The sequence below is a fragment of the Pedobacter sp. MC2016-24 genome, from assembly GCF_015223055.1.
GTDB lineage: Bacteria > Bacteroidota > Bacteroidia > Sphingobacteriales > Sphingobacteriaceae > Pedobacter.
In genome coordinates, this window is the sequence record NZ_JADFBX010000022.1 from 1 (window position 1) to 57671 (window position 57671).

Sequence of the window (57671 nt, forward strand, 5' to 3'; positions counted from 1 at the left end):
TTTAAATGATGTGCTGAAGATTAGCCGGAGAATAATTAATTGATTTTAAGGTTTTGTCGTCATGAGTACGGTATACCAGGAACAAGTCTTCTTCTTCCTTGTGGTAAGCTTCGCAGTCTTGGGTGTTTTTATAATGTGCAATGGTTTCATTAGCCTCTTCCAATGACTTACAAGCTTTACTCATATTAGATCGGTGAACTTCATCAAAAAGTGCTTTAAACTTCTCGCCTAGTCCAAATTCCAGGATTGCTCCGGACAATACGTATTGCAGGTCGCAAAGGGCATCCGCAATTTCAACAAGATTGTTATCTGCAATGGCTTGTTTCAATTCATCCAATTCTTCAGCTAATAGTGAGACTCTCAGATCTGCTCTTTCTTTAGCAGGGATAACCGGAGCGTCCTGAATGGGATGTTTAAAGGTTCTGTGAAACTCCGCTACCTGATTTAAAGGATTTGGTTCTTGCATAATTTTATGGGCTATTTAAATGAATTTGTGTGCAACAAAATTAGCGGATTATAATTAAAATAAAAAAAGCGGCGGAGGTGTAGCGTTTTTGTATTGAGCCTCGTTTTTAGAGAAAAGTGTTAATGGCCATTAGCAGAAAGATTTAAAAAATAAATTAGATACAAATGAAAACTTCAACTTTAAAAGGAATATTTAAAACGTTTATGGCTGTTGCAACAGTTTCTGTTGTGATGGCAGCTTGCTCTAAAGACAAATATGAGGTTCGGCCTCTCGCAGGGTTGTATGTGGTAAACGCCTTTCCAGACACGGTCTCATTGGATTTTTACGTAGATCCAAGCCGTGTTAACGAAAAGAACCCATTTAAGTATAATACCAGGTTGTACAATACGATTAATAATGGCTATTTAAGCTTAAACCCAGGAATCAGAACTGTCGGTCTGGCCAAAAGAAAGGGGAATAAATTTATAACCAGTAAGCAATTTAATTTTAGCTCAGGATTGGGGTATACACTATTTGTATTGGATACCCTGACCACAAATGAAAAGCGCTTCCTGGTGATCGAAGATGATGTTACTGCTCCGGAAGCCAATAAGGCCAAAGTACGTTTCATCAATTTAAGTAAAGATGCAGGCGCATTGAGTTTAGCCGTGAGCGGTAAAGAAGCAGATTTATTTACCAATAAGGCATATTCTGAATTTAGCCCTTATACAACGATTGATCTGGCAGAAGCAGCGACTTTCACCATCAAACAAAGCGATGGGAATAAATCTACTGTAGCGACCTTACCAAACGTTAAAATACAAGATGGCCGATTGTATACCATTTATGCAAAAGGACTGAAGACTGCAGTGATTGATAGCTTAAAAACTGCTGCAGGCATCTACAATATACCCACAAAATAAAATCTGTTATATTTGAAGGGTATTTGGCTTAACATCCAGATACCCTTGTTGTTCAAGATAATTACGCGATAGATCTTTAATGCAATAAAACCTGATGCTCGATTTTGAGGCTGTATTGGCGGGGTGTTTAAAAAACGAAAATAAAAGTAAGGAATGGGTATACAAATCCTTCTATGGCTATTTAATGGCTGTTATTTTACGTTATGTAGCAGATCGAAATGACGCAGAAGAATTGGTTAATGATAGTTTTATTAAAATTTTTAAGAGCGTAGCTCAATTTAATTCCCCACAAGCCCCAGATCAGCAACTGAAAGCCTTTAAAGGCTGGATTGCCAGAATATCTTCACGTACTGCAATAGATTATTTACGAGGGAAAAGAACTTTTTTATATGTTGATGAGGTTGCCGAGGCTGATCAGCCGCTTACTGATGTCAATGCAGTATCTCGATTGAATGTCCAGGATATTATGAAATTGTTGAATGAACTGCCGGAAACACATCGGCTTATTTTTAACATGTACGAAATTGAAGGGTTTTCCCACGATGAAATCTCAAAGTTGTTAAACATGCCAGAGAGTTCATCAAGGGTTTACCTTACCCGAGCCAAAAACAAATTGAGAACACTGTATCTGGCTTCGCAAAACAGTCCTTATGAATCGATGAACACACCTAATACACACCCGATATGAAGCCGGTTGATGATGAATTAATAACCCATATAAAGGAAAGCCTAAGCTTGCATGAGGAAGCTTATGCGCCTGGCGCATGGGAAAATTTCAATGAAAAGCAAAAGCGCAAAGGTGGACTAATCTGGCTGGTTCGTTTGGGTGCAGCCGCTGCAGTTTTATTGATTGGATTTACACTTTTTTATATGAACAGCAGTACTGATGTTGTACTTCGGCCAAGCACTGCGGCTATAAAACCAGATACCTCAGGCACCGTAACGACAAATACAGTACCGGATGTGACCTCGGTTCCTACCCATGGAATGCTGCCTTCTGACCACAAACAGATACGTAAGTTAGCTTCTAAAGCCGCTTCAGATGTAGCGATTTCCATTTCTAAGCCAATGACACAAGCCAAAACTAATACGATGGTTACCGGCTTAGTCCATTCGAATGAGGTTGTAAGTCCAAATGAAGGATCAAAATCTCAGGCTGATTTTGGAAAGCCTATTGATGTTGTTGTTGTGCCAAAAGAATCGGCAATGGTTAAAGTACCCGTTCCGCAAGTTCAGAAGCAGTCTTTTGAGGATTTCTTAAATTCCGAGACGGAAAAAAATAAAAACCAATCCGCAAAAAATAGTCTGGTCAACAAGACGGACAGTAAATGGGATCTGGGTTTGATGGTGGCGCCGTCAATTGGGAACGATAAGAAAATCAACATGGGCTATGGTGTAAGTATGGAGTATGCGGTGTCTAAAAAAGTATCAATTAGCTCTGGTCTATCATATAACCAGATCGGTGCATCAAAGACAATCAATCCTGCATCTGGTGTGATGAATGCTCCTGCAGCCGCAGCTGCAATTGTTCAGGAAACCAAAAGATTAAAATCAGTAGATGCCAATCTCGTTGGCCTTGATATCCCGCTGGAGCTTAAATATCATTTTAACGATCGTTTTTACACGAATGTTGGGGTGTCTGCTTTTGCTGTCTTGAATCAGAAACAGAATAACAATTATATAGAAGGGCGTTTGGAAACTCCTTCAGCTAGTGTAGCAGGCTATTCTGCATTTAAAACCGTCTTTACAGAGTCTTCTGTATCGGAACCAGTTCCTGCAGACGAGATCAGGAATGATAAATATTTAGGGTTTTATAACCTTTCTATTGGCTATAAACAAAAGATCTCAGGCAAAAATTCGCTGTCAATCGAGCCTTTCATGAAGTTGCCTATAAAAGAATATTCAAAAGAAAACCTGCACCTCATCGGCACAGGTATCCGTTTAAAGTTTGACTTTTAATTTGATTATTATTCTTCTTTGAGTGCTTTTAGAATGTGTTCAATTTCTTTTGCATAATTCAGATAATAGGTTTTCAACCAATAGATTGTTGCGAAATGAAGCAGTGCATAAATGGTGATGATACCCAGGCCAATATAAAGGTATAAACTATCGGTAGCACCTGATTGCAATAACTGAACAAAAGGGTCATATTTTGCATTGACAAAGATCAAACCGACCATCAGTAATGCAAAAGGGAAGAGCATATAACTAAACATTTTGTAAAGCTCCATGTTTAATCGAACATCATAATTTACTTCATACAAAGCATCTTTTGCTGTCAGTGAGGCGGTACCTATTCGTTTGTAAAAGGCGTAAAAGCGAGCAAAAAAGTAAATGCTGGTAATCACAAACAACAGGTATATGATGCTGAAAGGTAAAAGCAGTATTGGCTTAAGCTTGTAGATCTGGGGTATGAATCCAATTAATACAACAGAAAGCGCCTGCACTACGAATTCGCGCTTCATGTTTCTTTTGATCTGGTCCAGTGGTAGTTCTGCACGCTTAAGTTGTTCAATGGTATTTGGTATCGTAATATGGCTACTGGAATCCTTGTTCCAGGCTGATTTTAAATCATCAAAATTCATAACCTTGTTTTTTTATAAGTTCTTTTAATTTGTTTTTTGCTCTGTTTAGTTTTACTCTTGCATTGCCCTCGCTAATACCCAGGTTTTCTCCTATTTCTTTATGAGAGCAATCCTCCAGAAAATAGAACATGAGTGCTTTTTCAATTTTATCGAGTTGCTGCAATGCTTTGTAGAAATGAGCAAGTTGTATTTCCCTGGTTTCAGCATCATCTGAGGGGATTTCTATCTCCTGCGCAATATTGGCATACACGTCATCTTTTCTTTTTTCTTTTTTGAAGTAAACAATAGCGGTATTGAGTGCTACACGATACATCCAGGATGAGAATTTACTTTGATGATTAAAGGAGTCATAGGATTTCCAAAGTTGGCAGATGATTTCCTGAAAAAGATCTTTTTGATCGTCTTCATCATCCATATACATCCTTGAAATCTTGTGTATGATTCCTTTATTGAGTTCAATTTGCGCCAGAAATTCGTTCTCTTTCGTTTTCAAAGTTATTTTAAGATTGCTTTAACCTGATATCCCGAAGCTCTTAAAAGCTGTATTATGCCATCTTTTCCAGCCAGATGGCCAGCACCAACGGCAAAGAAGCAACTTTTGTCTTTCATCATTTGTGGCATTTTTTTAGCCCAGTTTGTATTCCGTGCACTTAACATCCATTGATTACTTTCTGGTGTGGACCCGAATTTTTTATTTTTAATTAGTGGGTAAAGTACGTCCAGATTCTCCTCTTTATAAGCAAGGATGACCTCATTAAAAATTTCTTTATATTGATCAAATGCGATGATTTGACCAACCATGGCATCATCAGGATAAGATTTTCCAAAATAATAGAACTGTTCTTTCACGGTTTCGAGGGCTGCAATTGGTTTTTGGGTTGCTTTGGCTAATTTAAGAAATTCCTGTTCATACGATTTGATATCTTTACAGGGAAGCGTCTGGGAAATTGCGAAGCTATAAACGGAGGTTAGCGTAAGTTTATCCAGTTTTTTTAAGGAAACGCCGGTCTTTAAGGTAAGTACAGAGTCTACTTGTTCAAACTGTCGTGCTGTAAGCTTTTTGCTTAATGGTATTGCGGAGCTCATACCTTCCTCCATCGCCTTCAACTCAGCAGTGTCATTGAAATTGAGCTCCAAAACAAGTTGTTCAGCAGCGTCTAATGCTTTTTTTGTATTGTTGCTTAAAATAAAATCCGCAGTACAGATCATGTGTATGGTTCCGTATAGATAAGACGGTTTGGTCAGACCTTTTCCGCTAATTTCCCATAAGAGGGCATTCGGATCGTTTTTTTGCTGTGCGTTGGTGCTTTTGGTAAAGACACAAATTCCCAAAATGGAAATGCTTAATAATCTGAATAGTGTTTTCATGTTTATGTGGTTTATATATCTTCTGAACGATAAGTATCCACATGGTATGTTTCGTTACAACTTTTTTTGATTTTTTCCAATTCAGCGGTTTAAAAGCATTTTCAGTGGCAATTAAACAAGCAATTGTCATAAGCTAAAGTGATTTGTTACCAGGCAGTGTGAAATGTTTAATTTTACCGTTCAAGATTAGTTTATGGCCAAGCACATTTTCAATAGAAAGAACATTAACAATGCTATTTTTATAGCCTTATTACTGCTGCTTATTTTTGTTCCAGAAGCCAAGGCATTGATGATACAGGGATTGATGAAGGTTGGCCTTTTTAGTCCGGATACAAAGGCCTTGGAGCAACATGAACAGCATAAGCTTTCCGGGAATCTTTCGGATATATCATTCAAAGATGCCTCGGGGAAAGTTATTGATCTTGGGCGCTTAAAAGGAAAGGTGGTCTTTTTGAATTTCTGGGCAACCTGGTGTCCGCCTTGTTTGGCTGAAATGCCTGCCGTTAACAAATTATACACTCAGTTTAAGGACGACAATGAGGTGGTATTCATCCTGGTCGATGCCGATAGTGACTTTGCGAAAGCACAGAAGTACATGGATCGGAAAGGTTACGGATTGCCGGTTTATGCAGCAGCAAGTGGAATTCCTGATGTGATCTTTAAAGGCGCTTTACCCACTACTGTTGTCTTTGATAAAAGGGGTCGGATTTCTTATCATGAGTCAGGAGCAGCCAATTATGGCAGTGATAAATTTATAGAATTTATAAAAAAGTTAAAGGCAAGTAACATTTAACATCTTTTAACGTCATAATTAAACACAATGGCTTTAAATTTGAAGAAGAATAAGTAATTTTGATTTAAGCTAACTTAATGAAAATGAAACTCGTATGAAGAATTTAGTTTTAACAATAAGTTGTATCGCAGGCCTGCTTTGGTCTACATCAACGCAAGCACAAACTTCTGAATTGCTACCTGATCAAAATCCAAGATATCTGGAAGCGCAACAAAAATACGGCATTGCTGCTGATTCTTTAAGTCGTAATCAAGGTACTACCGTTCAGGATACCTATAAAGCGTACGATTGGTATCAGGCCCGTGAAGAGCGCCGTCAGTTAAGAAGAGAACGGAATTACCAGTTAAATCTGGTAAATCCGTATTACAACAGTCCTTATTACAGTATTGGTTTTGGGAATTATGGTTATGGACATCGTCATGGATTTGGCTGGGGTTTAAGCCGTTCCTGGTATGGTGGTTGGTAGAAGTAACAATTAAAAATTAGATATAAATAAAAATGCAGTTCAAAAAAATCATAACCATCGGGGCTATTGCCATTTCAGGAGTCGTTATCTCCTCATGCTCCAGGCAAGTGACACGTGTAAACACGGATCAGGCAATTGACGTTAGTGGCAATTGGAACAACACAGATTCGCGACTTGTTGCGGAGGAAATGACGCAAAGTGTTTTAGGCGGTAAATGGTTGTCCAGCCACCTGGAGAATAAACAAGGTAAGCGACCGGTTGTTGTTGTTGGTGCTGTACAAAATAAGAGCCATGAACATATCGATGCGGAAACGTTTGTAAAGGATGTGGAGCAGGTTTTTGTTAAAAGCGAAAGAGTACGTTTGGTACAAGGAGGTAAGAAAAGAGAAGAGTTGCGTGCCGAGAAAGCTGACCAGCAGCAGAATTCTTCAGTATCCAGTATGAAAAAGTTTGGATTGGAGAACGGTGCAGACTATATTCTTCAAGGTTCTATCAACTCCATTGTAGACTCGCATAAGCGTCAAAAGGTTGTTTATTACCAGGTAAATCTGGAATTGACGGATATTCAAACCAATGAAGTGGTTTGGGTTGGAGATAAAAAAATTGCTAAATACGTTAAGAATTAGTCGGTACATTTCCGACTAACATAACTATGATAAATATCAGCAAGAATACTTTCAGGGCATCAATCCTTTTGGGGTTGATGCTTTTTCTTTTCAGCTGTGCCAGTTATAATGATATGATTGGTGGGTATTATAAACAAATTGCTGCAGGTAATTATAAGGAAGCAGAAAAGGAGCTGGATAAAAACAAATTATTGCAAAAACCACGTAATAGGCTGCTTTTTCTGATGGAAAAGGGAAAATCCAGTCATTTGAATGGGGATTACGAAGCTAGCAACAGGTACTTTAATGAAGCAGATCAGCTTCTGGAAAATGGGCTTGGTGGCGTGATGGATGCTGCGGTAGGTACACTGGTTAATCCAATGACCCAACGTTATAAAGGAGAGGATTTTGAAAAATTTATGATCCATTATTATAAAGCATTGAATTATCTGTACCTGAACCAAACGGAAGATGCTATTGTTGAAGCTAGAAGGATCACCTTACAATCACAAGAGCAAGGTGATAAGTTCAATGAGAAGACCAATCGTTATTCAAAAGATGCCTTTTCTTTAATGTTGCAAGGATTGATTTATGAGCATGATAACGATGTAAACAATGCGTTTATAGCTTATCGAAATGCTGCTGAGGTTTATTTAAACAGTAAAGATCAACTTTATTACGGCACTTCAATGCCCGGGACCTTGAAAGAAGACGTGATGCGAACCGCAGATCTGAATGGTTTTACCGCTGAACTTAACAGGTTTGAGGGAATTTTTAATGTTAAATATGAAAGAAAGCCCAAACCGGAAGGAGGGACATTGGTTTTCTTTTGGGAAAATGGTCTTGCTCCGGTTAAACAACAGGAAGAATTCTTCTTCTCGCTGGTGAAAGGAAATCATGGGGACCTTTTCTTTACCAATGTCGGTGGTACCATTATTATTCCGTTCAATCACGATTACAGCAATGGGAATTCCAACATTTCAAACATAGAGAGTCTCAGGGCTACCTATCCGAAATATATTGCACAAAAGCCTTATTTCAGCGCTGCAACGATTGATTACGGCGGCACTTTAGTTACTTTTGAAAAAGCAGAAGACATTAATGAACTGGCTTTTAAAACACTTGATCAACGATTTGTTGCTGAGATGAGCAAGGTGCTGACCCGTTTGGCGGTTAAAAAAGGAGCTGAATATGTGCTTCGTGAAAGTGCAAAGGGAACTGGAAAGAATGGCAAGGACAATGGCTTGCTGGAAGGACTTGGCCTTGGTATGCAATTGTATGGTTTGCTGTCTGAAAAAGCAGATACACGGAACTGGCAATCTTTACCAGCAACAATTAGTTATGTGCGCATTCCTTTGAAAAAAGGACAAAATACCATTACGCTTAATTTGAAAGGAGCGAATGGAAATGATGAAGTTAAAACAATAGAGATTACGGGAACTGGTAAAATGCAATTTTATAACTATGCCAGTTTACGTTAAGGTTAATTTAATACAATATAAGAACGACCATGCAGGAGCCTTTTGATATCCAGATCGGAGAAATTGATTACGCTGTATTTCCGGAAGGAAATGATACTTACGTCATTTTTAAAAATGGAAAAGAATATGTTCATATCCAAAAGGATACGGAATCACAATGGTTGAAACTGGATGCAGAGACAGCCCTGCCTCTTTTTGAAACTGATGAGGAGATCAATGCGATTGGTCGGGAAATTGTAGCTTACGTTCCTGAAGAGGAAGAGCATGCTGAAGAGGAGGGGGCTGAAGAGCTGGATTAACCAGACCAGTTGTCCCGGTCAAGACTTCGATAATGAATGGCTTCTGCCAAATGTTCAGGCTCAATGGCCTCACTTTTGGCAAGATCTGCAATGGTCCGGGAAACTTTAAGAATCCGGTCATAGGCACGTGCTGAGAGACCTAGTTTCTCCATTGCATTTTTAATTAATGTTTGACCGACTGGATCGATTTTACAGATTTTTCGGACCATGCTGGGACTCATTTGCGCATTGTAGTGCAAATCTTTGTTTGCTGAAAAGCGTTTGTCCTGGATCTCCCTGGCCTGGATCACCCTATCTCTGATGACCTCACTTTTTTCAGCTTCAGCAGCTGAAGTAAGGTCATTGAAGTTTACTGGGGTAACTTCTACGTGAAGATCTATCCTATCGAGTAACGGACCGGAAATTTTACTCAGGTATTTTTGAACGATGCCAGTACCGCAAATACATTCCTTTTCCGGATGATTGTAAAATCCGCAAGGGCAAGGGTTCATGGAGGCGATCAACATGAAACTTGCAGGATATTCTACACACATTTTAGCCCTGGATATGGTCACATTTCGGTCTTCGAGGGGTTGTCTCATAACTTCAAGTACACTACGTTTAAATTCAGGCAATTCGTCCAGAAATAATACCCCATTGTGTGCCAGGGATATTTCTCCAGGTTGGGGGTTTGCACCCCCGCCAACCAGGGCCATGTCTGAAATGGTATGATGCGGACTTCGATACGGTCTTTCTGTCATTAGTGAATCTGTAGCGTTCAGTTTTCCTGCTACGGAGTGTATTTTTGTCGTTTCCAGCGCTTCGTGTAAATTCAGAGGTGGTAAAATGGTGGGGAGTCGTTTGGCAAGCATAGTTTTTCCGGCTCCGGGCGGACCGATTAAAATGAGGTTATGGCCTCCGGCTGCGGCGATCTCCAGGGCACGTTTGATATTCTCTTGTCCTTTGACATCTGAAAAGTCATGCTCATAGCTACTTACTTTACTGAAAAATTCATCCCTGGTATTGACTAGTACCTGAGGAGGACATGTTGTTCCATTGAAAAAAGAGATGACTTCAGTTAAATTTTTGAGGCCATAGACTTTGAGTTCCGAAACGATTGCTGCCTCCCTGGAATTATCTTTGGGTAGTATGAAACCTTGAAATCCAGCTTCGCGTGCTTGAATGGCAATGGGTAGTGCGCCTTTTATTGGCTGTAAGCCGCCGTCTAAGGAAAGTTCTCCCATGATGAAGTACTTATCTATGTCCGGATTCTCAATTTGGCCTGAGGCAGCTAAAATTGCGATTGCGATTGGAAGATCGTAAGATGAACCTTCTTTCCTAATGTCGGCCGGAGCCAGATTGATGACAATCTTTTGTCGGGGCATTTTTAATCCGGTAGATTGAATGGCGCTTTCAATTCTGCGGAGGCTCTCTTTGATGGCATTATCTGGCAAACCAACGATGTGATATTTATTGCCGCCACCAATGCTTACCTCTATGGTTATGGTCAATGCATTTACACCGAAAACAGCACTTCCGTATGTTTTGATTAACATATTTACATCTCATTAATGAAGTGTGAAACTATAGTGAAATGTGCTTAATGTGGTTAAAATGGAAGAACTTTATTTTTTACGGGGCAAAAAAAATCCCGGTCTGTTAAGACCGGGATTAAGTTATTTTTTGAATTACATTTTTCCTTGCGGCATTTTGGGCATGTTACGCATCATTTTGGCGGCAGCTGCCGGATTTGAAAATTGTTTCATCACTTTGCGCATGTCGTCAAACTGTTTAATCAATTTGGTTACATCCTCTACTTTATTTCCTGATCCTTTTGCAATACGTAATCTTCTGCTTTGCTGAATGACATCTGGATTTTCACGCTCATGCTTGGTCATGGATTGAATGATCGCTTCTACATTTTTGAAAGCATCATCTTCAATTTCCACGTTTTTCATCATTTTTCCAACGCCAGGAATCATCCCCATCAAGTCTTTCATATTACCCATTTTCTTGATTTGTTGAATCTGGTTATAGAAATCGTTGAAGTCGAATTTGTTTTTGCGGATTTTCTTTTGAAGTTCTGCTGCTTCTTTTTCATCAAACTGTTGTTGGGCGCGTTCAACAAGGGAAACAACGTCACCCATACCTAAGATACGGGAAGCCATCCTTTCCGGATAAAATACGTCCAGTGCTTCCATTTTTTCACCAGTACCGATAAACTTAATTGGTTTATTGACTACTGATTTAATGGAAAGGGCAGCACCACCACGGGTATCACCATCTAATTTGGTTAATACCACACCGGTAAAGTCAAGTCTGTCGTTGAAGATCTTTGCGGTGTTGACGGCATCCTGACCAGTCATCGCATCTACAACGAATAATATTTCGTGAGGTTTCGTCTGTGCTTTTACTTCGGAGATCTCATTCATTAAACTTTCGTCAATCGATAAACGACCGGCGGTATCAATGATGATTACGTTATTGTTGTTCTTTTTACCTTCAGCAATACCTTCAAGGGCAATTGCTACAGGATCTTTAGACGTTTTATTTGCATAAACGGGAACGCCAACCTGTTCCGCTAAAATTTGTAACTGGTCTACTGCAGCCGGGCGGTACACGTCACCTGCCACCAATAATGGTTTTTTGCCTTTGCTTTTTAAATAAAGTGCCAGTTTACCCGTAAAGGTAGTTTTACCAGCACCGTTCAAACCGGCAATTAATATAATGGTTGGGTTATTTTTTAAATCAAGCTCAGTAACCTCACCACCCATTAAAGCAGTCAGCTCATCGTTCATTACCTTAGTCAGCAACTGACCCGGCGAAACCGAAGTCAATACATTTAAGCCTAATGCTTTCTCTTTAACCTCGTCTGTAAAGGTTTTTGCAGTTTTATAATTTACGTCGGCATCTAATAAAGCCTTACGGATTTCTTTCATGGTTTCAGCCACGTTGATCTCTGTAATGCTGCCTTGTCCTTTTAAAACCTTAAACGCACGATCTAGCTTATCCTGTAAATTTTCAAACATTTTCTTTAATGCTTAGTGTTCAATTTTTTGTAAGTCCCAAAGTTATTAATTTTGGTGGTAATATTTATAAAGTATTCTAAGGGCTTAACGTGGGAAGACAAACATGACGCCAAGGGCCAGGGTTTGGTTTCCTTGTATTTTTGGATCCGTGTCTCGGTCAAACAAACCTACCCCTGTAAGCGAGACGTTCATCAATCGATTTAGTTTAGATGTGATCGACACATCTAGCCTATGATCAATATTGACCAATGCACGGTCATATGGGATAAACATCTGGTATCTGGCTTTTAAAAGCGTATTGGTAAAAACCTCTTTCTCAAAATTACTTACGATTTGAAAGGCCAATTCGTTTTTGAATTTCTTGCCAAAGTCTACGCCATATTTTGTTTGAGACTTGCTAATTTTGCTTGGTTCGTTTGCATCTTTTGCTAAATATATTGCTGTATCCAACACAAAGGTTTGTCTCGCACTCCCTGTACCAATACGTGTAGAGAAGTATTTATTCGGTTTATACTCAAAACCGAAAGATTCTGTAAGATACCCCGGTGACATGAATTTGGAAATCAGATTTGGAAATTCATTACCCTCTTTTGTTCTGGTATAAGAAAATCCAGAATCAAATTGTGATTCAAAATTCACAGATCCAAAGAAATACCAGTTTTTAGACAATTGTATTGCGGCCTTATTGTCCCAGAAAATCCTATCCCTGGTTTTCTTTTGCAGCTGATCTTTATTCTTTACCTTACCATATTCGAGGATCAGTTCGCTTACATAGCTATAATTTTCCTTGCTATATTCGGCTTTATAATTTACTACTCCGCCTACCGCAATGGAGTTTACGCCACCACCTTTCCAGTTATTTGAAAAAGTAGCCTGGTTCACATTGATCCCTACAGAGGTGCGGGTTTTCCAATAATTCACTTTAGCATCAACAACCATAGGCGAAATCACCACTGGTTTAAACTGTAAATTACCCATGCGGCTTGGCAAGGGGCTACGTTTCAATTTAATGTCTAACCCTTTGGTATTAATCGGGATGGTGTCAATCTCTTGTGCGTGTAAAATTGTTGATCCAACAAAAACGAACAGTAAGCAAGCATAAAAACTCTTCATCTTTACAAAGAAAAACAAAATTGTTGCTTATTAAAAGTTTAATGCTAAACTATTTGGATAAATGAGCAGATGAGCCGGTCCGGTTAAAGATATTTTGCCCAGGAAAAAAAACGTCTTTGTTTAAGATATTCCAGGTTTTGATCGCAGGCATAAGCCTCTTTTTCGAAAACGATGTGGAAATAAGCCTGATCATGATTTTTATACTTCATGAGGTTGATCAGATAGTTCAGCAAATACAAAACATAAAAAGGGATAATCAATAGTTCGAGTTGCTGACGGAAGTGAATTTTTTCATGATTGACCAGCACAAAATCTGACTGCAGGCGTTTCTCTTTCAAAATGATGAAGGGAAAAATAGCCATGGCGTTGGCCGGAAGCTTTTTGTATACTAAAAAATACGGTTTCAAAACTGTTCAACCTTTACTTTCGGCAATGGAGGAAGCCTGAATGCCGCAGGATTTCGTTTATAACTCGCATAATTGTTTTTCAGGTATACGACAAAAGCATAATCAGACGCGCTTAAAACAAAGTCATAAGTTGGGCGGTATTGGTTCATGAAGTCTTCAGCTTCAAAATCACCGATCTGTAATACCCGTTTTACATAATCGGGTTTAAACCGATAATCAATAATGGCTTCTTTATAGTCGCGTTCAATAATCTTTTGTAAATGACGGGCATTTTTACCATCCCTGCTTAGCAAATTATAAATGGCATCAATGCCCAGGCCAACGCCACCAAGGCCCAGATTTAGCAAATCCTTTGCTTTCCCCTTATCCAGTGCATATTTGTATTCCTTTAAAGATTTTTCATGCAGTTCCTTCGGCGTGTATTTACTGCCCAGGATAGAAACCTCACGTAATGTAATGCCAAGGGGTTTGAGTTGAAAATAAATGGCTTTATGGTCATTGATTACTACGGTGTCCAGTCCATAACCTTGCAGTACAGCAAACAGGGTGTCACCTACACTGGCTTTGATGTTAAATTCCCCTTTAGGCGTATTGTATATCCCTTCATCGTTGTGTGGATTGTAGATATAGACTTTAGCCAGGCGTAACTTTGATTCTTTGTCTATGACAAAGCCCTGCACTGTTGTACTTTGTGCAATGGCCTCAATGGCAAAGCAATATAGAAATATGAATAGACTAAAAAATTTCATGGAAACACAAAGCTACAAGATAACTATACGGCCTTAATAAACATTAACATTATTTAACTAACAGCAATTTTTGGCCGATTTTGATCCCTTCATCACTTAAGTTGTTTAGTTCTTTCAATTGTTCTACTGTTAAATTGAATCGTTTGGAGATGTTGTATAAGGTATCTCCTTTTTTTACAATGTAAGTCGTATCCTTTGTTGAAGGTAAGGTTATCACAGGAGGAGCCTTTGTGGTATCAATGTTGTTTGTGATGATAATTTGCTTTGAAGGTGGAATCGCTACAGGTGTAAATTCCTTTTTTTCGTTTGGGATATTCGCATTGATCTCTGTAAATACTTTGTCCTCACGTTTTAACTTTTCTTTTTCTGATTCAGACTGATCGTATTGATACAATTGGTATTTGTCAATGATGTTGATCAGCATATCAGGATATTTAGGATTTGTGGCATAGCCTGCCTGTTTTAAACCCAATGCCCAGTTTTTATAATCGTTTTTATCAAGCTCAAATAAAAAGCTATACCGTTTTCGTTTTAGGAAGGTAGAATGGTCTTTGTAAGATTCACGCGCATCTTTATATACCCTAAAGCAATCATTGGCTTTGTCATCATCTTTAAAATAGCCCTTGCCTTTCCATTCGGAAGTACACTTGATGCCAAAATGATTGTTTGCATATTTGGCGAGGCTGCTATTTCCACTTCCGGACTCAATGATGCCCTGGGCCAGGGTAATGCTGGCCGGAATGCCGTAAGTATTCATCTCTTCAATGGCAACACCTTTAAAGGCCTCAATATAGTTCAGGGTTGTATAACTTTTGATATCTGGATTGGCCTTATTGGCTGCCTTTTCGATTTGCTTATTGTTACGTGAGTATTTTCTTGTTTTACAAGAACTGAACAACAAAAGGGCTAAGGCCAGTGTCAATAGTACTCTATTCATTATATTTTTATTTTTTGTCCGGGTTTAAGGGCGGCAGACTTCATTCCGTTTTTACGCATTAAACTTTTGGTAGTTGTTTGATGCAATTTAGCAATACGGCCTAAATTGTCGCCACTTTTTACCGTATATATCTTTTTTGATCTGGTATTTCCGGCTAATTTCCGACTTAAGCGAAGCGTTGGGAGCGGGGGTTCGATGTAGTCGTCCGGTCTTTCATCGTACTGAAAAAGCTCGTGTTTTTTGATCAGACCAATAACCTGAGCTGCCCATGAACGGCTATGTGCATACCCCCCGCGTTGAATACCTCTGGCCCATGCCCTATAGTCATATTGATCCAAACGGTCGAATAGGGGTTGATAGTACGATCTGCCTTGCAAAAACTCAATGAAATGATCGTAAGAAGCTTCTATAGTTTCATAATCGCGATAAGAAGAGCGAATCTCCGTATTGCTGTTTGGCCCTTTGATGCCAAAGTGATTGTTCATATACCTTGCTATTTTGCTATTGCCGGAAGCCGATTCATGGATGGCGATGGCCATAATCAGACTGGCGGGAATTTTATACAATCGCATCAGGCTTTGCGCATATTCAATATGATCATCTATGTACTGCTGAGTGGTTTGGGCTTTTGCTGTACAAGCAATTAATGTGATACTTAGCCAAACCCAACATGTTTTTTTAATCATAACTATTTTTTTCTGATGATAAACAGACCGTCCCTAACCGGGAGGATGAGTTTTTCTACCCGATCATCGGCTGCTATTTTATCATTAAATGTGCTGATGTTCCTGGTGTCTTTGTCTTGCTGGCTATTTAAAACCTTGCCACTCCACAGGACATTGTCTACAATAATTAATCCCCCCGGTCTTAAGCGGTCAAATACCAGATCATAATAGGTACCATTGTTTTTCTTGTCAGCATCAATAAAAATCAGGTCAAAAGTCTCGTCCAGTTCATTTACCGTTTTCGTAGCATCACCTAAAATGTATTTAATCTGTTTGTTAAACGCTGAAGCTTCGAAGTGACCACGAACCATTTCTTCCAGTTCTTCATTGATGTCGAGGGTGTAAATAATTCCATCGGCAGTGAGACCTTCAGCAAGGCAAAGTGTTGCGTAGCCTGTGAATGTCCCTATTTCCAGAATGCGGTTGGGACTGATCATTTTACTTAACATACTCAATACACGGCCCTGATAATGGCCGGAGAGCATTCTTGGCATCAGAACTTTTAAATTGGTTTCCCGGTCTATCTTTTTGAGTAGCTCATTTTCCGGCTCGCAATAATTGAGCAGCAGCTGCTGCATGTCTTCTTGTATCAAACTCATAAATTCCGGACTTTCTTTATGAACGGTATTGTTCCATAAAATATTGTAAAATGATGGTTGCCGATATGGTGTCAACCCTTTCTTTGTTCTGGCGATCCTGTTTTTTTAAACCGCTTTGCATGATGGCCTGATGTGCCAGTTTGGAAGTGAAGCGCTCGTCAATCCAATGTTGTGGGATATCAGGGAATGTTTTTTTTAAAGTCCTTGAGAAGCCCTTAACATGCTGCGCAGAATCAGATGGCGAACCGTCCATTTGTTTAGGATCACCGAGTACAAAGGCTTCTATATCCTCTTTTAACATGTATTTTTTTAGGTAATCTATAATATCCTTAGGATGTATGGTGTCTAATCCGGTTGCAATAATTTGAAGCGGATCAGTTACAGCAATGCCGATACGTTTGGTGCCATAGTCAAAAGCGAGTATACGTGCCATAAGGGTTGATTAAATATAAATTAAATGAAAAATGTCTCCAAAGGTAAACATATCAGAACTAATCTGGCTGAAACTGTTGGGGTATTGGTCATTGCTTTTCTTAAAATTTTGCTATTTTGCACCAAATGCAGTTTAAGGATATCATCGGACAAGAAAGTATAAAAGCACAGTTATTGCAAACTGTTGCGGAGAATAGAATTAGCCATGCGCAGCTATTTCTTTCCTGTGATGGTAGTGGTGCACTGCCTTTGGCGATTGCCTACGCACAGTACATCAATTGTCTGGATAAAAGCCCTACAGATAGCTGCGGGGTCTGTTCTTCTTGTCGAAAGTATGAACGGTATATTCACCCGGATCTTCATTTTTCTTACCCGTTTTTTGCTTCGAAAGATGTCAGGACCGCGGTTGATGTTTTAGAAGAATGGCGCAGTATGCTGCTTGCAGATTCCTATTTTGACATGGATATCTGGCGTTCCAAACTCAGTGCGGAAAATAAACAAGCCAATATTAATATTGCGGAATGTCATGATATTATAAAAAAGCTAAGTTACAAAGCTTTCGAAGCAGGAACGAAAGTGCTCATTATGTGGTTGCCTGAATATCTGGATAAAGAAGGCAATTCCTTGCTTAAAATCATTGAAGAACCACCGCAAAATACCCTTTTTATATTAGTTGCGAATAATCAGGAGCAAATCTTGTCGACACTTTTGTCACGTACGCAAATCGTCAAGATTCCTAAGCTTTCCCATGCAACAGTGGAAAGTTATTTAATGGATAAACAGCTGCTGTCAGAACAATTGGCTACCGAATATAGCTTTTTAGCTGATGGCAATTTGATTGATGCCAAAGCTCTGGTATCCAGTACGCATAATGAAAATGCAGATAAATTTGCCGAATGGTTGCGGATGGGTTATGGCAACAAAGTTTTGGACTTGACTGGTTTTGTAGAGCAGGCCGCAAGCTGGGGCAGGGAAAATCAGAAGAATTTTTTAAAGTATGGAATCAGCTTTTTGCGTGAATGTAGTTTGTTGTTAAGTGGTGCCGATGAATTGGTAAAGTTACCGGCCAGGGCATTGGAAACTGCGAAAAAGTTGTCAACCCATGTGTTGGACTTGAACATGGCAGATGCGATTATTGCAGAACTGGAAAAGGCTCATTACCATATCGAAAGAAATGCAAACCCTAAAATTCTGTTTTTAGATGTATCTTTACAACTGGTTAAAATAATTAAGTTTAAAACGTTCCCGAAAGGGACTCAATATATATACAATTAGTTATGGGATGTGGAAGTTGTTCTACAGGAGGCGGTTGCGCCCCCTCGGGCTGCAAAAGTAATGGCTCTTGCCTTACTGGTGGCTGCGGAAAAATGGAAGTTTACGATTGGCTGTCTAATTTGGACATGCCCTCAAATTATAAGCCTTTTCAGGTAATAGAAGTCAAATTTAAAGGAGCAAGGAAAGAATTCTTTGTGAATACTGATAATATTTATCTTGAAATAGGAGAGCTTGTGGCTGTTGAAGGCCCTACGGGTGGTTATGACATTGGTCACGTATCGCTTACCGGCGAACTGGTTAGAATACAGATGAAACGCCGTAAAGCAGCGATAGATCAGGTTACCAGGAAGGTTTACAGAAAGGCTACGGAGGCTGATGTAGAGAAGTGGAAAGTGGCCAAAGGTATGGAGTGGGAAACGATGCATAAAGCACGTACATTGGCTTTAGACTTGCGCTTGTCTATGAAGATTAGTGATGTGGATTACCAGGGAGATAAAACTAAAGCGACTTTTTTTTATACTGCTGAAGGACGGGTAGATTTCCGGGAACTGATCAAGAAGATGGCCGAGACTTTCCGCATCAGGATAGAAATGCGTCAGATTGGTATGCGTCAGGAAGCTGGCAGATTGGGTGGTATCGGCTCTTGTGGAAGAGAACTGTGCTGTTCAACCTGGTTGACGAACTTTAAAACGGTATCTACTGCTGCAGCGCGTTATCAGAACCTGTCATTAAATACTTTAAAGCTAGCCGGGCAATGTGGTAAACTAAAATGCTGCCTGAATTATGAACTGGATACTTATCTGGATGCATTGAAAGATATTCCGGACCGTATTGATAGTCTGCAGACTGAAATCGGTGTAGCAAGACATCAGAAAACAGATATTTTTAAGAAAATCATGTGGTTTAGTTATCCGAATACGGAAGACTGGATTCCATTGAAGGTTGATCGCGTAAAAGAAATCATGGCCATGAATAAAAAAGGTCAGAAGCCGGTTAATCTGAAAGAAGAAGCAATTGAACTGGTGAGTACCGCGGTGGTTGAGAAGATCCCTGATTATGAAAATGTGGTTGGTCAGGATAGTTTGACCCGTTTGGATGATAAGCCTAGAAATAAAGGGAATAAGAACAATAACCGTAATAACAACCAGAATAGGAATAAAAATTCTGGCGATAAGCAGGAGAAGGGCCCTCGCCCAGTTCAGCAACAGGCTAAAAACAAACCTGTAGCCCAGAAAAAGGAAGCTGTTGTCAACAAAAGAGAAAATACAGCTGCTCCTGTTCAGGCGGCTCAGGGAGGCGGAGCAGAAAAGCCTGCCAATACACCAGGGCAACCAGGATCCGGACGTAATAACCGGAATAGGAATAATAGAAGAAAGAAACCTGCTGATAAGCCTAAAAATGAATAATTATAAAGTTTTACCATTCCTATTGATAGGAATGGTATTTTTCTTTAGCGGGTGTGATACCCGAAATGTTGCCGATACTACCCAAACCATGCCGGCACGGAACTGGAGTTATGCCAACAAGGTGATTGCCCAGGTGGATGTTAAAGACAGCAGTCAGCCTTATGACATCTATTTCAAGCTCAGACATACTTCAGATTATCGATATTCCAATGTTTTTGTACTTTTTCATGTCAAGCAGGGCGCTAAGAAGCAGTCCAGACGTTATGAGTACAAACTGGCGCAGGCAGATGGCAAATGGAACGGTTCAGGATCAGGCAATCTATACACCTACACCCTACCATTGCTGACCAATTATAAGTTCCCTGCTCCCGGCAGGTACGAGTTGGAAATTGAGCAGAACATGCGCGATAATCCACTTAAAGAAGTGAGTGATGCGGGCATTACCGTAGCAACTTCAATCAAATAGACTAGAGTAAGGGCATGAGTTGTTCCAGGGCCATCCCTCTGGAACCTTTTAACAGAACCAATGCATTTGTAATGGGCCTTTCCTGAAGGAAGGCTTGTGCTTCTGTAGGGTTGCTAAAAAAATGTGCGGAATACTGATCTTTAAGGGCGTAAAAATATTTCCCGATAAAGATGAGTGTCTGAACGTTCAACGCGCTTGCTTGCCCGGCAATCAACTGATGTTGCTGTGCAGCTTCATTACCCAATTCAAACATGTCTCCAATAATTACGGCTTTATTTGGCGCATTTAAGGATTTTAGGTTGTCCAATGCTGCCGACATACTGCTCGGATTGGCATTGTAAAAATCGCAGATTACCGTGTTTTTTTCGGTTTTATTGATTTGAGATCGGTTATTCGTAGGCGCATAGCCAGCCAGACCGGTGTTAATTTGCTGTGGCGTTACTTTAAAATATTGACCGATGCAAATGGCTGCCAGGATATTCTCAAAATTGTAGGAGCCAGTCAATTGCATATTGATTTCAAAGCTGGCTAGCCCATTACTCCAACTGAGTTCAAGGAATGGGTCTGTTTTGAGCAGTTTTCCGCTAATAAAATCTGTGGATGAGGTGCTATAATATACCACCTGGTTTAAATCTGCGCGCGTACTCATCTCCATTAAATAAGAATTGTCCCTATTGATGAAAGTAGTGCCTTTGTGCTGTTTTAAATAGGCATATAATTCTGCTTTTCCTTTTTTTACACCTTCAAAACCGCCAAACCCGTCCAGGTGTGCCATACCTATATTGGTAATCAAGCCATGGGTGGGTTGGGCTATGGTACAAAGCAGTTCTATCTCTTTTTGGTGATTTGCACCCATTTCTATCACTGCGATTTCGATATCCTCACTGAGGGCGAGTACGGAAAGCGGTACGCCAATGTGGTTATTTAGGTTTCCTTTTGTTGCAAATGTCCGATAGCGCTGAGCCAGTACAGCTCTTATAAGTTCCTTGGTTGTGGTTTTTCCGTTGCTGCCGGTAAGTCCAATAACCGGGATGTTCAATTGTTTGCGATGGTATCTTGCGAGCTCTTGTAAAGCTGTTAACACATCGGGAACCAGAATACATTGTTCGCTGATCTGGTAAGCCGGGTTGTCTATAATGGCAAAAGCAGCCCCTGCTGTTAAAGCTTGCGCAGCAAAGGTATTGGCGTCAAAATGCTCACCTTTTAAGGCAAAAAACAGGCAGCCCTGGCTGATATTCCTCGTATCGGTACATATGGTTCTGTGATTTAAATAGTGCTGATAGAGGGATTCCGTGTTTGTCATTTGCTGAAAAATTGAATGAAAGACTACCTGTATGATGGCCCAAGGTCAATAAAGAACAAATATATAGGGATGAAGGAGAAACAAAAAATATTCTTTAGTACTTTGGTGTCTTAATTGTTAACTATGAGATCCTTTTTGCTTCCTTTTCTTTTTCTGACACTGGGCTGGAATGCGGTGAAGGCTCAAACTAAATCTCCCGATGAGTTTTTAGGTTACCCATTAGGGAGTAAATTTACATCACATCAGCAGGTCGTCGATTATTTTAAGTACCTGGGAAGAGTTAGCAAAAATTTAAAAATCATCAGTTATGGTAAATCTTATGAAGGCCGGGAGCTTTTAGTTGCGGTCGTATCTTCAAAAGAGAACATAGACAATCTGGAAACCATTAAAAAGAACAATCTTGAGCTGGCTAGTGGGCAGAAAGCACTTTTAAAGCCGGTAAAACAGCCGGTTGTACTTTGGTTAAGTTATAATGTCCATGGAAATGAGGCCAGCCCCACAGAGACTGCGTTAAAAATGGCCTATGTACTTGCCGAAGGCAGGGCTGCTGATGCACAGTGGGCACTCAAAAATACCGTTGTAATTATTGACCCGTGTTTAAATCCAGATGGACGGGAACGTTATGTAAATTATTTCAAAAGCGTTATGGGGTATAGGCCCGATCCGAACCCGATGAGCAGGGAGCACATAGAGCCCTGGCCGGGTGGTCGAACGAATCATTATTATTTTGACTTAAACCGGGATTGGGCTTGGCAAACGCAAATTGAAACACAACAAAGGCTAACTTTGTATCAAGAGTGGTTACCAGAAGTTCATCTCGATTTTCATGAACAAAACTACAATGAGCCTTATTATTTTGCCCCTGCTGCTGAACCGATCCATCAGGATATCACCGTCTGGCAGCGCGAATTTCAGCTCATAGCGGGAAAAAGTAATGCCAAATTGTTTGATCAGAAAGGTTGGAAATACTTTACTAAGGAACAGTTTGACTTATTATACCCTTCTTATGGGGATACTTATCCATTATATAACGGAGCGATTGGGATGACTTATGAACAGGGTGGAATTGCTGCTGGCTTATCTATTGTTACCCTTGATGGCGATACCTTGACGTTGAAAGATCGGATAGACCATCATTTTGCTGCAGGAATTAATACACTCACTACAGTTTCCAAGTCGGCAGATAAGTTGCTGAGCGAGTTTAAGTTGTATTTTGAACATGGGTTTGCAGAAAATACTTCCGGCTTTAATACATATGTTGTTAAAGGAGATAATTTGGGTAAGTTGAAGCGGCTCAGGGATCTTTTGAGGAAAAACCATATAGAATTTGCATACGGGGGAAGTAAAACACTAACCGGATACAACTATGAAACGGGGAAAACGGAAAGTTTCAAACTTGATCGTAACGATTTGATTGTGCCCGGGCAGCAATCCAGGGCTGTGCTTGTGAATGTCTTGTTTGAGCCTCAAACAGCTGTTAAAGATTCTAATACCTATGATATTACAGCCTGGGCGCTTCCTTATGCCTACGGCTTAAAGGCGTACGCGGTTAAAGAAGTCGTAAAAGGAGGGTTTCCCGCACCAGTAGAGTCTGTTCCTCTGGACTTAACGGCACCTTATGCCTGGATATTGCCGTGGAATTCACTTACCGACGTACAGATGCTGATTGCTTTACAAAACGCAGGAATAAAGGTTAGGATGGGGGAAGAATCGTTTACGATTCAGAACAAATCTTTTTTACCCGGCTCTTTGCTGATTTACCGGGCAGAGAATGAAAAGGTCTTGAAAGGACTTTCTGCAAAAATACAGGCTATAGAGAAGCAATTTAATCAGCGTTTTTATCAAGCTTCCAGTGGTTTAGTGGATAAAGGAAAAGATTTAGGGTCGGCTGTTTATTCTACTTTGATTACGCCAAAAATTGCAGTGGTTTCTGGTACGGAGATCTCTTCACAAAGCTTAGGCGAAATTTGGCATTTCTTTGAGCAGGATTTAAATTATCCTTTGAGTATGATTGGGAGTCAGGACATAGGCAATTTAGACATCAATAGAATAAATACGCTCATTTTGCCAGATGGATTTTATCCTGAGGATATCAATGGCAAATTAGAAGATTGGATTAAGCTTGGAGGAAAACTGATTCTTTTTGAAGATGCAATCTCAAGTGTGATGGGAAAGAAGCCGTTCGAAATTCAAAAGAAAGAATATTTTGTCGATGATTTAAAGCTTGGTGGGGCTACCACCTTTGGAAGTCGTAAAAAGAATAACCTTTCGGAATCTATTTCCGGAGCCATTTTCAAAGTCCACCTGGACCATACCCATCCGGTCTCTGCCGGGCTTGGCGATTTTTATTATACCCTAAAAACCGATAGCAGACTATACGAGCCTTTGTCAAAAGGATGGAATATTGGCTTGTTAAAGCCCGATAGTTACGTCGCAGGCGTTGTTGGACAGGGTGTTGCGGCTAAAATTAGCAGAGGAATGCTTTTTGGCATTCAGCCATTAGGAAAGGGAAATGTGGCTTATTTTGGCGGCAATATTTTATTTAGATCTTTTTGGGAAAATGGAAAACAATTATTTGCGAATACTGTTTTCTTATTAAAATAATCTGAAGCAGCTATCTATCTAATTTCTATAGTTTTAGTGGAGATCGTTTGATGTAGATTTTTTATATAGTTAAATTTTTTCATAAAAAGTGTTAATAAACGTTAAATATTCTAAATCAAGCTGATAGGCTTGTTTAATTTGGAATAATAATTTAATCGAATCATTTTATTTAGAATATTATTTTGTTTTTTATAAAATGTCAACATATTGTGCTTTTTTGTTATGTCATTTTTTTGTCATTTGTAAAATTCCATATAGGACTACGCTATGCACGCATATCATTTTAACTTATATTTGATCATTATTAACTAACCTAAATTTTATTTTTCTATGAAAAAACTTTTACAAAGTTTGCTCATTTTGATGTTTATCGCAGGATCTGCGATTGCACAAGAACGTACAATTACCGGTACGGTTACAGGAAAGGACGACGGCTTGCCGATTCCGGGAGTTTCTGTAAAGATTGTTGGGACACAAAATGGAACATCTACGGATGGAAGCGGCAAATTTGCACTTAAAGCGGACGCTAGCGCCGCATCTCTCGAAGTATCATCTATCGGTTATGTAAAACAAACTGTGACCATTGGTTCTTCTAATGTAATTAATGTTGTTTTAGCTACAGATGCTCAGCAATTGGGCGAAGTTGTAGTGACTGCTTTGGGTGTTTCCAAGGACAAAAGAACATTGGGATATTCTGCTCAAGCGGTGAAAGCTGAGGATATCTTAAATTCAAGAGAATCAAATGTTGTGAATGCTCTGGCGGGAAAAGTTGCTGGTGTCCAGATTAATAACTCTGGTGGTCAGGCTGGTTCTTCTTCCAGAATAACTATTCGTGGAACAACTTCATTAATTGGTGACAATCAACCGCTATTCATTATTGATGGTATTCCTATGGACAACTCTACAAATAGGGGGATTACTGAAAATGACGAAAGTACTTTGTTTAGTGGTAATGGTGGTAACAGGGGGATTGATCTTGATCCAAACACAATTGAGACGATGACAGTACTGAAAGGTGCAGCAGCATCAGCTTTATACGGTTCTAGAGGTGCAATGGGAGTTATCATGATCACAACTAAACGTGGTAAGAAAGACGCAAACCGCAAGTATCCACGCGTGTCATTTTCTTCTAGTTTAGCATTAGATAATGCTTATACAAAAGGTTACCAAAATTCTTATCTACTTGGAACCAATGGGCTATATAAGAATGGATTGCCTCCTGGATTAGGAGGGTATGCAGAAGATGGCGGTGCTACTCAAATTTCTCAGAGTTGGGGCCCTCACAAAGATAGTGTGAGTCAGGCTGTGATAAATGCTGTAGGAATGCCGGTTATCAGAGATCCAAGAAAAGATTTTTATAGAACAGGAAAGGTTTGGAACAATTCGGTGTCTATTAGTGGTGGTGGAGATATTTCTACCTATATTTTAACCTACTCAAATTTAGATCAACAAGGCATCGTTGATAATAATACTTTCAAAAGGAATAGCGTAAGCGGAAATTTCACTTCTCAATTGGGTAAAGATTTTAAGTCAAGTACATCTGTTAGTTATACTAATTCTCAGAATCAGCGAATGCCGGAAGGAAACTCTAAACGCTCTTATTTATATTCCTTGAACTTTGCGCCAATCAGCTTTGACGCTAAAGGGCAGTATGAGCAATTTGGAAATAGATCCTGGACAAATGAGAATGGATTTAATAACCCTTATTGGTTGATCAACAATATTGCAATGCCTAGTACGGTTGACAGGTTTATCGTTTCAAATGAATCTACGTTGGACATTTTATCCTGGTTAAAATTGACAAACAGAGTTGGTCTAGATACTTATACCGATCAACAAGCTGAGCATGTTAATTTTGGTACGATCAGTGTTCCAAGAGGTAGAATGTACGACGCCTTAATTAAGCAGACTCAAATAAACAATGACTTGATCCTGTCTGCAAATTATAAAATTAATGATGATATGAATATTTCTGGATTGATTGGTAATAACATCAATCAAAGAAAATATGCCAGAAGAACTGTTCGGGGTTCAGACATTATTCCTGGATATTATGATATTAATGGTGCATCTACGACAGAAGCATTACAACAAGATGAAAAAAGGCGAATTATTGGTGTATATGGTTCGGCAACCTTCGAATACAAGAGTTTCCTGTATTTGAATGCAACAGCGAGAAATGATTGGTCTTCAACATTGCCGGTTGATAATAACTCCTTCTTTTACCCTTCTGTTTCAGCAGGCTTTGTATTTACAGATGTAATTGGGCTAAAAGAAAATCCATATTTTTCTTATGGAAAATTAAGACTGTCTCTAGCTCAATCGGGTAATGATGCAGATCCTTATTCTATTTATCAGACTTATCTGCGTGCGAATCCTAACGATGGGCAGCGCGGAAATATTGTTTTTCCATTTAATGGGGTAAATGCTTTTGAAAAAAATGCACGATTATTTAATGAGGGCCTGAAACCAGAAAAAGTAACTGAAAAGGAAATTGGCCTGGAGTTGAAGTTCTTTAGAAACAGGTTAGGAATAGATGCTGCTTATTATGATAAAGTAAGTAAAAATCAAATTTTACCACAAGAGGTTTCGGGAGCAAGTGGATATGTAGATCGTGTAATTAATGCTGGTAAAATCAGAAACAAGGGTTTTGAATTGACCGTGAATGCTTCGCCATTCCGCACTGAAGATTTTAGCTGGGATATTCAACTTAACTTCGCGCAGAATAGATATAAACTTGAATCCATTGCTGAAGGTGTAGACAATATATTTCTTGCAGGTTTTGAAAGTCCTCAAATCAGGGCTGATAAAGACTATGGTTATGGTGTTATTTGGGGTACAAGATATGCGAGAAATTCTGGAGGTCAGTTGTTAATTGATGACGATGGTTACCCAATCGTTGCAGATGATCTTGGGCCTATTGGTAATGTAACACCAAAATGGACCGGTGGTTTCAGAAATACATTTAGCTATAAAGGATTCTCTTTGTCGACATTGTTTGATGTTAGACACGGTGGTGATATCTTGAATTTTGACCTTTACTATTCAACATTCTACGGGACAGCTAAAGTAACCGAGCAAAGAAATACCATGAAACTTTGGCAAGGTATCAGAGAATCTGATGGTGCACCAAATACGACAAAGATCTTACAGGATCAAGAGTATTTCCAGAGCATTTATACATTGGCAGACGAGAATTTAGTTGAAAAAGGCGGCTTTTTGAAACTTCGAGAGGTGACACTTAGCTATAATTTACCTCAAAAACTTATCGCTAAAACGCCGTTTGAATCTATCGGTTTTTCAGTTACCGGACGTAACCTTTGGATCAAATCTGATTTTAGCTATGGTGATCCTGAAGGAAGTCTATTAGGAAATGGAAATGCTCAAGGCTTTTACCATGCAGTTACACCAGGAACTAAAGGGGTTACTTTTGGTCTTAACGTTAAATTTTAAAGAAATTGATCATGAAAATAAAATATAGTATATTCTCTTTAGTACTTCTTGTTCTGACAACTTTATATAGTTGCAAGAAGTATCTAGATATAAACCAGGATCCGAATAATCCTTCACAGGTAACCGAGCAGTTGATGTTACCGGCGATTCTAAGTACATTTTCGTACGAAGTAGCCGGTGGCTCACCGACAAGGTTTGCTAGTTTTTGGACCAAACATTTAGCTTATGCTACAGCTGGGCCGCATGAAGGCAATTATTACTTGACAGCAAATGATGTTGATAATTTTTGGAGATATTCTTCCTATACCTCTATCATGGGGACTAGTGTTGAATTGGTAGATAAGGCAGATAAAAATGGCAACCCTTCTTATAGTGCTATAGCTAAAATTATTTTAGCATGGAATCTTTCTTATCTTACTGATTGTTATGGATCTATTCCATATTCTGATGCTTTTAAAGCTCAATTGGGAATAACTAAGCCAAAATATGATTCACAGGAAGATATCTATAAACAAATTCAAGTTCTTTTGGATCAGGCTATTGTTGATGCTGGTAAAGGTACGGGAGCCAAGCCTGGTAGTGATGACTTCATATACGGTGGAAAGATGAGCAGTTGGATACATTTAGCCAATACATTAAAAGCTAGATTTTACCTTAGGTTGTCTAATGCGCCGGGTTATTCTGCTGCTACTCAAGCTGGATTGGCGCTGACTGCATTGAATGCTGGTTCTATAACTGCTGATGAAGCTCCTTTTTTCAAATATCTTGCTCAAACAGGTGGAGAGAATCCTTGGTACCAATATGCTGTTGATGGTAAATGGAGCACGTCACCAAGGCCATCTCAATATTACGTTAACCTTTTAAAAGGTTCAAGTACAATTGTTGGTTCAAGTGACCCACGCCTTGCTTTTCAAGTTGATCCAGTTGCTGCAGGTGCAAATGCTGGTCAATATATTGGTGTGACCAATGATGCTCCTCCAACAAATTTAACAAACTATTCAGCTATCGGTGCTTTTTATGCAGCAAGAGATTCCAGATTGTATTTGGTTCATTATTCGGAGGCACTATTTATGAGAGCCGAAGCGGAGTTTCTTAAAGCTAACAAAACAGTTAATACTGCTGTAGTTAATGCTTATAATGATGGGCTTGCTGCTTCCATGACTTTGTATGGAATAAAAGTTGATGCTGCAAGTAGTACTGCAGAAACAAAGGCATATCTTGCTCTACCAGAACATATCGTTAATTTGACAACTACTTCTGCAGAAGCGTATCGTAAAATCATGACGCAAAAGTATATTGCTAACTATTTGCAATTTGAAGCATATAATGATTTTAGAAGAACAGGTTATCCAGCGTTGCCTATTAATAACGAAGTTTATCCAAGTGTTGCTATTAAAGTTCAACCTGTAATAAATATTATACCCTTAAGGTTGCCTTATCCTTCTTCAGAGCGTTCATATAATGCGGCAAATATACCTACTGATATTCCTTTGAGCCCAAGTGCAGCAATGCAAATACCTTTATGGTGGGACAAGTAATTAGAACATAATAAAATTTTATAAAGACCGGGACAATGTTCCCGGTTTTTTTATGAACTATTATCAGCATTTAGATTGCTAATTTACTAATCTATATAGGTTGTGCGTACACAGTCATACTTATATCGTGTTTATTGTGTTTGTTTTGTAAATAGTTTGTGATGAAAAAGACCTTTATGATGTTTAGATTTTATATTTTGATTTTTGTCAATATCTCAAAATATTATTTTTAATTGAGTGCTTATTTAGCCTTCTTTGGCAAGTTTTTAATTGTCTTTTTTTTGTCATTTTGCTAATGTTTAATTCAAATAAATATGCTTGCATACTAAAAACGCTATATTTAATCAATTATTAACTAATCCAAATTTTATTGATTTATGAAAAAACTTCTACAAAGTTTGTTCATTTTGATGCTATGCGCAAGTTCTGCGATGGCCCAAAACCGGACGATTACAGGAACAGTTACGGGAAAAGATGACGGATTACCGTTGCCTGGTGTAAGTGTTAAAATTAAAGGTTCCTCTTCTGGAACGAGTACAATGGCTGATGGTAAGTACTTATTAAACGTACCAGCCGGCGACGTAAAGTTAGTATTCTCTTATTTAGGCTACTTATCCCAAGAAAGAGCTATCGGGCAAGACAGGGTTGTTAACGTTATTCTAGAAACCGATTCGAAGCAACTAAGTGAAGTCGTAGTTACTGCATTGGGTATCACCAAAACAAGAAAAGATTTAGGGTATAACGTTCAAACTGTAAAAGGCGATCAACTGGTTGATCGTGGAGACGGAAACATCCTGAATGCTTTACAGGGTAAAATTGCTGGCGCAGATATTACCGGAGCTAGCGGTAGTGCTGGTGCATCAACAAACATCATTTTACGTGGTGTTACATCTTATTTGGGAAATAATTCTCCATTGTTTGTTGTAGATGGTGTGCCGATCAGTAATGACTTAGATCAAACATTGGGAACATTATATGGCAATCAGCCTTCTAATAGGGTTTTGGACTTGAATACCAATAATATCGAATCTGTAAATACATTATTGGGGCCTGCTGCGGCAGCGTTATATGGTTCAAGGGCAGCAAATGGTGCAATTATCATTACTACAAAAAAAGGTAGTGGCGGCAAGGGGATTGTAAATATTTCTTTAAACTCTGCTTATGGGGTTCAGAATATCTATGGTTTTCCTGAGTTGCAAAATGACTATGGGCAGGGAGCAAATGGTGTTTTCAATTCGATTTCTACCAACTCTTGGGGACCAAAATTTGGAAGCATACCAACACTTGCTAACGGATTAATTGTAGCTGCTGGAACAACTCCGTATGTAAATGGGGTAACTTATAAACAGAACGATGTGATACCTTATCAAGCTTTTCCAAATAACATTACCGATTATTTCGAACAAGGGCATACTTTTGAGAACAATTTGTCAATCAGTAGTGGCGACGCTAAGAATAACATCAACTTGTCGATTGGCAATTCTGATCAAAAAGGAATATTACCAACTTCAGACTATAAGAAAACAACAGTTTTATTTTCTGCAAATAGTGCCGTCACTGAAAAACTTAAAGTTGGTGGCTCAATAAACTATATCAATTCACTTCAAGACGGCGGAACTACCCAAGGGAATGGAACAAATAGCTCGATGTATCGGCTATTCACGATGCCCAGAAGTATTGATCTAGACTACTATAAAAACAATTATAAAAATGCCGATGGGTCTAACAACTGGTTTGCTCCTAGTTCAGATAATCCATATTTTGCAGCAAATGAGAATCCAATTACGAGTAACTTATCTCGTTTTCTTGGAAACATCAACCTTGCATATGATGTAACAGGTTGGTTAAATGTGAGTTATCGTTTGGGTTTAGATACCTATACTGACAGACGTAAGCGAATTGTTACAATTGGTTCAACCCAGGAGCCGACACTTGGTGGAAAAGTTATTGAAGACACTTTCTTCAGAAGTGAGTTGAATGGTGATTTAATTATTACAGCCAAGAAAAATGACATCTTAACGGATGGTTTAAATGTAACATTTTTATTGGGGCAGAACGTAAATCAGAGACTTTTCCAAAACCCTACCATTACTGCAATTGGATTGACAATTCCAGGCTTTTATAATGTGAGTAATGGACAGGATTTCAAAAGCTCAGGCGAATATTCTTCCAAAAGACGTTTACTTGGGGTTTACGGACAACTCTCTTTGGGCTATAATAACTATTTATTTCTTGAGTTAACAGGAAGAACAGATAAATCATCAACCTTACCAGTTGCAAATAATACTTACTTCTATCCTTCTGTTTCAACGAGTTTTGTGTTTACTGATGCGCTTAAGATTCAGTCTGATATTTTTTCTATGGGTAAGATTCGCGCAGCTTATGCGAAAGTTGGTAAAGATGCCGATGTTTATAAATTGGATCAGAACTACTCATCTTGGACTTACGGTAATAACTCTACTTTTTTCAACTTTCCTTACGGCTCTGTTACCGGATTTGGAGCGTCAAGAGAGATTCCTAATAACCAGTTAAAGCCTGAATTTACAACGTCTTATGAAGGTGGATTAAACTTAGGATTCTTTAAAAATAGAATTACTTTAGATGCTACGATTTATAATCAAGTTAGTAAGAATCAGATCGTATCAGCGGCAATACCTACATCTACTGGTTATGCATCTTTCGTTACCAACGTAGGTGAGATGACAAATAAAGGTGTTGAGTTAATCTTAAATGCAGCTGTTATTACCGAGGGGCAAGTAAAGTGGGACATCAATGCCAATTTTGCACAAAATAAAAACAAAGTAAAATCTATTATAGATGGTGTCACCAGTATGAACGTGAACGGTAGCCGTTTCGGTGGTATTGTTCCTTCGATTGTAGTTGGCCAACCTTATGGCGTAATTGTGGGAAGTACTTATCAACGCAATGCAAACGGCGACTTAATTGTTGACCCTGCTACAGGATTGTATGCGACGCCATTAAATACGAATCAGGTTGTTGCAAATCCAAATAGAAATTGGACTGCTGCTATAACCAACACTGTTAGATACAAAAACTTCACATTCTCAGCTTTAGTTGATTATAAAAAGGGAGGTGATATCGTATCCTGGACTGTAGCATCATTACGTGCGAATGGATCGCTTAAGGAGACCGGTGTAGATCGTGAATTGCCTCATATCTTGCCAGGAGTAATTGCAAATTCAGATGGATCATTTACTCAGAACAATATCCAGATTCCTGCTCAAACGTATTGGGCATCTGGTTTTGGCAGTATCGGAGGAGGTGAGTTTGCTGTATTTGATGCCACAACATTGAGACTTAGAGAGGTGACCTTAGGTTATGATCTTACTGGAAGTATGATGAAAACCAATTTTATTAAAAGTATACGCCTAACTGTTTATGCAAGGAACTTATTCTACTATGCACCAAACAGTCCTATTGATCCGGAAGTTAATACGCAGGGAGCGGGAAATATTCGCGGTCTTGAGCTACAGAGTGCTCCAAACACAAGAAATTTTGGTGCTAGCGTAAGGGTGAATTTTTAATATATAATAATAAAGAGTTATGAAAAAGATTATAATATTTGCAGCCTGCCTTTTGTCTATGGCTTCGTGCAAAAAATTTTTAGATGTTAACAAAAACCCGAATAGTCCGACGGACGCACCAGCAAAAGTGTTGCTGCCAACTACAACAATTGGTTTGGGTTGGGCAAATGGAAATGAACTAGGAAGAGCCGCGGCTATATTTGTACAGTATAATGCAGGTATAGCAAATAATGCACTTTTATATGAGAATTATAATTTAGATGGTGCTTTTGGTAACCAATGGGATTATGAAGTCTATAATGGAGCAATAAATAATTTAAGGTTAATTATTTCCAAAACGGAAGATTCCAGTCCAGCTTACTCAGGAATCGCAAAACTACAGCTAGCGTATATGTTTTCTGTTGCTACTGATTTATGGGGAGATGTTCCTTACTCTCAGGCGGGTTTTGGGTTGCAATTTAAAAATCCTCGTTATGATAGTCAGCAAGATATTTATCAGGGAAATTCTAGTTTAGGTATTACTAGTTTATTTGATTTAGTTAAGAGCGGATTGGATGATTTGTCAAAAACGTCTGCGACTAAGCCAACCACAGATGATCTTGTTTATGGTGGTGCTTTGGATTCATGGAAAAAGGTTGGAAATACTTTACTGTTAAAATTCGCAAATCAGATTTCTGTTGTTAACCCTACACTGGCTAAATCTGTGATTTCTGATGTGATCACTGGAAATAACTTCATTACTGACAACAGTCAGGATTTTGCAATTCCTTTTAGTACCGCTGCGGGAAATCAAAATCCTCTTTATCAGCAGGATTTTGCGAGCTTTAAAGATAACCAAATGTTAAGTTCGAGATTTTTAGCAAGAATTAAGACGTTAAATGATACCGTAAGATTGTCTAAGTTTTATACAAAGCCGCTAACGACCAGATTTGTAGGTTATGAGAACGGAGCTGTTGTTGCCGCGCCTGCAGTTGCCACAAGATCTATTTACAATACTTACGTAGTAGGAAAAGGTGATGCTCCGATAAGATTGTTAACCAATTTTCAAGTTAAATTTATTTTGGCTGAGTCTGCGTTAAAATTGGGCACTACTGGTAATGCAAATCAATTCTTTCAGGATGGAATTAAAGCCTCGATGGCTAAAGTTGGAATGACGACTGTTGAAATTAATCAGTATTTCACTGACAATCCAAGTGTAGTGACATTAGCTGGAACTGATGAGCAAAAATTAGAACAAATCATAACTCAGAAATATATTGCTTGGGTAGGGAATGGAATTGAGTCTTATAACGATTTTAGAAGGACAGGATATCCTCGGTTATCGGTATCTACCAATGCAAAAGGGGATGATCCGACGACGATTCCGAAAAGATTACCTTACACTTTAAATGAAGGTAATTCGAATCCAAACCAACCGAAGCCACGCCCGAAAACCAATGTTAAGGTTTGGTGGGGTCAGTAAAATTATTGGTTAATTAATACTTAAACAGAAATCATGAAATTATATATAAAAACTATTCTGTTCTCAGGGATGATTGCATTAGCGGGGCTTAGTTCTTGCAAAAAGGATAATGTAAGTACTGAGACTTCACTACCGGCGATACCAGTTACAGTAGAGAATACTACCGGAAATTTCCTGTCTCCTATTGTAAATACATCTTTAACAAACAGAACAATTACAATTATTTTGACTATTCCTAGCAGCTCAGGTAGAACGATTAAGGAGATTACACGAGTTGCTGCGAACACGGTTTATTCAAGTGTTCAGACAACAACGGGATTGTATAAAACAGGTGCAATCGCTGGTAATGGAACCAATTCAATTACTTTCACTACGACCTTAGATGAATATATCAGCAAAGGCTACACGATTCCGACAGCAGCACAAGCAGGCGGAGCAGCGGCAGCTTTTCTTACCAGATATTTCTTTTTTATGTTAACTTTAGATGATGGACAGATTATTATTCCTACCTATGTTAGGGTGTATGTAAACCCATAGAAAGGTGTGCCGCAAACAAGTCGGGGGATTATTCCTCCGACTTTTTTTGCTTTCTTAAGCCTACCCTTTTGATTTGTTCTTTAACAGATAGAATTATTATGGCGTTAATGCTTTCCAAATTAGAGAGTACAATTAGCTACTCTATATTTGTGCTATCTCTGATGTTACTTTTGGGGACTTTATTATCATCACGTCGTTGTTAAATAGGACAACGTTGAATAAGGTCGGCCTCATCTGCATAACTGTGGTTTTTTGCTGCGAGCAGAGCGCTGCTGGAGTTAAGCTCTGCTGAACCGAATCGCTACGTATTTTGTAATTACGACGAATTCTCCGTAATCAACATTTAGATTGTACCTTTTTTAGTGTACCTATGAGAAATCCATGTACTTCTGTTCCATATCTGGATTGAGTTAATAGATCTTTGTTTTGTTTCTTTCAAAGCCTCTTTACGTTACATAATAGTTAAGATCTGAACATCGTTTTACAGTCGGCTGTTCATCGGCTCTTGCTCGACCGTTCATCGGCTACTATTCGGCTTGTGTCAGCCAGCAGCCGGTATAGAGGCGCCTACTATCCATGAATTGAATTTCTTCAAACAATAATCTTCGAAGAGTTTACTTGTGTTTTCGTAGGCCTTATTGTAGTACGTTCACATCTTCTTTTTTCTCGCTCGGTAAAGAAAGGCAATTGCATAACAGCTGAACAACACGAGAGTTTCTTAGGACTCCTTTTGTTCTGAACTACTCCCGATCAAGAGCCAATGCCAAACCAGCTTGTCGCCGACTGAATAGACCAGAATAAGTTTGCAATGTGCCCTGTTTTGATGGCAAGGCAATTTTGAAAAACACTTAAAAACTGCTAAATTAATCAAAAAGGAGCTGTTAGGGTTTTAACCGCTGAGTTTTTGCAGTCTTTGGGATTGTGGTATTTGCTGATTAATGCTTTCAAGGTTTGAAAGCATTAATAACTGCTCTACAGTTGCTCTATCTCTGATGTTGCCTTTAGAATCTGATTTCCATTACACCATTGCTTAGCGCTCTTAAAAAAAGGTCAACATTGAGTGTGTCGGCTTCATCGTCATTAATTTAACTTTTGTTGAGAGCTGTTGGAATTAGGCTCTGCTAATTTATTTTTAGCAAATGTACATAGAGGGGCCAATCTAATTGTTTGCTATTGTTTTCTTCATTTTTTAAGCGTCAAAATTCTCTAATGAAGTATAGTTTAAAGTTGGCGCTGATCCAAGAACCGAATTCAAATGCAAAATCACTGTGAGCATAATTACCAACATATCTTCCTGTTTTTATCACAAGACCAACTGCATTTGTTCTTTCTGTCCATTCCTTCGCACTTATTTTGAAGCCGTTTAATCCTGTTTGATTTTTAATGACCTCGAATTCGATGGAATTAAAATGAGCGTTATGTATTACTTCCCAAAGTCCGACAAAATCGATTGTGCTTCTTATCGAAAACAACCGCAGCCTATAGTGGTACTGGAGGTGCCAGCCCAACTTCTACGCTATGTGGGGCAAAAAATAAAACAGGAAGGTATTGCAAACGCGTGGTTGTCAGCGGAGGAAGATGCTGGCAACACAAATAACCTATCTTATTAAATACATTGTACCCCTAAGTACATGAACTGCTATGCTGATCAATCAGACTGCAAAGCTTCGCAATATGGCACTTTGTTTGCACAGGAACGGTAATGATTAGTCCGTGCAGCCCATGACAAAAGAATTTAACGAAATTAAGAATACCTACCAACGCAATCTTTTTGCAGCAGTAAGTGATAAGGTCGATACATTGAGCCTATACAAGCAATTGCCCGATATCAGCATTACCGGCGACTATGAAGAAGGCCTCTACCATTTAGCAGCTCTTTTCACTGATGCAGAGGCCATCCGGTTTTTAAAAGAGGCAGGGTTAAAACCGACTGCTGATAAATATGGCAATACTGCTTTTCATGCACTCACAAATACGCGGTTTGATTTTAGCGATCCGAAATTGGATCAAAAAGCTGAGGAAATCTATCACACTGCTCAGGCTTTGCTGAATGTTGGGATCAATCCTAAAAAGAAAAATGATTCTGGTAAGCTTGCCTATTTTGAAGCAGGGCTGCTCTATATGTATCCATTTCTGACGGCTATGGCTGAAGGAGGTGTCAGGATGGATGTCACTGAGTCCGGAGGGATGAATCTATTGCACAGCATTTGCGATAAGTTAGTTAACCGTAAAGGCATTCCTGGCGCTGTGGATGCAGTTATTAAAACCGTGCGTATACTGGTTGAAAAGAGTGGCATTGATATCGAAGATAAAGACGTTTACGGCACTACTCCGCTAACCTACGCGCAACGCAGTGGTGTAAAAGAGGTTGCTGCTTTAATTTCAGGTGATGAAAGTGATATTGCCACCGGTGGGATGACCATCCATGAGGCGGTATTAAATCGTGATGCTACCGCAGTAGAAGCCCTGATCAAGGCTGGGACTGAGCTAGATGAAATGGCTGACCAATACAGCCGAACGGCGCTCATGTTGGCTTGCGAATATCCTTCTGCCCCGATAGTAAAGTTATTGGCCGAAGGCGGCGCAGATGTAAGCTTCAGGTCAGGCAACGATGAGACTGCTGTTTATTATCTGATTGTCAAATCCGTAAGCAATCTTGGCAGAGGAATGAGTCGGGAAATATCGGATGTGGTAAAGATTCTGCAGGTCTTACTGGCAAATGGCCTTGATGTTAATGCTGCGGTTGATAAAGAGGGCAACACCGCACTCAATCTATTATGCCAGGCCGGTTACCTCGCTGATCTTAATAACAGGCTGGCTGAGGAATTGATAGATGCCGGAGCTGATGTTAACCAGTCTAACCAATCAGGCAAAACACCTTTAATGTCATTCGCTGAGCGTGGCAATGAAATGAAGTATAACATTGCTGAACTGTTGCTTGATCATGATTCGGATGTCACTTATGTAGATAAATCGGGTAATACAGCTCTGATTTATGCTGCTGGAAATTCAGACCATATGTCGGGTAAACGGATGATTTCTTTAATTTTAGATAAAGACAAATCAACCCTGAATCGGGTAAACAATGCCGGGCAAACGGCACTGGTTATTGCCGTTCAGCAAAATAATGAGGCCGTGGTTAAGCAACTAATGATATAAATAGGGTCATTATGGAGAACCAATATCAATCTCGTAACATAATCAGTATAAGACACAATTTTCCCAGGGCTATTGATTCTTCGCACTAGAGGATTATTTCTTACTGATCCTTAATTTCTCATCAAGTCGCAACTGTGCTTCTATTTCTGGAGTGTTTAATTTTAAATCTTTATATCGTAAATTGAACAATGTTCCCGGTTTCGTTTTAGTAGCAAGTTCAATCAAATAAAGCTCATGGGTAGATGGAATAACTTTATTATGCTTTATTCTTTTTAAACGATACGGTGTTATACCGGTTCTTTCTGCAATGCATTCGACAATACCCCCTTCTACAAAATTAAAAAAATCAAGTATACTGCTTAATTCTACTTTTTTTGGTTGAACGGACTTTAATTTTAGTGTCGGATAAACCCCTTCCAGAATCTCTTTAATACCGATCCCATCAATGAGTGAGATTAAAAACAATTTATTAGCACTTATACTTTTATGCCCCCATTTCTAAGTTTACTTAATTCGTCTTGGGGGATACCAGTTTTCGCATATATATCAATGCTAGAAACTCTTCTAGAAGTTAAAAAGGGACCTAAATTGTTATCAGGAATATCAACTTTAATTGCCATATAAACCTTAAAGATAGTTAGACCGCATTTCGAATCTGATTGCAGAACTACAAGAATATAGTTCTGCAATCAAATCCAAGTTACAATATCGATTGAAATCAACAATATGCCAGCAATAGCTAGTGTTAAATTTATTAACTATGGTAGGTTTAATGCTTACTGCATTGGTGTTAAATAAGTTATGGTTCAATTTCTCCTGCGCATTGATAAAGGACTGTTTCATAATAATTTATACTTATGCTTCCGTCACTGAATTGAAAGTGATATGTATTGTCAAAATAACCACTTTCAGCTCGAGATGGCACCGATTCTGTACACTTTCGGATACCTGCTTCTTGGACTCCATTAATATATCTAAGGCTCCCCCTTAAATGACAACCTGTCGATGCATTAGCATATTGTTGTCCATTTGAAGATAAGTCAGAGGCCGCTTTTTGATCCGCATCGGCTTGTGAGATCGCTGATTTATGCTTCCCTGCAAAAACTACATAAGTAACATCAGCACCTTCGTAACCACTGGGGCAATCATTTTTTGTAAAGATCCCTGTGACAGCTATATTATAATAAACTTGCTTACAAGTAAGATTTGCATTTGCAGCGTTCTGACCATTTGCAGCAATTTTTGCATCAGCTAACGCATTTGCTGCGGCTTGTGAGGGTGCAGTAAACTCGTTAGCGGGAACAGTGTAAGTATAAGGATCGGATTCAAGTCCGGATGCACAATCATTTTTGTAAAAGGTTTTTGATCTTGCCTGATTTCCATAGGATGTGGGAGCTGGAACATGTTTAATTGTTAATGTTATAGATTTTGTTTCGTTTGACGCTGTTGTACCATTAATAACGACATTAAATTTAAGTGTTATAGTGTAATCATAGGTAGGGTGACTATTGGTGAATTTCATTCTTAATGAAGTCGGGGCATGAGTTGCATTATTGTAAGTTTGGTCATAGGCGACTAGCTCCATCTGGATATAGCTAGCAGCAAATACATCAGGTGAAGAACTAGTGATTCCAGTTGTATTGGGAATTGTAATTGCAGCAAAATAACTTGAGTTAGTTTCTCCAACACCACTAATGGTAACAGTACCACCAGATTCGATAGTGGTGGGGCTTGCACTTAAAGATTGTGCATAGCCTGATAAACAATACATAAAGACACAGATTGTTAGAATTAATTTTTTCATAGGATTAATTTGAGATTGGTTTATAATAGGGGATTTAAAATTCTTACGAACTCCAGCTTAGACAGCGAAGAAGATGTTTAGGATGAGGGATGGTGGGGGAGAGATTTTTCATAACGTTAATTTGAAAGTGTATGACTAAAGTTAATTACTTTTGGTTGATATTCAAAATTTTATCTAAAATTGTTGAATTTAAGACTGAGGCCGAAAAGGAAGTATCTGTTCAAGTTTGAGTACTTTATGGACTGAGTATATGTTGGGCCAAATGTATTATTTCTGTACTTAAACGACTTGAAAACGTCATAGCCTTTTATCCATATGATACCATATTTATTAAAGATGAATCTTTTAACTTCTGTGTTTAACGCCCAGTTAAAATTATTATTGATATTGCCTTTGTCAACGTTAATAATAGGATAATTGTTAATTTGAAATCCCCATAGGTTAAGCGCTATTTTATCAGTGTATGTCAGGCTGGCTAAGGTTTGCTTCTTGGTATTATAAACGTACTCATTGTACGAAATTGTTATCGAAGGTGACACAGATAAAGCTTTTGCTAACGTTCTGGTTGTTGATAGGCTTTGATTTAAAACTATCCCACTAGTGACAGATTTTTCTCCATTTACAATATTAGGCATCTCATTATAGCCTAAACCTATTCTGTAATTAAAGAGCCCAATACTCGAAAAGATTTTTGAGATTGACAGACTAATTTGTGAAGATGTTGATGTGCCTATGTTATCAATGAAGTTAATTTGGGATTTGCCTATTATTGCCCTTGTATTAATGCCATGCTTAGAATAATATCTACTTACTTCTGAGGCTATAGTATAATTTAATGAATCCGACTTTTTAAAATCGTAAGACAGGTTTAGATTATGTTTAATTTCAGGTTTAAGTTTGGCATTACCATCCATTTGAGAAATTAAATCGAAAGTGTTATCCATGCTGGTTAATTGATTAACAGTTGGATAATTAGTCTTTATCGAGTAGGTCCCTTGGAGTGTTCTTTTTTTATTTATTCTTCGATCCATTCTAAAATCCAGGTCAATGTTTAAAAACACAGGCACAGGGTTTTGTTCTGTATTTAATTCTCTGGTGTTTCTCGTTCCTTGAAGTATTCCCGAAATAGAAGTTTTTTGAAATGTTTTCTGTAATACAATTCCGGAGGATAAATAAATGGTTTTAAATCGAATTTTATTGTTAGAAGCGTAATTTGAGGTATCAGTCACATTAGATAAATAATCGGAAGTTTCATTCTTATATGAAGCCAGAAACTTTATAAACCCATGATCACCTAGCGGTTCAGTAAAGTAGGTGTTAAGTCCCAAATCATTTTCCTTAATGCGCCTATTGCTTAATCCTAGACCCTGATTAGATTGATCCAGAATGTTTACTCGCTCATCTGTCCGGTTTAGTAAAGCTTTTGAACCAATCTCGACCTGAAATAGCCGCCCCTTTTTTATGAATGATTTCTTTTCATATTTAATTGAATTGGAAAGGGACCTGCTATAAATTTTTCTTTTTTTATAAACATCCGAGAATATTTTACCGGCATCAGATTGGATATAGTATTGTGCGCTGTCTAAATTTTTTATTTCTCCTAAGTTAAACGTATTGTCTAGCAATAATAAGTTTAGAGAATCTATTCTGTATTTTAGGTCAAATTTCAAGTCTTCTATTTCAATGGAACTTGATGAAATTGAATTTCTTGTTTTAGAAAATTGATTACTATTTGCCTCAGTTCTTTCGGACTCGGATTCATAAACTTTGCTTTCAGATTTGACCTTTGCTGAGAAATTTAGTTCAATTTTGCGTAGAAATACATTTCTATAAGTTATTTTGCCGTATTTTTTAACGATGTTATTCCCCGTTGCAGAGAAACTAATGACAGGTTCAGCTAAGGCATCATTAATGCCTATGTTATTTAACCCTCCAATAAAAGATATCTGCCGTTGTTTCGTATACGTATACAATTCTGTATTGATAACATATCTGCCTGAAGTTCCAACTCCAGGAGATATACTTCCAAATATTCCTTTTTGATATTTTTCTTTGATTTTTAAATTTAACTTTATTGTCGGTCTTAATAATGTCGTATTTGTTAGACTATCAATATTGGTCTCGATAATTTCGATGGTGTTTAGAACTAATGCGGGTATTTTATCATAAATACCTGCAGTGCTTTTACCAAAGAACGAATCTCCGTTAACTAGAATATCAGAAACCGGATTTCCTTTGTAAAATAGTTTTCCGTTTGCATCCTTGCTTAATCCCTTTTGAGAAAATAGGTCGTCGATCATGACGGATCTTTCAAAGATTTCTTTTGACAAATCGATGCTTGAAGTATCTCGATACCTTCTGTTTTTTTTAATGATCACCTCTTTAAGGTGAATGGTGTTTGCGGTTAATTCGAACTTTCCTAAAAATGGAATCTTGTTTAGCCCTGCTGTTTTGTTACTATCGAGTTGAATTTCTGAAGAATGATAGTTTAAGTGGCTTATTTTTAAAGTGATAAAAGTTCTTATTATATTGAACGGAATTGAGAAATAGCCTGAAGTATCGGAAGTGGTGTTGTAAATGGATTTATTTCCTTTGATAACTTGTACACCCGCGTTTGATATTGGAAGTTTAGAATCATAGTCGAATACTTTCCCTTTTACAGCCTCTAAAGTTTGCGATTTTGAAGTTGTGAAGATAAAGATAAAGAAGAAGCACAATAGGAAGGAGCGTTTCGCCATTAATCAATATTTTTGTTTGGAATTGACGTTTGAGCACGGCTTTTGATCTGATTTTTTAGTCATAATTACGCTGCTTTGTTGCTAAAGTAGTGAAAATAGTTCAGGTTAATAACCAAATTATGAAAGACGAGATTTGAAATGTTCGACCCGGTAAATTATCGTAGAGAGAAGTTCACTTGCGTTGAATCCTTGATCGGAAGGGACCTAAATAAATTAAAGGTTAGTTTCTGAAGTCAACATATGTCCAGTTTTCTTAAAAAATGAACATATGTCTAATGTATGTCCAGAATTTAATATTTTTCAAGGTCATGTCCAGACAGGTTTAAAAGTATGGACAACTCCGCGAGTGTAGCGCTATTTAAAATTTAGGATGACGTTATTTCCTTGCACAGTCATCTTTAATGCACTTCCCAACACCATCGCTCTATTGTCTTCAATATGCCCTACAGGTGCATTAAAGCACACCGGATAATCATATTCTTTTACAACATCCCAAATCACCTCTTCCGTGCTTGCACCAAACGGAATGCTTTCTGTTCCCGTTTCATTAAAAGCACCAACAATCAGTCCTTTCAATTTGGCCAGTTTTCCCGCCCGCTTAAGCAAACGCATCATCCGGTCAATTGAATATTCATGCTCGCCTACATCTTCAATGAACAGTATCTTATCCGTATAATCCATTTCTGAAACAGAGCCCTGAACCGCGATTAACAAGGTTAAGTTACCACCGATTAAAATGCCTTCGGCCTGGCCTTCCCGATTAGGAAACGTGCTTTCAAAAGTATATTCAATAGAGGCGGTGCCAAATAGAGACTGATGCAGAGAAACAAGTGACGCTGCACTCGCATCTTCGAAATTGTAAGGCATTTGTCCGTGGATGCTCTGAGTCTGTTCACGAGCTAGCAAATGCGATAACAATACCGTGATGTCACTATAGCCGACCACCCATTTGGGATGTTTGTTAAACAAGGTGAAATCCAGATCGTCAATAATTCTGACCGTGCCATATCCACCTCGGCCTGCAATAATAGCCTTGATTTCCGGATCGTCTAAAAAATTTTGCAAATCTTCTGCCCTCAGCTCGTCACTTCCGGCAAATTGATGATAGCCTGCAGAAACCGTTTTACCCAGCATAACTTCCAGTCCCCATTGCCTAAATACCTCCAGAGCCGCATCAATGCTTTTAGGTAATTTCTTGGCTGGACAAACAATTGCTATTTTGTCTCCTTTTTTTAAATACGGCGGCTGTTTAATCATAGGTAAAACACTTATCTTTGACAAAATAATAAAAATAGTTTTGGATAACAGTAAAATAAAAAGATATACAGTTACGGCTGCGCTTCCCTATACTAACGGGCCTGTCCATATTGGGCACTTGGCTGGTGTTTATTTACCTGCAGATACCTATGTAAGGTATTTGCGTTCAAATAAGCGCGATGTTAAATTTATTTGCGGATCTGATGAGAATGGTGTTCCCATTACATTAAAAGCTAAAAAGGAGGGCGTAACGCCCCAGGTAATTGTAGATAAGTACCATAAAATTATAGGCGATTCCTTCAAAGAGTTCGGTGTTTCTTTCGATATATATCATCGTACCTCATCTTTGATGCATCACCAGACTGCTTCAGATTTCTTCGAAAATCTATATAAAAAAGGCGTATTTACAGAAGAAATTACAGAACAGTACTATGATGAAAAGGCACAAACCTTTTTAGCAGATAGGTACATTACGGGTACATGTCCGAAATGTGGCAATGAAAATGCATATGGAGATCAGTGCGAAAACTGCGGTAGTACATTAAATGCCACAGATCTGATCAACCCAAAGTCTACGCTATCTGGCGAACCTCCGGTACGGAAAGAAACCAAAAACTGGTTCTTGCCCTTGGATAAATATGAAGATCGCTTAAGGAAATATATTGACAGTCATAAAGAATGGAAGCCAAATGTTTTTGGACAGTGCCAGTCCTGGTTAAATGCAGGCTTACAACCTCGTGCCATGACCAGAGATCTGGATTGGGGTGTTAAAGTTCCGGTAAAAGACGCGGAAGGTAAAGTCCTTTATGTATGGTTTGATGCACCTATTGGTTATATCTCTGCCACTAAAGAATTGTTCGAATATGCGCGCCTGGATGTTTGGAATCCAAAAGCAGAAGAGTTTTACATCAACCAAAATGGCCTGGAAAAAGAGAGTTGGGAAGATTATTGGAAAGATGAAGAAACCAAACTGGTTCACTTTATCGGAAAAGACAACATCGTATTCCATTGCATCATATTCCCGGCGATGCTGATGGCGCATGGTGATTATATCCTGGCTGATAACGTTCCTGCCAACGAGTTCCTGAACCTGGAAGGCAACAAAATATCCACTTCTAAAAACTGGGCTGTTTGGTTAAATGAGTACCTGGTGGAGTTTAAAGATAAGCAGGATGTATTGCGTTATGTATTAACTGCTACTGCACCGGAAACTAAGGACAATGATTTTACCTGGAAAGATTTTCAGGCACGCAATAACAATGAGCTGGTTGCTGTTTTGGGTAATTTTATCAATAGGGTAGTCGTATTAACTCATAAATACTTTAATGGTAAAGTTCCAATGTGCATGGAAATCTTGCCTGAAGATCAACAAGTAATTGACGAACTGGCGGCTTATCCGGCAAAAATCAGTGCATCAATTGAAAACTATCGCTTTAGAGAAGCGCTTGGTGAGGTGATGAATGTGGCACGTTTGGGTAATAAGTACCTGGCGGAGACTGAGCCATGGAAAGTGATTAAAACAGATGAAGATCGCGTCCGTACCATCTTGAACATCAGTTTGCAGATTGCAGCGAACATCGAAATCTTAATTGAGCCTTTCTTGCCGTTTACAGCAGACAAATTAATGAAAATGCTAAACTACGGTGGTCATTTATGGGAAGATGCCGGCAAGGTGAATTTATTGCACCGTGGGCACCAGTTGAACGATCCTGTTTTATTGTTCGAGAAAATCGAAGATGAAGAAGTGCAGGCACAGATCGATAAACTGAACAAAAGTAAGGCAGATAACACAGCAGCTTCGGCAACGGTTGAACCTGCTAAGGAAAATATCCAATTTGACCAGTTTACAGCGATTGACATTCGCGTGGCGACCATCATAGCTGCAGAGAAGGTAGAAAAGACTAAGAAGCTTTTAAAATTGACATTGGATACGGGGATAGACCAGCGCACGGTGGTATCAGGTATCGCTGAGTACTACAAGCCTGAAGATATCATTGGTCAGCAAGTGAGTCTGATTGTGAATCTTGCCCCAAGAGAGATTAAAGGAATTCTTTCTCAAGGAATGATCCTCATGTCTGAAAATGCAGAAGGTAAGCTGGCTTTTGTTGCACCTACACAAAGCCACAATAACGGAAGTACGATCCGATAGGGCAAAAAAATAATATGCAAAAAAGGCTGGATTAATCCAGCCTTTTTCATTAGGGATGATGTTATTTATTATTGTGCAACTTTACCTTCTTTGTCAATTTTAAGAGATCCTGTTTCTTCTCCTTTTTTAACGTTAATCAGGTAATATTCGCTTTTGTCTGCATTAGTAACTAAGAAAGCTGCTGTCGGCGTCCAGTCTTTCACTGTATCTCCTTTTAATGTGGTTTGTACAGCTTCCGGAAGGTCTTTAAGCTCTACCGGAGTTTTTGTAGTGCTATCCTGATAAGCAACAACTGGAATTGAATTTTTGATTTCGCTTGCTTTTACTGAGGTGAATCCTGCTACAGCTAAAAATGCTGCTGATAAAATGATCTTTTTCATAACTATTTATTTTAAATCAATTAAACACTTGTTAATTACATCTAGACTATACTAGATAATCGTGCCTTAACTTGTTGTTTTTGGCACGCTATTGATTATTAGTGTTTTATGATTTTGTAGTATATGAAAGGCTGTGGAACTTCTCTACAAAGTGTTGGCGGATTAAACAGGTTTCAAGGAAATTCTATTATTTAGCCTGATATTTTTTATATATTTGCGCCCAGCATATCGGTCCCGTAGTTCAACGGATAGAATAGAAGTTTCCTAAACTTTAGATATGAGTTCGATTCTCGTCGGGACCACTTACTTTGCCAGTAGTTATACATAACTGCTGGCTTTTTTGCTTCAAGGGGCGAGTAAATTTGGGGATGATGGGTCTTCAGATGCTTTAATTTGAGCTTTGAGATTGATCTTTTTTCTTCATCAAAACCAGATCATCAGAGTCTAAGAAATTTAATTCCTGTATAGATAGAAATTATTTTAAAATATTTTTTTGACAGATTTCTTTGATGCTGTAGAAATTTCTTGGTTTTTATACATCCAGTGTTCAATTCACGCCAGCAAAGTTACCTCATTTACCCGCCGAGGGGTAATGATAAATAATAGTATATGAATATGTAAGTAAATGACTTTAATTTATGTACTAATCCCAGAATAATGATGAATCTCAAGGAGAATAGATGAGCAAAGCTCGATTGAATTGCGAAGAAGAGCTCAAACCTAGTTTCAGATCATTGAAGTAAACACTATTTGAGGCACGCAGGAATAAAATAGTAACCTCAGCCGAACAACTGAGCAGTTAAAAAGATGGAAGTTTAAAAGGTAGATCGGACTAAACTTAATCATGCGTTTTAACCACTTTTTCTTGTCCGAGAACGACGAAAGCTATTTAAGTCAGGGGTAAGGTCAGAAGCTTGGTATTCGCTGCTCTCTCAAAAGAAAATGAGCTTTAAGCTTTCGGTAAATTAAACGATATTTAAATCGCAACCAATTTCAATATTAGTATTAATAAGGATGTCACATACAACTCGTTACGAAATTTTAAAATCATTACCTGCTTATGGGCCAATGTATATTCCTGTTAGTGAAAATAATGAAACATATTACTCAGAAGGTTTTGTGGTGCGCTTTTATACTTCTGAAAACACGAATTGGGTTGGAAATTTTGAGCCCGGATGGACTGGACTAAATGCGGTTTATGAATTTGAGCATGACTTTTATGTTTTGGTAATCGCAGGAGGAACGTGTTATTTGATGAATCCAGATCATCATAAACCAGTTTCGATATTCGGTGCAGGATATGAAACTATTATTAAAACTTTGGATGGAAGGCTTATTCTTCAGGAATCTACTCATCTAACGATATTTGAGGTAAATGGAGAACACTGGCGTACTGAAAGGATTTCTTGGGATGGGATAGCGGATTTGAAGCTTGAAGGAAATTTGGTGAGCGGACTTAGTTTTGATCCGATCAATGAATATGACGAATGGGTGGAGTTTATTGTTGATCTTGAAAAACGGAATGTAAAGGGTGGAAGTTACAGACAATATGAGTTTAAGTCAGTTACTCCAAATGTTCAAAGTCTTCATGAAAAACGTAATAAAAAAAAAGCCTTGGTGGAAAATCTGGTGAGATTACAGGGTAAATAAAAGGGAAACTTATTTGATCAAAAATCACCGGATTTGAACAACTGTGATTCGATTTAAGCCATAAAAAACAGCGTTCTTTCTTCCGTCGAGACCACGACTTCTGCCAGTAGTTTACATAACTGCTGGCTTTTTGCTTTGGTAAATCAAAATGATACCTTATATTTAACAATGAAGAAAATGCTTCTTTATGTATCATGTCTCCTCGCAAGCATTCTTGTTTCGTGTATGTCATTTGAAGAGGAAAAGCTTATGGCGAAGGATTTCGAATATTTGAATCGACAAGTTACGCCTAATGGAAGGTTCTATATTTATGATTACTCAATTTGGGGGGCTATGGCGTGGAGTTTGGAAACAAGGGGAACAGTCTTATTAAGAAAGGCTGAACCTTTCCATCCAAATGCTGGTGAACAAATAGATGGTTCAGTAGCCAAATGGATATCTGAGGATTCTTTGCTTGTTTATCGTTATAAGAAAGGAGCGGTAGCTCGAGATACGCTTCCTTTAGATGTATCGTACAAGAAATATAGTGGACTAATCATCAGAACGGAAACATATGCTCCAGGTGGAGGTGGTGCGGGATACTTGAGTTGCGATTCTGTAGAGTTTGGTAAGTTTTACATCAGGCTACATGGTGTAAATCAACCTGAAAAAATCGTTACTTATCCCTTAGGACCAATTTCTGTAACAACCGTAGGTGGCCTAGTCGAAAAAATTCATGTCAAATTATTCTCAAAATACAATGAGCATGTTCCAAATCCACTTACGACTGGATTGGAATCTAGTAATTACACCTATACATTAACTAATCCGATGGATGCTAGGCTTTTTGACCGGCCAGGGATATATATAGATGTAAAATCTGATCTTTTCAAGTAAATCAGTATTGATTTTTTGTGACACAAGGGGTAAATAAAAGGTGCCTTATTTGATCAAACGTGACTAAATATGACATGTTTTGATACCAAATTATCCACAAAAACACTGTTTTTTCTATCTTCGGGACCACAAATTGGAAAGCTTTTAGATTTTTTGACTAAAGGCTTTTGCTTTGCATGCCAAGACAGTCAGGTATAAAGCCGTTGTTAACTCTTAACAGGATACCATGGTTGTTCTAATCAGCTCTCGCAAAGTTTATCCATTGCAATGTTTTAAGTGCTTCTTTTAGCGATTCTTTATGTTGACGAGATACTGGTAATTTCGTTAAATCATTCATTAGTAACGTACCCCCATCTTCTTTTAGTAGACTTTTTACATATTGAATATTAGCAAGATGAGATTGATGTGTACGCACGAAGCCATGAGGTTGCAAAAGCTCGGCAAATTCTTTCAGCGTTTTACAAACTAAAATCTGATCTCCCGTTACTGTATAGAAAGTGGTATAACTATCTGATGCTTGGCATCGAATTAGCTCATCTACCCGCACATAGCGGGTCTCTTTAAAGGTTGGTAAAGCTATTTTAGGGGGATCTTTATGGCCAAGCTTTACATATTCAATCAAATTGTCTAGTTTATAGTCTCGCTCTTTAGCCAATAATCTTTTCTTGGTCTTTTCAATGGCAATTTTAAGTTCGTCAATGTTTACTGGTTTAAGCAGGTAGTCCAGTGCTGAAAACTTTATGGCTTGTACGCCATATTGATCATAAGCGGTAATAAATATGACTTCGAACTCCGGATTGTTGAAAGCTTTTAATACATCGAAGCCAGATTTCTTAGGCATTTGAACATCCAGAAAAACCACCTTTGGTTTGAATTTTTGAATGGCTGTTATGCCATCATCAGCACTCAGCGCCGTAGCAACTACATTGATTTCACCACAATGTGCCTGCAAAATCGAAATCAAATTTTGTATGTTATTTGGCTCGTCATCTATGATTACACAGGTTATTTCCATGATACTAAATTACATTATCAAAGCCAATTTTTTAATCTCACTTGTATGGTTATACCAGATGTGGTACTGTTTACATTTAATTCGATTTTTTGTTCGTTGTAAATCTCATTAAGTAGTCTGATTCTTTCACGGCTTAGTTTTAATCCAACACCACTTGACTCGGCTGTAGCAGTTTCGTCAAAACCTTGACCATTGTCACTTATGCTTAACAATAAATCGCTTGCTTCTTTGTCTATACCTACTTTAATTTCTCCCCCTGTTTTCATTGCACTAACACCATGTTTTGCCGCATTTTCAACAAAAGGCTGTAAAAGCATGCTTGGGATCTGCATATTGGCCAAGTTGATTTCTGGATTAAAGTTAATGGAATAGTCAAATCCGAACCGCAGCTTTTCCATCTCCAAATAATTGGTTAAGAGTTCAACTTCATCTTCAAGGCTAATTAATTCTTGCCCTGTTGCTTTAAGCACCTGTCGGGTTAACTGTGCAAATTTTGTAAGGTAATGATTTGCTCCTTTGTTATCGTTTTGATTGACCAGGTTTTGAATAGACGTAAGTGCATTAAACATAAAGTGTGGATTGAGCTGCGCACGTAAGCCGTTTAATTGTAAATTTGCCATTTTTTTTTGCTGTCCTATCTTTCTCAATTTTCTCCTATTGTATACGTAATAGATAGAGAAGAGTAAAATCAATAAAAGGACATAAGGTATAAGCTGTTTCAAACTATAAGCTGCTAGCGCTGTTTTTGTTTGCGTCACCTCAAAAGAGAACTTTGTTGAGTGTTTTGGATCACGAGTTCCTGTGGGATAAATAATTATTTCTTTCTTGCCTGGGTAAAGATATTGATTTGTCATAGAAAATATATCGTGTGTTTCTTTATAGGCAATCATACTTGTATCTTTAAGTCCATCCTCGCGTGTGGTAACCAAACAGATATCAAAAGGAACTACGGTGTTATTTTTAAAAGAAAGATTGATTTGAGCTACCGAATCTAAAGGAAACCGAAAATCTAATGGAAGCCCTGTCTTTTGGTCAAATTTATTTGCATACCCACGATTGGACTCAGCCACTTTTAAGTTCAAAAACGTTGATGGTTTACTTCTCAGGTTAAATAGTATGTCATTAATTTCTGGCTTATTGGCTGTCCCCCAGGTAATGATCATTCCGTCCCCTAAATTATAGTTCTTGATGTTCTTCACCTCTATCATCAGCTGCTTCCTTCTCTCCTTAAATTCACCGAAAAATGCATAGGGCTCTTTTGCACCATGTTTTTGCTGGAGTTGCGGGATTTTCCAATCGCTAATCAGGATACTATCATTTTCTACTATCCTATAACGGTAATCCTTAACATTCTCAGCATTTATCCCCATGGCGAGCAGTTCAATATCAGTATCATCTGGAACCAAACGGCCAGAATATTTTTTTGAAAGTGTAGCTATCCTATATGACGGAAAATCAGTGGTATCAGACTTGTATCGTATTCCAAGCAACAAGGGTTCTTTAGGGGTGAAGTGAGCCGAATGGTCACCAGGATGGGCTTTTATCCATGCTTCCAAATTTGGCGGGTTATTCATTTCCTTGTCCAGAATATCAAAAATACGGGTATTCATCACACCTTGGGTAACCTCTGTTGTAATTTTGGTAACGGGGTTATAGCTATATCCATCGAAGTAGATATAAGCCCTCATTTTATTCATGGTACTGGTGTGGTAAGGACCGTTACTAGTGTTTTTTTGAGCAAATCCAGCATGCGCAGTTGAAAGGAACAATAAAAGATTAAATAGATTTTTTTTCATTTCATTATAAAGTTAATTAATAACTAAAAGTCCTTACAATAGCCGTCAGTATCAACCGCTATCAAGTATCTGGTACGAATGATCTAGAATTAAACATAAAAAATGTTTTTTACCTATGGGCTAAGCGATCTACTGTTAAGATGTGTAGATGTTTATCTATTTCGTTATCAGTCTGTTGTGGGAGGAATCAATAATTCTTTACTATAGTTTAAAGTATTTCATTTTAAACTGCTCAACTCCAGTGATAGCCACATTTAATTTAGCAAAATTAATTACGCTTATCGTGATTACATTGGTTTATGAGCTATATTTACCTTATACAGACTTTATATGAAATCAGATCTTGAGGAACTAATTGAGAGTGTAATAGCTCTCTTTGTTTATATTTCAAATCTTTAATTATATCTAGTGGCAGTTTAGCATTTCCAATATATTATTAACAATCTGATTATGTGATGTCTTGAGAGGCCGTCCATTTGTTTTTACAGGGTATAACCGGTAACTTTATACATGTTTGAATTACAAGATTTATTATTTACCCCACCAAAAAGTAAGATGGGTAAAATCCTACACAAATTATTTTTAATTTCATTATTACTAGGTGGGATAAGTTGGGTTTTATGGCAATTAGTCTTGATCATGCAAAGGCCGGTCTAACAATATGGATAGATACATCGACTTGATTCTGACTATAGGCATAACGCTTGGCTTAATAATATGGCTTACCATAATGAGTAAGCTTAAATCAAAATATGGTTTGAATTTTAAAAGAGTTTATTGTCCTGTTTGTGGCACTAAGCAGCCTATAATAAGGGTTCCCAAAAATCAAATTCAGATATTGTATGGCGGTAATACATGTCCCAAATGTCAGATAGAGCTTGATAAATATGGTAATGTTATCTCATAAATGAGGATACAAATTATAAGTGACCTACATCAAGAGTTTGGAATTTCAGATCTAAACTTTAAAAATGCTGACCTTGTCATTTTAGCTGGTGATACCAATCTTGGGACAAAAGGGGTTGAATGGATTAAAAAAAATATTCCAAACATACCCGTAATTTATATTGTTGGTAATCATGAATACTACAAAGGTTCATATCCAAAGACACTCCATAAGATCATCGAGGCATCAAGGGGCTCAAATGTAACAGTTCTTGAAAATAACAGAATGGAGTTCGAAGGGATAAGGTTTCATGGCACGACCTTATGGACTGACTTTTCATTGTTTGGAAATCCAGTTGAATATGGGATTGTCTGCCAAGCTAAAATGAATGACTACAAACAAATTCGCCGTCATCCTTCCTATTCTAAATTGAGAACTATAGACACTTATAAGATTCATCAGTTTTCAAAAATGTGGTTGGAAGAAAGTCTGCAAGAATCTAAAGAATATAAGAATGTAGTTATTACACATCACGCACCGAGTATAAAATCAGTTCCTGAATTATACAAAAATGATCCGGTAACTTCAGCATATGCGTCTAATCTTGAGGATTTGATTTCGAAATATAATCCGCTGTATTGGATACATGGGCATATTCATACTCCAACAAGATATAAGCTAGGTCAAACAGAAGTTATATGTAATCCACACGGCTATCTTAACGAAAAATATAATGGTTATAATAGAGAGCTAATAATCGAAATATAAAAATCATGTATTAAAAAAAGGAACTTGTGGAAAATCTTGAAAAGTTATAAGGGGTAAAGAAAGGGGTAGCTCAGTTTGATCAAACCTGACTAAATACGACTCATTTTGACATCAATTGACCAAAAAGATCACTGTTTTTTCTCTATCGTCGGGACTGACCTCCCCCGAAAAACCAGACTGCTGAAAAGTCGAAAAAATCACTAAAGGCTTTTCTTTATTTTAGGGTTATTATAAATTGAGTTTCTAAACAATAACTTTATTGTGTTCAAAAACGTCACCTTTTTAAGTTAAAGAATTAGAAGGAGTAATCACATACCATGAAATGGATAAACCATCGAAGGAATGAATGTGGATGATACGGTTAGGGTTTATTATGCGAATTGAAGTTATACTGCCCTTCACTCATAGAAGTTCAATATGTAAAATCACCCGAGACCATAACCATTTTCCGCTTTTAACTGACTTTTATATAAAGATGCTTTTAAACGATATATCTTTGTGTTTCAGTAAAAGCAGATTTTATAGTTTATCAATGGAAAAACTAGTCCAGTTTCTGAATACCTACCGATCGATCTCAGATGCCGAGGCTGAAATTATCATGTCCCATTTTGAGCTTAAGTATTTTAAAGAGGCAGCCTATCTTTTTACTGGTGGGAATGTATGTAATAGCCTTTATTTTGTAGTTAACGGCATTTTGAGAATATGCGCAATTAATGACAAAGGCCTCGATATCACACATTATTTTATCAAAGAACCCCAGTTCTGTACAATGCTGGATAGTTTTAATAACGGTAATATTGCCCAAGGCAGCATACAGGCCTCCTCATCAGTAGAAGTCCTGGAAATCAGCAGGAAAAATCTTCGGAAACTTTGTCTGAGCCTGCCATTCATGGCTGATTTGATGGACCAGATCAACCAGCAGAGACTCCTGGAAAAAATCAGGCTGAAGAATATTTATTCCGGCGAGGATTCAACCAGCAGATACAAGCTTTTTCTCAGGGAACAACCAGATATCGTTCATCGTGTTCCCTTGAATCATGTAGCATCCTATTTGAATGTTACCCCTCAATCCCTTAGCAGAATCCGGAGAAATGTTAAATAATGACGATCCGCTTTTAGCTTTGACGATTTTTTTTCTAAAAGATTTTACTTTTTACCATATGGTAAAAACAAACTGAAGTGATATTTGGAACTTTGTTGGAAAAACAGATTATCATGCCAAACATAAAAAAATCTTTAGGAGGTAAAAGAGTGATTCTAATGGGCGCAAGTTCTGGAATCGGGTTTGCTACTGCAAAAGCGGCAGCTGAACAAGGTGCAAATGTAGTTATCGTATCAAGTAATCAACAAAGAATCGATAAAGCACTTACTGAATTACCGAAAGGCAGCGAAGGTTATGCTGTTGACCTCAGTAAAGAAGAAAACATCAAGGACTTCTTTAGTAAAATCGGCAAGTTCGATCACCTGGTATTTACTGCCGGAGAAAATCTCACTTTAAATAACATCAGCGAAACCAATATCGATCAGGCTCGTGATTTCTTCACCCTGCGCTTCTGGGCTCCTTTTGCTGCTATTAAGTATGGCGCCTCATCAATTAATAATGGCGGGTCAATATCGCTAACCAGCGGTACCGCAAGTGCACGTCCGGGAGCAGGCTGGTCTGTAGCATCAGCAATTTGCGGTGCGACGGAAGGCTTTGTTCGGGCTATGGCTGTTGAGCTTGCGCCTGTCAGGGTGAATTGTGTGGTTCCAGGTGTCATTAAAACTCCGCTTTGGGACAGCATGCTGGAAAGCGATCGCGAGGGACTTTACCAATATACCAGTAACTCCTTATTGGCAAAAAGGGTTGGTGAAGCTGGAGATGTTGCCGAAGGTTTCATATATCTTATGAAGCAAAAACATGGTACAGGCCAAAGTTTAGTTATTGATGGAGGTACGCTTTTAGTTTAGATCGAACAATGATTTACTAAAAAGACAGAAAAGGTATTAAGATAAAAAGTCTGAAATCCCTTCGGGAACACTATGGTCTACGTTAGCCGGTCATATCCGATCATCAAATTTTTATGAAGAAGTAAAAATACCAGCAAAGTTAAATGCTGACCTTAAAATTTTGAATACTAGTCCTGTTAAACTTGGAGGAGTGGATTAAACTATTGGCTTTTTTGCTTCTAAGGTGTATTCGTTGGCCTCGTAAGAGAAAAGTGAACTTTTAGCTTTAAACAAAAAATACATAATATTAGCAATAATCATTTCAGTAGTAACATGGGTAGATACATCAACCTGCTTCTTATCGTAGGCATAATGCTTAGCTTCATCGTATGGCTAATCATAATGACTAAGCGTAAATCAAAATATGGATTGAACTTTAAAAGCGTTTATTGCCCTGTCTGCGATACTAAGCAACCTATGATCAGAGTATCCAAAAATCAAAATAAGATGTTGTTTGGGGGAAATAAATGTTCTAAATGTCAAGCAAAACTTGATAAGTATGGTAATGTCATCTCTTAAAAATGAGAACAATATGTTATTCCTCCAGTAATTGACTAGCTTTAATTTGAAGCACTTCTGCTATATCAAAAATTATGGAAACATTAGGGTTTACAATACCTCTTTCCATTCTTCCAATTTGACTGTAATCAACATCTAGCTTATTTGCCAATTCTTGAATAGTCAAGTGTTGTTCTTTTCGATACTTCTTGATATTGCTTGCTAAGATCGAAATGCCTCTTTCATTACGTCTATGTTTTCCATCCTTAAGCATGGCGCAAGAAAGGGATAAATTGTATTTTGATATAGGGATTAAAATCCCTATTATTGTGTTGCATATAATAATATTTCATTATGGAAAAATTAACGATTATAGTCGTAATGGCTATGCTTTGTCTAAATTTTAATGTACTAGCGCAAAAGAAAGATTGTAATATTCAGTTGGTGAGCAATTGCAAATGGGGATTTAGTGGATTTAAAACTGGGTTTGCCTCTTACTCTAAGATAACACCTTCAAGGTTTGCACAATGGCGTAGGTTAGTCGTATATAATAAAACATTACCTGAAATGTTCTCTATAGCATTAAGAGCATTAGATTGTGATATTTTAATAGCTGTTAAAGATCCTGAAAAGCTTACAACGAAATACTGTTATGAATTGAATACACCACCAGAATTAGTTGACGACATATTTGTAATCATGCATAAGCATTTAAATTATCAATACCCGGATTATGTAGCTTCTATAGAATACAAGAACGGCAAAAACTATTTAGTTATTTCAGATAAAGAGGACGGTATATTATTACAAACTCCTAAAAACACAACTTACTAAATTACCAAAAAACAGTAGGCCACTAGTGTACCGGAAATCAATATTGATCCTATTGAAAATCCTGTACTGATTTTAAACATAGAAGTATAAACTTCAATGATATGTTCACCCACGTCTTTTTTCGGCCTGCTCAGGCTGACTAAAAAATACACCGGGAGAAATAGCCTACATATTCCTGAATAAACTGTTAAGCCTGATCAAACGACCTCTATGAAGGGGTTACTATGGCAGCAATCCGAACTTTTGATCAGGGGTTCTACCTCATCGTTATGATCAATTTGATTGGTTTACGCAATCGATTAAGTAAATAAATACAATGGATATTATCATTTTAAATCTTTAAAATCAGATTTTAGATAAATGAAAACAGTTATAGTTCGCATATTTTTTTTCCTGTTTATAGGCTTGCCTTTAGTTAGTCATAGTCAGAAAAGTGAGCTGATCAAGTATGTACAACCTTTGTCGGGAACGGCAGCAAGTACTACCATTTCGGCCCTCAAACATGGTGAAGACGGGTCTGAGAAATTTGCAAATACCATTCCCGCAGTCGGCTTGCCTTTCGGTATGACACAGTGGACACCACAAACCAGAACTACCGAAGTGAAATGCCTGCCTCCTTATTTTTACGGTGATAGTTTGCTCAGTGGGTTCAGGGCAACCCATTGGATCAGCGGTTCTTGTACTCAGGATTACGGAAGTTTTACTTTCATGCCGATTACTGGTAAATTGCAAACTAAAGCTTCAGCCTATGCTACCCGTTTTTCTCATCAGGATGAGGTCAGTACGCCTGCTTACTATAGCCTTAAGCTTCCCGAATACAACCTGCAGACTGAGGTTACAGCTACTTTACGCGGAGCCATGTTGCGTTTTACAGCTAAAAAAGCAGATAGCGTCTATTTGCTCATTACTTCCAACAGCGATGAACAGCAGGGCTTTATTAAAGTTGACAAGAACCGGGCTGAGGTATATGGTTACAATACGGTACATCGGATTTACCAGGGATCAGGTAAGCCAGCCGGCTTTAGTGGCTACTTTGTCATGAAGATAGAAAAGATGTCCGCATATACAGGCACTTTTAGCGGGGGAAATATCTTTTCGACAGATAGCATCGTCAATCAGAAAGATATCGGAGCCTATCTTGGTTTTAAACTTCAAAAAGGCGAACAGTTACGTATTAAGATAGGTACATCATTTTCAAGCATCGATGGAGCAAGGAAAAACCTGGAAGCGGAAATTGAGGATTGGGATTTCGATAGTCTTGCCGAAAAAAATAAACAGGTATGGGAGCAAGCATTGGGTCAGACCAATGTACAGACCTCAAGTGAAAAGGACAAAAGAATATTTTATA

The 57671-nt window shown here is 38.2% G+C and carries 49 protein-coding genes and 1 tRNA gene (1 of these 50 running past the window's edge); 27 read left to right on the forward strand and 23 right to left on the reverse strand.

Translation table 11 applies throughout. The features are described 5' to 3' along the window. Position 1 precedes the first annotated feature (1 nt). The gene (locus IM797_RS26680; RefSeq protein WP_194130281.1) at positions 2-466 is read right to left on the reverse strand and encodes a nucleoside triphosphate pyrophosphohydrolase family protein; all 465 of its coding nucleotides are present in this window, start codon (positions 464-466) and stop codon (positions 2-4) included. Between the two features lie 164 nt (positions 467-630). Between IM797_RS26680 and IM797_RS26685 the strand changes: the two genes are divergently transcribed. The 3 genes from IM797_RS26685 to IM797_RS26695 all read left to right on the forward strand — a co-directional run bounded on the left by IM797_RS26685 (position 631) and on the right by IM797_RS26695 (position 3327). Further along, positions 631-1368 carry a DUF4397 domain-containing protein gene (locus tag IM797_RS26685; RefSeq protein ID WP_194130282.1) on the forward strand — a complete coding sequence of 246 codons (738 nt, stop codon included), beginning with the start codon at positions 631-633 and terminating at the stop codon, positions 1366-1368. 94 nt (positions 1369-1462) lie between these two features. Beyond that, positions 1463-2056 carry an RNA polymerase sigma factor gene (locus IM797_RS26690; protein WP_194130283.1) on the forward strand — a complete coding sequence of 198 codons (594 nt, stop codon included), beginning with the start codon at positions 1463-1465 and terminating at the stop codon, positions 2054-2056. Next, on the forward strand, positions 2053-3327 hold the full coding sequence (locus IM797_RS26695; protein WP_194130284.1) for an outer membrane beta-barrel protein: 1275 nt from the start codon (positions 2053-2055) through the stop codon (positions 3325-3327). Before IM797_RS26690 ends, IM797_RS26695 begins: the two co-directional genes overlap by 4 nt. An 8-nt stretch (positions 3328-3335) precedes the next feature. Here the strand turns inward: IM797_RS26695 and IM797_RS26700 are convergent, their stop codons facing one another. Genes IM797_RS26700 through IM797_RS26710 form a run of 3 tightly spaced genes read right to left on the reverse strand, consistent with a single transcriptional unit; the run spans position 3336 to position 5321 of the window. Further along, entirely contained in the window at positions 3336-3953 is a 618-nt protein-coding gene (locus IM797_RS26700; RefSeq protein ID WP_194130285.1) for a hypothetical protein, read from the reverse strand. Next, a complete protein-coding gene (locus IM797_RS26705; protein WP_194130286.1) occupies positions 3943-4446 on the reverse strand; it encodes an RNA polymerase sigma factor in 504 nt (167 codons plus the stop codon). The genes IM797_RS26700 and IM797_RS26705 overlap by 11 nt, the downstream gene beginning before the upstream one ends. Positions 4447-4448: 2 nt before the next feature. Next, positions 4449-5321 (reverse strand): TraB/GumN family protein, encoded by an 873-nt coding sequence (locus IM797_RS26710; protein WP_194130287.1) that lies wholly within the window; start codon positions 5319-5321, stop codon positions 4449-4451. 193 nt (positions 5322-5514) lie between these two features. Here IM797_RS26710 and IM797_RS26715 point away from each other — a divergent pair, with 193 nt between their 5' ends. The 5 genes from IM797_RS26715 to IM797_RS26735 all read left to right on the forward strand — a co-directional run bounded on the left by IM797_RS26715 (position 5515) and on the right by IM797_RS26735 (position 8965). Then, positions 5515-6114 carry a TlpA disulfide reductase family protein gene (locus IM797_RS26715; protein ID WP_194130288.1) on the forward strand — a complete coding sequence of 200 codons (600 nt, stop codon included), beginning with the start codon at positions 5515-5517 and terminating at the stop codon, positions 6112-6114. 94 nt (positions 6115-6208) lie between these two features. Continuing rightward, positions 6209-6580, forward strand: a complete 372-nt coding sequence (locus tag IM797_RS26720) for a DUF5320 domain-containing protein (protein ID WP_194130289.1) — start codon at positions 6209-6211, stop codon at positions 6578-6580. A gap of 32 nt (positions 6581-6612) precedes the next feature. Continuing rightward, entirely contained in the window at positions 6613-7206 is a 594-nt protein-coding gene (locus tag IM797_RS26725; protein WP_194130290.1) for a penicillin-binding protein activator LpoB, read from the forward strand. A gap of 26 nt (positions 7207-7232) precedes the next feature. Then, the gene (locus IM797_RS26730) at positions 7233-8666 is read left to right on the forward strand and encodes a COG3014 family protein (RefSeq protein ID WP_194130291.1); all 1434 of its coding nucleotides are present in this window, start codon (positions 7233-7235) and stop codon (positions 8664-8666) included. A gap of 29 nt (positions 8667-8695) precedes the next feature. Next, entirely contained in the window at positions 8696-8965 is a 270-nt protein-coding gene (locus IM797_RS26735) for a hypothetical protein (protein WP_194130292.1), read from the forward strand. Here the strand turns inward: IM797_RS26735 and IM797_RS26740 are convergent. From IM797_RS26740 to ruvX, 9 genes are all read right to left on the reverse strand, one after another. Then, a complete protein-coding gene (locus IM797_RS26740; RefSeq protein ID WP_194130293.1) occupies positions 8962-10500 on the reverse strand; it encodes a YifB family Mg chelatase-like AAA ATPase in 1539 nt (512 codons plus the stop codon). The two genes, IM797_RS26735 and IM797_RS26740, sit on opposite strands and share 4 nt — an antisense overlap. A gap of 132 nt (positions 10501-10632) precedes the next feature. After that, the gene (gene ffh, locus IM797_RS26745; RefSeq protein WP_194130294.1) at positions 10633-11973 is read right to left on the reverse strand and encodes a signal recognition particle protein; all 1341 of its coding nucleotides are present in this window, start codon (positions 11971-11973) and stop codon (positions 10633-10635) included. A gap of 84 nt (positions 11974-12057) precedes the next feature. Beyond that, on the reverse strand, positions 12058-13086 hold the full coding sequence (locus IM797_RS26750) for a DUF3078 domain-containing protein (RefSeq protein ID WP_194130295.1): 1029 nt from the start codon (positions 13084-13086) through the stop codon (positions 12058-12060). Between the two features lie 83 nt (positions 13087-13169). Further along, positions 13170-13493 carry a hypothetical protein gene (locus tag IM797_RS26755; RefSeq protein WP_228099159.1) on the reverse strand — a complete coding sequence of 108 codons (324 nt, stop codon included), beginning with the start codon at positions 13491-13493 and terminating at the stop codon, positions 13170-13172. After that, the gene (locus IM797_RS26760; protein WP_194130296.1) at positions 13490-14242 is read right to left on the reverse strand and encodes a hypothetical protein; all 753 of its coding nucleotides are present in this window, start codon (positions 14240-14242) and stop codon (positions 13490-13492) included. The genes IM797_RS26755 and IM797_RS26760 overlap by 4 nt, the downstream gene beginning before the upstream one ends. A 49-nt stretch (positions 14243-14291) precedes the next feature. Further along, positions 14292-15179: a glucosaminidase domain-containing protein gene (locus IM797_RS26765; protein ID WP_194130297.1), complete on the reverse strand. Its 888-nt coding sequence runs from the start codon at positions 15177-15179 to the stop codon at positions 14292-14294. After that, a complete protein-coding gene (locus IM797_RS26770; protein ID WP_194130298.1) occupies positions 15179-15865 on the reverse strand; it encodes a glucosaminidase domain-containing protein in 687 nt (228 codons plus the stop codon). The genes IM797_RS26765 and IM797_RS26770 overlap by 1 nt, the downstream gene beginning before the upstream one ends. A 2-nt stretch (positions 15866-15867) precedes the next feature. Beyond that, on the reverse strand, positions 15868-16503 hold the full coding sequence (locus tag IM797_RS26775) for an O-methyltransferase (protein WP_194130299.1): 636 nt from the start codon (positions 16501-16503) through the stop codon (positions 15868-15870). A gap of 16 nt (positions 16504-16519) precedes the next feature. Then, positions 16520-16936, reverse strand: coding sequence for a Holliday junction resolvase RuvX (gene ruvX / locus IM797_RS26780; RefSeq protein ID WP_194130300.1), 417 nt, complete (start codon positions 16934-16936; stop codon positions 16520-16522). Positions 16937-17061: 125 nt separating this feature from the next. On the opposite strand from ruvX, the gene IM797_RS26785 reads away from it, so the two are divergent. Genes IM797_RS26785 through IM797_RS26795 form a run of 3 tightly spaced genes read left to right on the forward strand, consistent with a single transcriptional unit; the run spans position 17062 to position 20082 of the window. After that, positions 17062-18210: a hypothetical protein gene (locus tag IM797_RS26785; RefSeq protein WP_194130301.1), complete on the forward strand. Its 1149-nt coding sequence runs from the start codon at positions 17062-17064 to the stop codon at positions 18208-18210. Positions 18211-18212: 2 nt separating this feature from the next. Then, complete coding sequence (locus IM797_RS26790; protein WP_194130302.1) at positions 18213-19616, forward strand: regulatory iron-sulfur-containing complex subunit RicT; 1404 nt, start codon at positions 18213-18215, stop codon at positions 19614-19616. Then, the gene (locus IM797_RS26795; protein ID WP_194130303.1) at positions 19609-20082 is read left to right on the forward strand and encodes a gliding motility lipoprotein GldH; all 474 of its coding nucleotides are present in this window, start codon (positions 19609-19611) and stop codon (positions 20080-20082) included. The genes IM797_RS26790 and IM797_RS26795 overlap by 8 nt, the downstream gene beginning before the upstream one ends. 1 nt (position 20083) lies before the next feature. Here IM797_RS26795 and murF read toward each other — a convergent pair whose 3' ends face one another. Further along, positions 20084-21385: a UDP-N-acetylmuramoyl-tripeptide--D-alanyl-D-alanine ligase gene (murF, locus tag IM797_RS26800; RefSeq protein ID WP_194130304.1), complete on the reverse strand. Its 1302-nt coding sequence runs from the start codon at positions 21383-21385 to the stop codon at positions 20084-20086. Between the two features lie 123 nt (positions 21386-21508). Here murF and IM797_RS26805 point away from each other — a divergent pair, with 123 nt between their 5' ends. From IM797_RS26805 to IM797_RS26830, 6 genes are all read left to right on the forward strand, one after another. Then, complete coding sequence (locus IM797_RS26805; RefSeq protein WP_194130305.1) at positions 21509-23989, forward strand: M14 metallopeptidase family protein; 2481 nt, start codon at positions 21509-21511, stop codon at positions 23987-23989. Positions 23990-24319: 330 nt separating this feature from the next. Then, the gene (locus IM797_RS26810) at positions 24320-27442 is read left to right on the forward strand and encodes a SusC/RagA family TonB-linked outer membrane protein (RefSeq protein ID WP_194130306.1); all 3123 of its coding nucleotides are present in this window, start codon (positions 24320-24322) and stop codon (positions 27440-27442) included. 11 nt (positions 27443-27453) lie between these two features. Further along, positions 27454-28980 (forward strand): SusD/RagB family nutrient-binding outer membrane lipoprotein, encoded by a 1527-nt coding sequence (locus tag IM797_RS26815; protein ID WP_194130307.1) that lies wholly within the window; start codon positions 27454-27456, stop codon positions 28978-28980. Between the two features lie 377 nt (positions 28981-29357). Continuing rightward, positions 29358-32525: a SusC/RagA family TonB-linked outer membrane protein gene (locus IM797_RS26820; RefSeq protein WP_194130308.1), complete on the forward strand. Its 3168-nt coding sequence runs from the start codon at positions 29358-29360 to the stop codon at positions 32523-32525. Between the two features lie 19 nt (positions 32526-32544). Beyond that, positions 32545-33987, forward strand: a complete 1443-nt coding sequence (locus IM797_RS26825) for a SusD/RagB family nutrient-binding outer membrane lipoprotein (RefSeq protein WP_194130309.1) — start codon at positions 32545-32547, stop codon at positions 33985-33987. Between the two features lie 33 nt (positions 33988-34020). Next, on the forward strand, positions 34021-34524 hold the full coding sequence (locus tag IM797_RS26830) for a hypothetical protein (RefSeq protein ID WP_194130310.1): 504 nt from the start codon (positions 34021-34023) through the stop codon (positions 34522-34524). Between the two features lie 1196 nt (positions 34525-35720). Here IM797_RS26830 and IM797_RS28800 read toward each other — a convergent pair. Then, positions 35721-36032, reverse strand: a complete 312-nt coding sequence (locus IM797_RS28800) for a KilA-N domain-containing protein (RefSeq protein WP_194130311.1) — start codon at positions 36030-36032, stop codon at positions 35721-35723. A 214-nt stretch (positions 36033-36246) separates the two neighbouring features. Between IM797_RS28800 and IM797_RS26840 the strand changes: the two genes are divergently transcribed. Further along, entirely contained in the window at positions 36247-37683 is a 1437-nt protein-coding gene (locus tag IM797_RS26840) for an ankyrin repeat domain-containing protein (protein WP_194130312.1), read from the forward strand. 93 nt (positions 37684-37776) lie between these two features. Here the strand turns inward: IM797_RS26840 and IM797_RS26845 are convergent, their stop codons facing one another. The 4 genes from IM797_RS26845 to IM797_RS26860 form a co-directional block, all read right to left on the reverse strand. Continuing rightward, positions 37777-38148 (reverse strand): hypothetical protein, encoded by a 372-nt coding sequence (locus tag IM797_RS26845; RefSeq protein ID WP_194130313.1) that lies wholly within the window; start codon positions 38146-38148, stop codon positions 37777-37779. Positions 38149-38482: 334 nt separating this feature from the next. Then, on the reverse strand, positions 38483-39487 hold the full coding sequence (locus IM797_RS26850) for a DUF5977 domain-containing protein (protein WP_194130315.1): 1005 nt from the start codon (positions 39485-39487) through the stop codon (positions 38483-38485). Positions 39488-39657: 170 nt separating this feature from the next. Next, positions 39658-42225: an outer membrane beta-barrel protein gene (locus IM797_RS26855; protein ID WP_194130316.1), complete on the reverse strand. Its 2568-nt coding sequence runs from the start codon at positions 42223-42225 to the stop codon at positions 39658-39660. 354 nt (positions 42226-42579) lie between these two features. Continuing rightward, positions 42580-43482: an LD-carboxypeptidase gene (locus tag IM797_RS26860; RefSeq protein ID WP_194130317.1), complete on the reverse strand. Its 903-nt coding sequence runs from the start codon at positions 43480-43482 to the stop codon at positions 42580-42582. A 40-nt stretch (positions 43483-43522) separates the two neighbouring features. On the opposite strand from IM797_RS26860, the gene metG reads away from it, so the two are divergent. Beyond that, entirely contained in the window at positions 43523-45631 is a 2109-nt protein-coding gene (metG, locus tag IM797_RS26865) for a methionine--tRNA ligase (RefSeq protein WP_194130318.1), read from the forward strand. Between the two features lie 68 nt (positions 45632-45699). Here the strand turns inward: metG and IM797_RS26870 are convergent, their stop codons facing one another. Beyond that, positions 45700-46011, reverse strand: coding sequence for a hypothetical protein (locus IM797_RS26870; protein ID WP_194130319.1), 312 nt, complete (start codon positions 46009-46011; stop codon positions 45700-45702). Between the two features lie 230 nt (positions 46012-46241). Here IM797_RS26870 and IM797_RS26875 point away from each other — a divergent pair. The 3 genes from IM797_RS26875 to IM797_RS26885 all read left to right on the forward strand — a co-directional run bounded on the left by IM797_RS26875 (position 46242) and on the right by IM797_RS26885 (position 48537). Next, positions 46242-46313 (forward strand) — tRNA-Arg (locus tag IM797_RS26875). Positions 46314-47025: 712 nt separating this feature from the next. After that, a complete protein-coding gene (locus IM797_RS26880; RefSeq protein WP_194130320.1) occupies positions 47026-47661 on the forward strand; it encodes a hypothetical protein in 636 nt (211 codons plus the stop codon). A 225-nt stretch (positions 47662-47886) separates the two neighbouring features. Beyond that, on the forward strand, positions 47887-48537 hold the full coding sequence (locus tag IM797_RS26885; RefSeq protein ID WP_194130321.1) for a hypothetical protein: 651 nt from the start codon (positions 47887-47889) through the stop codon (positions 48535-48537). Between the two features lie 235 nt (positions 48538-48772). Here IM797_RS26885 and IM797_RS26890 read toward each other — a convergent pair whose 3' ends face one another. Next, positions 48773-49552: a LytTR family DNA-binding domain-containing protein gene (locus tag IM797_RS26890; RefSeq protein ID WP_194130322.1), complete on the reverse strand. Its 780-nt coding sequence runs from the start codon at positions 49550-49552 to the stop codon at positions 48773-48775. Positions 49553-49569: 17 nt separating this feature from the next. Then, entirely contained in the window at positions 49570-51348 is a 1779-nt protein-coding gene (locus IM797_RS26895; RefSeq protein WP_194130323.1) for a sensor histidine kinase, read from the reverse strand. Positions 51349-52255: 907 nt separating this feature from the next. Between IM797_RS26895 and IM797_RS26900 the strand changes: the two genes are divergently transcribed. The 3 genes from IM797_RS26900 to IM797_RS26910 all read left to right on the forward strand — a co-directional run bounded on the left by IM797_RS26900 (position 52256) and on the right by IM797_RS26910 (position 54952). Beyond that, complete coding sequence (locus IM797_RS26900; protein WP_194130325.1) at positions 52256-53002, forward strand: metallophosphoesterase; 747 nt, start codon at positions 52256-52258, stop codon at positions 53000-53002. A gap of 532 nt (positions 53003-53534) precedes the next feature. Then, positions 53535-54104: a Crp/Fnr family transcriptional regulator gene (locus tag IM797_RS26905; RefSeq protein WP_194130326.1), complete on the forward strand. Its 570-nt coding sequence runs from the start codon at positions 53535-53537 to the stop codon at positions 54102-54104. A 113-nt stretch (positions 54105-54217) separates the two neighbouring features. Then, a complete protein-coding gene (locus IM797_RS26910; protein WP_194130327.1) occupies positions 54218-54952 on the forward strand; it encodes an SDR family oxidoreductase in 735 nt (244 codons plus the stop codon). A gap of 574 nt (positions 54953-55526) precedes the next feature. Here the strand turns inward: IM797_RS26910 and IM797_RS26915 are convergent. Beyond that, entirely contained in the window at positions 55527-55763 is a 237-nt protein-coding gene (locus IM797_RS26915) for a helix-turn-helix domain-containing protein (RefSeq protein ID WP_194130328.1), read from the reverse strand. Between the two features lie 80 nt (positions 55764-55843). Here IM797_RS26915 and IM797_RS26920 point away from each other — a divergent pair, with 80 nt between their 5' ends. Further along, positions 55844-56323, forward strand: a complete 480-nt coding sequence (locus IM797_RS26920) for a hypothetical protein (protein WP_194130329.1) — start codon at positions 55844-55846, stop codon at positions 56321-56323. A 360-nt stretch (positions 56324-56683) separates the two neighbouring features. Beyond that, on the forward strand, positions 56684-57671 hold the beginning of the coding sequence (locus IM797_RS26925) for a GH92 family glycosyl hydrolase (RefSeq protein ID WP_194130330.1). 1304 nt of this gene lie beyond the right edge of the window; only the first 988 of its 2292 coding nucleotides appear in the window; its start codon is at positions 56684-56686; the stop codon falls past the right edge of the window.

Bases quoted from the DNA above. Each gene is read 5' to 3' on its own strand.
- IM797_RS26920 (WP_194130329.1), top strand. From the start codon at position 55,844: ATGGAAAAATTAACGATTATAGTCGTAATGGCTATGCTTTGTCTAAAT.
- IM797_RS26815 (WP_194130307.1), top strand. From the start codon at position 27,454: ATGAAAATAAAATATAGTATATTCTCTTTAGTACTTCTTGTTCTGACA.
- IM797_RS26785 (WP_194130301.1), top strand. From the start codon at position 17,062: ATGCAGTTTAAGGATATCATCGGACAAGAAAGTATAAAAGCACAGTTA.
- IM797_RS26795 (WP_194130303.1), top strand. From the start codon at position 19,609: ATGAATAATTATAAAGTTTTACCATTCCTATTGATAGGAATGGTATTT.
- IM797_RS26905 (WP_194130326.1), top strand. From the start codon at position 53,535: ATGGAAAAACTAGTCCAGTTTCTGAATACCTACCGATCGATCTCAGAT.
- IM797_RS26685 (WP_194130282.1), top strand. From the start codon at position 631: ATGAAAACTTCAACTTTAAAAGGAATATTTAAAACGTTTATGGCTGTT.
- IM797_RS26855 (WP_194130316.1), bottom strand. From the start codon at position 42,225: ATGGCGAAACGCTCCTTCCTATTGTGCTTCTTCTTTATCTTTATCTTC.
- IM797_RS26850 (WP_194130315.1), bottom strand. From the start codon at position 39,487: ATGAAAAAATTAATTCTAACAATCTGTGTCTTTATGTATTGTTTATCA.
- IM797_RS26895 (WP_194130323.1), bottom strand. From the start codon at position 51,348: ATGAAAAAAAATCTATTTAATCTTTTATTGTTCCTTTCAACTGCGCAT.
- IM797_RS26690 (WP_194130283.1), top strand. From the start codon at position 1,463: ATGCTCGATTTTGAGGCTGTATTGGCGGGGTGTTTAAAAAACGAAAAT.
- IM797_RS26840 (WP_194130312.1), top strand. From the start codon at position 36,247: ATGACAAAAGAATTTAACGAAATTAAGAATACCTACCAACGCAATCTT.
- IM797_RS26700 (WP_194130285.1), bottom strand. From the start codon at position 3,953: ATGAATTTTGATGATTTAAAATCAGCCTGGAACAAGGATTCCAGTAGC.
- IM797_RS26870 (WP_194130319.1), bottom strand. From the start codon at position 46,011: ATGAAAAAGATCATTTTATCAGCAGCATTTTTAGCTGTAGCAGGATTC.
- IM797_RS26720 (WP_194130289.1), top strand. From the start codon at position 6,209: ATGAAGAATTTAGTTTTAACAATAAGTTGTATCGCAGGCCTGCTTTGG.
- IM797_RS26910 (WP_194130327.1), top strand. From the start codon at position 54,218: ATGCCAAACATAAAAAAATCTTTAGGAGGTAAAAGAGTGATTCTAATG.
- IM797_RS26890 (WP_194130322.1), bottom strand. From the start codon at position 49,552: ATGGAAATAACCTGTGTAATCATAGATGACGAGCCAAATAACATACAA.
- IM797_RS26730 (WP_194130291.1), top strand. From the start codon at position 7,233: ATGATAAATATCAGCAAGAATACTTTCAGGGCATCAATCCTTTTGGGG.
- IM797_RS26810 (WP_194130306.1), top strand. From the start codon at position 24,320: ATGAAAAAACTTTTACAAAGTTTGCTCATTTTGATGTTTATCGCAGGA.
- IM797_RS26825 (WP_194130309.1), top strand. From the start codon at position 32,545: ATGAAAAAGATTATAATATTTGCAGCCTGCCTTTTGTCTATGGCTTCG.
- murF (WP_194130304.1), bottom strand. From the start codon at position 21,385: ATGACAAACACGGAATCCCTCTATCAGCACTATTTAAATCACAGAACC.
- IM797_RS26715 (WP_194130288.1), top strand. From the start codon at position 5,515: ATGGCCAAGCACATTTTCAATAGAAAGAACATTAACAATGCTATTTTT.
- IM797_RS26735 (WP_194130292.1), top strand. From the start codon at position 8,696: ATGCAGGAGCCTTTTGATATCCAGATCGGAGAAATTGATTACGCTGTA.
- IM797_RS26770 (WP_194130298.1), bottom strand. From the start codon at position 15,865: ATGATTAAAAAAACATGTTGGGTTTGGCTAAGTATCACATTAATTGCT.
- IM797_RS26860 (WP_194130317.1), bottom strand. From the start codon at position 43,482: ATGATTAAACAGCCGCCGTATTTAAAAAAAGGAGACAAAATAGCAATT.
- IM797_RS26790 (WP_194130302.1), top strand. From the start codon at position 18,213: ATGGGATGTGGAAGTTGTTCTACAGGAGGCGGTTGCGCCCCCTCGGGC.
- IM797_RS26805 (WP_194130305.1), top strand. From the start codon at position 21,509: ATGAGATCCTTTTTGCTTCCTTTTCTTTTTCTGACACTGGGCTGGAAT.
- IM797_RS26820 (WP_194130308.1), top strand. From the start codon at position 29,358: ATGAAAAAACTTCTACAAAGTTTGTTCATTTTGATGCTATGCGCAAGT.
- IM797_RS26695 (WP_194130284.1), top strand. From the start codon at position 2,053: ATGAAGCCGGTTGATGATGAATTAATAACCCATATAAAGGAAAGCCTA.
- ffh (WP_194130294.1), bottom strand. From the start codon at position 11,973: ATGTTTGAAAATTTACAGGATAAGCTAGATCGTGCGTTTAAGGTTTTA.
- IM797_RS26750 (WP_194130295.1), bottom strand. From the start codon at position 13,086: ATGAAGAGTTTTTATGCTTGCTTACTGTTCGTTTTTGTTGGATCAACA.
- ruvX (WP_194130300.1), bottom strand. From the start codon at position 16,936: ATGGCACGTATACTCGCTTTTGACTATGGCACCAAACGTATCGGCATT.
- IM797_RS26740 (WP_194130293.1), bottom strand. From the start codon at position 10,500: ATGTTAATCAAAACATACGGAAGTGCTGTTTTCGGTGTAAATGCATTG.
- IM797_RS26885 (WP_194130321.1), top strand. From the start codon at position 47,887: ATGTCATTTGAAGAGGAAAAGCTTATGGCGAAGGATTTCGAATATTTG.
- IM797_RS26725 (WP_194130290.1), top strand. From the start codon at position 6,613: ATGCAGTTCAAAAAAATCATAACCATCGGGGCTATTGCCATTTCAGGA.
- IM797_RS26915 (WP_194130328.1), bottom strand. From the start codon at position 55,763: ATGCTTAAGGATGGAAAACATAGACGTAATGAAAGAGGCATTTCGATC.
- IM797_RS26900 (WP_194130325.1), top strand. From the start codon at position 52,256: ATGAGGATACAAATTATAAGTGACCTACATCAAGAGTTTGGAATTTCA.
- IM797_RS26760 (WP_194130296.1), bottom strand. From the start codon at position 14,242: ATGAAATTTTTTAGTCTATTCATATTTCTATATTGCTTTGCCATTGAG.
- IM797_RS26680 (WP_194130281.1), bottom strand. From the start codon at position 466: ATGCAAGAACCAAATCCTTTAAATCAGGTAGCGGAGTTTCACAGAACC.
- IM797_RS26775 (WP_194130299.1), bottom strand. From the start codon at position 16,503: ATGAGTTTGATACAAGAAGACATGCAGCAGCTGCTGCTCAATTATTGC.
- IM797_RS26830 (WP_194130310.1), top strand. From the start codon at position 34,021: ATGAAATTATATATAAAAACTATTCTGTTCTCAGGGATGATTGCATTA.
- IM797_RS26765 (WP_194130297.1), bottom strand. From the start codon at position 15,179: ATGAATAGAGTACTATTGACACTGGCCTTAGCCCTTTTGTTGTTCAGT.
- IM797_RS26880 (WP_194130320.1), top strand. From the start codon at position 47,026: ATGTCACATACAACTCGTTACGAAATTTTAAAATCATTACCTGCTTAT.
- IM797_RS26710 (WP_194130287.1), bottom strand. From the start codon at position 5,321: ATGAAAACACTATTCAGATTATTAAGCATTTCCATTTTGGGAATTTGT.